The sequence below is a fragment of the Nonomuraea sp. NPDC048882 genome (genome assembly GCF_040649755.1).
Taxonomy (GTDB): Bacteria; Actinomycetota; Actinomycetes; order Streptosporangiales; family Streptosporangiaceae; genus Nonomuraea; species Nonomuraea maheshkhaliensis.
Genome location: NZ_JBEZGB010000003.1, coordinates 802,341 through 860,011 on the forward strand (window position 1 = coordinate 802,341; position 57,671 = coordinate 860,011).

General features: G+C 71.6%; 49 protein-coding genes (1 of these 49 only partly in view). 29 read left to right on the plus strand and 20 right to left on the minus strand.

Going from position 1 to position 57,671, the window contains the following annotated elements:
* Window positions 1-1,157, minus strand: the 5' portion of a protein-coding gene (locus AB0C27_RS13605) for an extracellular solute-binding protein (protein ID WP_357842580.1). Its footprint begins 157 nt before the window's first position; only the first 1,157 of its 1,314 coding nucleotides appear in the window; the start codon lies at window positions 1,155-1,157; its stop codon lies beyond the left edge, outside the window.
* Window positions 1,158-1,391: 234 nt separating this feature from the next.
* Here AB0C27_RS13605 and AB0C27_RS13610 point away from each other — a divergent pair, with 234 nt between their 5' ends.
* The 4 genes from AB0C27_RS13610 (at window position 1,392) to AB0C27_RS13625 (ending at window position 6,608) form a co-directional block, all read left to right on the plus strand.
* The gene (locus AB0C27_RS13610; protein WP_357842583.1) at window positions 1,392-2,450 is read left to right on the plus strand and encodes a LacI family DNA-binding transcriptional regulator; all 1,059 of its coding nucleotides are present in this window, start codon (window positions 1,392-1,394) and stop codon (window positions 2,448-2,450) included.
* A 142-nt stretch (window positions 2,451-2,592) separates the two neighbouring features.
* Window positions 2,593-4,791: a SpoIIE family protein phosphatase gene (locus AB0C27_RS13615; RefSeq protein WP_357842586.1), complete on the plus strand. Its 2,199-nt coding sequence runs from the start codon at window positions 2,593-2,595 to the stop codon at window positions 4,789-4,791.
* A gap of 116 nt (window positions 4,792-4,907) precedes the next feature.
* The gene (locus AB0C27_RS13620) at window positions 4,908-6,206 is read left to right on the plus strand and encodes a cytochrome P450 (RefSeq protein ID WP_357842589.1); all 1,299 of its coding nucleotides are present in this window, start codon (window positions 4,908-4,910) and stop codon (window positions 6,204-6,206) included.
* A 66-nt stretch (window positions 6,207-6,272) separates the two neighbouring features.
* On the plus strand, window positions 6,273-6,608 hold the full coding sequence (locus AB0C27_RS13625; protein WP_346114930.1) for a VOC family protein: 336 nt from the start codon (window positions 6,273-6,275) through the stop codon (window positions 6,606-6,608).
* Between the two features lie 79 nt (window positions 6,609-6,687).
* Here AB0C27_RS13625 and AB0C27_RS13630 read toward each other — a convergent pair whose 3' ends face one another.
* Window positions 6,688-7,401: a TetR/AcrR family transcriptional regulator gene (locus AB0C27_RS13630; protein ID WP_357842592.1), complete on the minus strand. Its 714-nt coding sequence runs from the start codon at window positions 7,399-7,401 to the stop codon at window positions 6,688-6,690.
* A 117-nt stretch (window positions 7,402-7,518) separates the two neighbouring features.
* Between AB0C27_RS13630 and AB0C27_RS13635 the strand changes: the two genes are divergently transcribed.
* The 5 genes from AB0C27_RS13635 (at window position 7,519) to AB0C27_RS13655 (ending at window position 12,524) form a co-directional block, all read left to right on the plus strand.
* A complete protein-coding gene (locus AB0C27_RS13635) occupies window positions 7,519-8,649 on the plus strand; it encodes an amidohydrolase family protein (protein WP_357842595.1) in 1,131 nt (376 codons plus the stop codon).
* A gap of 70 nt (window positions 8,650-8,719) precedes the next feature.
* On the plus strand, window positions 8,720-9,202 hold the full coding sequence (locus AB0C27_RS13640; protein ID WP_357842598.1) for a MarR family transcriptional regulator: 483 nt from the start codon (window positions 8,720-8,722) through the stop codon (window positions 9,200-9,202).
* Window positions 9,199-10,479, plus strand: coding sequence for an MFS transporter (locus tag AB0C27_RS13645; RefSeq protein ID WP_357842601.1), 1,281 nt, complete (start codon window positions 9,199-9,201; stop codon window positions 10,477-10,479). Before AB0C27_RS13640 ends, AB0C27_RS13645 begins: the two co-directional genes overlap by 4 nt.
* A gap of 182 nt (window positions 10,480-10,661) precedes the next feature.
* Window positions 10,662-11,492 (plus strand): MOSC N-terminal beta barrel domain-containing protein, encoded by an 831-nt coding sequence (locus AB0C27_RS13650; protein WP_357842605.1) that lies wholly within the window; start codon window positions 10,662-10,664, stop codon window positions 11,490-11,492.
* Between the two features lie 87 nt (window positions 11,493-11,579).
* Window positions 11,580-12,524: a TIGR03620 family F420-dependent LLM class oxidoreductase gene (locus tag AB0C27_RS13655; RefSeq protein ID WP_357842608.1), complete on the plus strand. Its 945-nt coding sequence runs from the start codon at window positions 11,580-11,582 to the stop codon at window positions 12,522-12,524.
* Here AB0C27_RS13655 and AB0C27_RS13660 read toward each other — a convergent pair.
* From AB0C27_RS13660 to AB0C27_RS13685, 6 genes are all read right to left on the minus strand, one after another.
* Entirely contained in the window at window positions 12,422-13,336 is a 915-nt protein-coding gene (locus AB0C27_RS13660) for a winged helix-turn-helix transcriptional regulator (protein WP_357842611.1), read from the minus strand. The genes AB0C27_RS13655 and AB0C27_RS13660 overlap by 103 nt on opposite strands.
* Window positions 13,337-13,459: 123 nt before the next feature.
* Window positions 13,460-14,260, minus strand: a complete 801-nt coding sequence (locus AB0C27_RS13665) for an SDR family NAD(P)-dependent oxidoreductase (protein WP_357842614.1) — start codon at window positions 14,258-14,260, stop codon at window positions 13,460-13,462.
* Window positions 14,261-14,368: 108 nt separating this feature from the next.
* Window positions 14,369-14,947, minus strand: coding sequence for a hemerythrin domain-containing protein (locus AB0C27_RS13670; protein WP_357842617.1), 579 nt, complete (start codon window positions 14,945-14,947; stop codon window positions 14,369-14,371).
* Between the two features lie 112 nt (window positions 14,948-15,059).
* Entirely contained in the window at window positions 15,060-15,602 is a 543-nt protein-coding gene (locus AB0C27_RS13675) for an isochorismatase family cysteine hydrolase (RefSeq protein ID WP_357842620.1), read from the minus strand.
* A gap of 71 nt (window positions 15,603-15,673) precedes the next feature.
* Window positions 15,674-16,051, minus strand: coding sequence for an ATP-binding protein (locus tag AB0C27_RS13680; RefSeq protein ID WP_357842624.1), 378 nt, complete (start codon window positions 16,049-16,051; stop codon window positions 15,674-15,676).
* 136 nt (window positions 16,052-16,187) lie between these two features.
* On the minus strand, window positions 16,188-16,547 hold the full coding sequence (locus tag AB0C27_RS13685) for an STAS domain-containing protein (protein ID WP_357843100.1): 360 nt from the start codon (window positions 16,545-16,547) through the stop codon (window positions 16,188-16,190).
* A gap of 179 nt (window positions 16,548-16,726) precedes the next feature.
* Between AB0C27_RS13685 and AB0C27_RS13690 the strand changes: the two genes are divergently transcribed.
* The 3 genes from AB0C27_RS13690 to AB0C27_RS13700 all read left to right on the plus strand — a co-directional run bounded on the left by AB0C27_RS13690 (window position 16,727) and on the right by AB0C27_RS13700 (window position 18,085).
* Complete coding sequence (locus tag AB0C27_RS13690; protein WP_357842627.1) at window positions 16,727-17,071, plus strand: helix-turn-helix domain-containing protein; 345 nt, start codon at window positions 16,727-16,729, stop codon at window positions 17,069-17,071.
* Entirely contained in the window at window positions 17,068-17,523 is a 456-nt protein-coding gene (locus AB0C27_RS13695; protein WP_357842630.1) for a response regulator, read from the plus strand. Before AB0C27_RS13690 ends, AB0C27_RS13695 begins: the two co-directional genes overlap by 4 nt.
* Window positions 17,524-17,662: 139 nt before the next feature.
* Window positions 17,663-18,085: an ATP-binding protein gene (locus AB0C27_RS13700; RefSeq protein ID WP_357842633.1), complete on the plus strand. Its 423-nt coding sequence runs from the start codon at window positions 17,663-17,665 to the stop codon at window positions 18,083-18,085.
* 134 nt (window positions 18,086-18,219) lie between these two features.
* Here the strand turns inward: AB0C27_RS13700 and AB0C27_RS13705 are convergent, their stop codons facing one another.
* Complete coding sequence (locus AB0C27_RS13705) at window positions 18,220-18,369, minus strand: GPGG-motif small membrane protein (RefSeq protein WP_181307280.1); 150 nt, start codon at window positions 18,367-18,369, stop codon at window positions 18,220-18,222.
* Between the two features lie 165 nt (window positions 18,370-18,534).
* On the opposite strand from AB0C27_RS13705, the gene AB0C27_RS13710 reads away from it, so the two are divergent.
* The gene (locus tag AB0C27_RS13710; RefSeq protein WP_357842636.1) at window positions 18,535-19,068 is read left to right on the plus strand and encodes a hypothetical protein; all 534 of its coding nucleotides are present in this window, start codon (window positions 18,535-18,537) and stop codon (window positions 19,066-19,068) included.
* A 79-nt stretch (window positions 19,069-19,147) separates the two neighbouring features.
* Here the strand turns inward: AB0C27_RS13710 and AB0C27_RS13715 are convergent, their stop codons facing one another.
* Window positions 19,148-19,915: a GntR family transcriptional regulator gene (locus AB0C27_RS13715; protein ID WP_357842639.1), complete on the minus strand. Its 768-nt coding sequence runs from the start codon at window positions 19,913-19,915 to the stop codon at window positions 19,148-19,150.
* Window positions 19,916-20,111: 196 nt separating this feature from the next.
* On the opposite strand from AB0C27_RS13715, the gene AB0C27_RS13720 reads away from it, so the two are divergent.
* The 9 genes from AB0C27_RS13720 (at window position 20,112) to AB0C27_RS13760 (ending at window position 31,429) form a co-directional block, all read left to right on the plus strand.
* The gene (locus AB0C27_RS13720; RefSeq protein ID WP_357842642.1) at window positions 20,112-21,491 is read left to right on the plus strand and encodes an acyclic terpene utilization AtuA family protein; all 1,380 of its coding nucleotides are present in this window, start codon (window positions 20,112-20,114) and stop codon (window positions 21,489-21,491) included.
* A 14-nt stretch (window positions 21,492-21,505) separates the two neighbouring features.
* Window positions 21,506-21,877, plus strand: coding sequence for a DUF4387 domain-containing protein (locus AB0C27_RS13725; RefSeq protein WP_357842645.1), 372 nt, complete (start codon window positions 21,506-21,508; stop codon window positions 21,875-21,877).
* Window positions 21,870-23,528, plus strand: coding sequence for an FAD-binding dehydrogenase (locus tag AB0C27_RS13730; protein WP_357842648.1), 1,659 nt, complete (start codon window positions 21,870-21,872; stop codon window positions 23,526-23,528). The genes AB0C27_RS13725 and AB0C27_RS13730 overlap by 8 nt, the downstream gene beginning before the upstream one ends.
* A 294-nt stretch (window positions 23,529-23,822) precedes the next feature.
* Complete coding sequence (locus tag AB0C27_RS13735) at window positions 23,823-24,932, plus strand: extracellular solute-binding protein (protein WP_357842651.1); 1,110 nt, start codon at window positions 23,823-23,825, stop codon at window positions 24,930-24,932.
* Window positions 24,929-26,677: an iron ABC transporter permease gene (locus AB0C27_RS13740; protein ID WP_357842655.1), complete on the plus strand. Its 1,749-nt coding sequence runs from the start codon at window positions 24,929-24,931 to the stop codon at window positions 26,675-26,677. Before AB0C27_RS13735 ends, AB0C27_RS13740 begins: the two co-directional genes overlap by 4 nt.
* A complete protein-coding gene (locus AB0C27_RS13745) occupies window positions 26,670-27,746 on the plus strand; it encodes an ABC transporter ATP-binding protein (RefSeq protein WP_357842658.1) in 1,077 nt (358 codons plus the stop codon). The genes AB0C27_RS13740 and AB0C27_RS13745 overlap by 8 nt, the downstream gene beginning before the upstream one ends.
* 90 nt (window positions 27,747-27,836) lie before the next feature.
* Window positions 27,837-30,179, plus strand: a complete 2,343-nt coding sequence (locus AB0C27_RS13750) for a polysaccharide lyase 8 family protein (protein WP_357842661.1) — start codon at window positions 27,837-27,839, stop codon at window positions 30,177-30,179.
* A gap of 370 nt (window positions 30,180-30,549) precedes the next feature.
* The gene (locus tag AB0C27_RS13755) at window positions 30,550-30,933 is read left to right on the plus strand and encodes a hypothetical protein (protein ID WP_357842664.1); all 384 of its coding nucleotides are present in this window, start codon (window positions 30,550-30,552) and stop codon (window positions 30,931-30,933) included.
* 49 nt (window positions 30,934-30,982) lie between these two features.
* Window positions 30,983-31,429, plus strand: coding sequence for a DUF2690 domain-containing protein (locus AB0C27_RS13760; RefSeq protein ID WP_357842667.1), 447 nt, complete (start codon window positions 30,983-30,985; stop codon window positions 31,427-31,429).
* 126 nt (window positions 31,430-31,555) lie between these two features.
* Here AB0C27_RS13760 and AB0C27_RS13765 read toward each other — a convergent pair whose 3' ends face one another.
* Complete coding sequence (locus AB0C27_RS13765) at window positions 31,556-31,990, minus strand: MarR family transcriptional regulator (protein WP_357842670.1); 435 nt, start codon at window positions 31,988-31,990, stop codon at window positions 31,556-31,558.
* A 149-nt stretch (window positions 31,991-32,139) separates the two neighbouring features.
* Here AB0C27_RS13765 and AB0C27_RS13770 point away from each other — a divergent pair, with 149 nt between their 5' ends.
* The 4 genes from AB0C27_RS13770 to AB0C27_RS13785 all read left to right on the plus strand — a co-directional run bounded on the left by AB0C27_RS13770 (window position 32,140) and on the right by AB0C27_RS13785 (window position 39,745).
* Window positions 32,140-33,126 (plus strand): NAD(P)-dependent oxidoreductase, encoded by a 987-nt coding sequence (locus AB0C27_RS13770; RefSeq protein WP_357842673.1) that lies wholly within the window; start codon window positions 32,140-32,142, stop codon window positions 33,124-33,126.
* A 241-nt stretch (window positions 33,127-33,367) separates the two neighbouring features.
* Window positions 33,368-35,545 (plus strand): TerB N-terminal domain-containing protein, encoded by a 2,178-nt coding sequence (locus AB0C27_RS13775; RefSeq protein ID WP_357842676.1) that lies wholly within the window; start codon window positions 33,368-33,370, stop codon window positions 35,543-35,545.
* A complete protein-coding gene (locus AB0C27_RS13780) occupies window positions 35,542-36,861 on the plus strand; it encodes an ATP-binding protein (RefSeq protein ID WP_357842679.1) in 1,320 nt (439 codons plus the stop codon). The genes AB0C27_RS13775 and AB0C27_RS13780 overlap by 4 nt, the downstream gene beginning before the upstream one ends.
* Window positions 36,833-39,745: a DEAD/DEAH box helicase gene (locus AB0C27_RS13785; RefSeq protein ID WP_357842682.1), complete on the plus strand. Its 2,913-nt coding sequence runs from the start codon at window positions 36,833-36,835 to the stop codon at window positions 39,743-39,745. Before AB0C27_RS13780 ends, AB0C27_RS13785 begins: the two co-directional genes overlap by 29 nt.
* A 116-nt stretch (window positions 39,746-39,861) precedes the next feature.
* On the opposite strand, the gene AB0C27_RS13790 is transcribed toward AB0C27_RS13785, so the two are convergent.
* Window positions 39,862-40,584, minus strand: coding sequence for a sulfite exporter TauE/SafE family protein (locus AB0C27_RS13790; RefSeq protein ID WP_357842685.1), 723 nt, complete (start codon window positions 40,582-40,584; stop codon window positions 39,862-39,864).
* Between the two features lie 174 nt (window positions 40,585-40,758).
* On the opposite strand from AB0C27_RS13790, the gene AB0C27_RS13795 reads away from it, so the two are divergent.
* Window positions 40,759-41,457 carry an alpha/beta fold hydrolase gene (locus AB0C27_RS13795; RefSeq protein WP_357842688.1) on the plus strand — a complete coding sequence of 233 codons (699 nt, stop codon included), beginning with the start codon at window positions 40,759-40,761 and terminating at the stop codon, window positions 41,455-41,457.
* 42 nt (window positions 41,458-41,499) lie between these two features.
* Here the strand turns inward: AB0C27_RS13795 and AB0C27_RS13800 are convergent, their stop codons facing one another.
* The 6 genes from AB0C27_RS13800 to AB0C27_RS13825 all read right to left on the minus strand — a co-directional run bounded on the left by AB0C27_RS13800 (window position 41,500) and on the right by AB0C27_RS13825 (window position 53,094).
* A complete protein-coding gene (locus tag AB0C27_RS13800) occupies window positions 41,500-47,130 on the minus strand; it encodes an SDR family oxidoreductase (protein WP_357842691.1) in 5,631 nt (1,876 codons plus the stop codon).
* Window positions 47,131-47,200: 70 nt separating this feature from the next.
* Window positions 47,201-49,042, minus strand: coding sequence for an AMP-binding protein (locus tag AB0C27_RS13805; RefSeq protein WP_357842694.1), 1,842 nt, complete (start codon window positions 49,040-49,042; stop codon window positions 47,201-47,203).
* A 49-nt stretch (window positions 49,043-49,091) separates the two neighbouring features.
* On the minus strand, window positions 49,092-50,258 hold the full coding sequence (locus AB0C27_RS13810; RefSeq protein ID WP_357842697.1) for a peptidogalycan biosysnthesis protein: 1,167 nt from the start codon (window positions 50,256-50,258) through the stop codon (window positions 49,092-49,094).
* A 69-nt stretch (window positions 50,259-50,327) separates the two neighbouring features.
* On the minus strand, window positions 50,328-51,260 hold the full coding sequence (locus tag AB0C27_RS13815) for a sulfotransferase domain-containing protein (protein ID WP_357842700.1): 933 nt from the start codon (window positions 51,258-51,260) through the stop codon (window positions 50,328-50,330).
* Window positions 51,261-51,439: 179 nt separating this feature from the next.
* Complete coding sequence (locus AB0C27_RS13820) at window positions 51,440-52,612, minus strand: hypothetical protein (protein WP_357842703.1); 1,173 nt, start codon at window positions 52,610-52,612, stop codon at window positions 51,440-51,442.
* A complete protein-coding gene (locus AB0C27_RS13825; RefSeq protein WP_357842706.1) occupies window positions 52,609-53,094 on the minus strand; it encodes a SigE family RNA polymerase sigma factor in 486 nt (161 codons plus the stop codon). The genes AB0C27_RS13820 and AB0C27_RS13825 overlap by 4 nt, the downstream gene beginning before the upstream one ends.
* Window positions 53,095-53,258: 164 nt before the next feature.
* On the opposite strand from AB0C27_RS13825, the gene AB0C27_RS13830 reads away from it, so the two are divergent.
* Window positions 53,259-53,711: an MmcQ/YjbR family DNA-binding protein gene (locus AB0C27_RS13830; RefSeq protein ID WP_357842709.1), complete on the plus strand. Its 453-nt coding sequence runs from the start codon at window positions 53,259-53,261 to the stop codon at window positions 53,709-53,711.
* A 31-nt stretch (window positions 53,712-53,742) separates the two neighbouring features.
* Here AB0C27_RS13830 and AB0C27_RS13835 read toward each other — a convergent pair whose 3' ends face one another.
* A complete protein-coding gene (locus AB0C27_RS13835) occupies window positions 53,743-54,363 on the minus strand; it encodes an L-threonylcarbamoyladenylate synthase (protein WP_357842712.1) in 621 nt (206 codons plus the stop codon).
* Between the two features lie 74 nt (window positions 54,364-54,437).
* A complete protein-coding gene (locus tag AB0C27_RS13840) occupies window positions 54,438-55,436 on the minus strand; it encodes a phosphotransferase (RefSeq protein WP_357842715.1) in 999 nt (332 codons plus the stop codon).
* Between the two features lie 1,236 nt (window positions 55,437-56,672).
* Between AB0C27_RS13840 and AB0C27_RS13845 the strand changes: the two genes are divergently transcribed.
* On the plus strand, window positions 56,673-57,506 hold the full coding sequence (locus tag AB0C27_RS13845) for a hypothetical protein (RefSeq protein WP_357842719.1): 834 nt from the start codon (window positions 56,673-56,675) through the stop codon (window positions 57,504-57,506).
* Window positions 57,507-57,671 lie beyond the last annotated feature (165 nt).

Sequence of the window (57,671 nt, forward strand, 5' to 3'; positions counted from 1 at the left end):
GCCGTGGCGCCCTGGTCGACGTAGGTCTGCAGGTCCTTGGCGGCCTGGATGGCGTCATCGGGCAGCTCGGCGCCCGTGATCCGGTACGGCCCGGTCGGCGGGACGGCCGCGGTGACCGCCTCGGCGGCCGGCGGCGAGGCGACGAAGGCCAGGAACTTCTTGGCCGCCTCCACGTTCTCGCTGGTCCTGGCGATGTAGACGGCGGCCGGCTCCCAGACCGTGGCGCCGTTGCGGGCCGCGTCGGTGCCCGGGATGCCGAAGAAGCCGACGTCCGTGGCCGCCTGCGGCAGCGTGGCGATCACCGGCGGCAGGGCGGAGCTGAGCATCGCGTAGTGCGCGCCCTTGCCCTCGGCCAGCATCTTGACGCCCTGGTCGTTGGTCGCCGAGCCGAAGCCCTCGTTCAGGTAGCCCTTGGCGTGCACCTCGGCCAGGTGCTCGAACCCGGCTCGCGCGGCCGGCGTGCCGGCGAACTTGACCTTGTTGGCGGTGTAGTCGCGGGCGAAGCCCGGCACCGCCGCCTGCACGTTGAAGAAGTCGCCGAGCACGAACAGCTGCGAGGTCCAGGTGTCCTTGAACGTGCCGATCACCGGGGTGATCCCGGCCGCCTTGATCTTCTCGTTGTTGGCCATGAAGTCGGCCCAGGTCGTGGGGACCTCCAGCTTGAGCCGTTCGTAGATCTTGCGGTTGTACAGGATGCCGCCGCCGGTCAGCGTGCCGGCCGGGACGCCGTACGCCTTGCCCTCCTGGCTTACCACCGGCAGGTAGTCCTTCCGCACGCCGGCCAGCACCGGGTCGCCGGTGAGGTCGACCATGGTCTGCGCGGGGTTGAGCGCCTGGAGCAGCGAGCCCGAGTTGTACCAGAACACATCCGACATGTCGCCCGTGGAGAGGCGGGTCTTGACGATGTTGTCGCCCTCGCTGCCTCCCGGCCGCGTCTCCGTCTCGATCTTGATCTTGGGGTTGGCCCGCATGAAGGCGTCCGTGAGCGCCTTGGCGGTGGCGGTGGTCCCGAGGCTGTTGTCGACGAGGAACTTCAGCGTGACCGAGCCGTCTTCGGCCGGTCCTGAACCGCCGCTCGAGCCGGAGCCGCACGAGGTCAGGGCCGTCATCGTGAGAACGGCCAGGGCCGCTCCCGCCATGCGGTGCGAGGTCTTCACAACGCCCCTCCGGGTTCGTTGAAACGTTTTAAACGTCCCCCGATGGGAGTTAACGTAAGCGTTACGTGGCGGGTCGTCAAGACTCGGATGGGGAACGGTCCCCGATCGACATCCTTGTCATCGCGGGCATGTTGAAGGTTTGGCGAGGCCGGATGGGTAACGTTACCCATCCCAGGTGGAGGTGGTGCGGGGCTCGTACAATCGAGCGGCGTCTGGTCGAGCGAGAGGCGGCACATGGTCACACGGGACCGGCAGCGCAGGGTGACGATCACCGACGTGGCCAGGCACGCCCAGGTGTCCACCACGGCGGTGTCGAAGGTGCTGCGCAACGCCAGCGGTGTCAGCGAGGCGATGCGCGCCAAGGTGCGGGCCGCCATCGACGATCTCGGCTACCGCCCGCACAACGCGGCCCGCGCCATGCGCGGGCGCACCTTCACCATCGGCGTGCTGCTGCCGCACATCAGGAACCCGTTCTTCGCCGACATCATCGACGGACTGACGGAGGAGATCTCCGCCAGCGGATACCAGGCCATCATGGTGCAGAGCGGCGGCCGCGACCCCGCCGCGGAGCGGCGCGCGAGCGACGCGCTGGTGGACCGGCAGGTGGACGGCGTCTTCTGGGTCGCCCCCGCCTGCGCCAGGGCGCAGCTGGAACAGCTGGCCGACGACACCCCGCTCGTCGTGCTCGGCCGCCACGACCGCTCCTCCCGCTACGACTGCGTCCTCGACGACGACGAGGTGGGGGCCGAACTGGCGGTCGAGCACCTCATCGGGCTGGGCCACCGGCGCGTCGCGCACATCACCGACTCCCTCAGGAGCCGCTCGACCGCCCTGCTGCAGACCATCAGGGCGGCCACCTACGAACGGGTGATGACCGAGCACGGCCTGGCCGAGCACATCGCCGTGGCCAGCACCTCCTACACCGAGGAGGGCGGCTACGAGGGCACCCGCGAGCTGCTGTCGCGCGACCCGCGCCCCACCGCCATCTTCGCCGGCTCCGACCAGGCCGCCTTCGGCGCCCTCGCGGCCGTCCACGAGGCCGGCCTGACCGTCCCCGGCGACATCTCCGTGGCCGGCTACGACAACGCCCGCGTGACCGGGCTCGCGCACATCGCGCTGACCAGCGTCGACCAGGACGGCGCGCTGATGGGGCGGACGGCGGGCCGGCTGCTGCTCGAACGCATCGGCGGGCGCACCGCCGCGGTGCGCTTCTCGGTCACCCCTACCCTCGTCACCCGCCGCTCCACCGCACCCCCGGATCCGCGCCCCAAGGGCCCTACGCCGGATTGGTGACAAAGGGCCATATTCCTGCAAGTCCGTCGCCAAGATGTGGCAACGGTGGGTCTCGTCCCGGACACCGCTCCCTACGATTGAACCCATGACAGCTCCAACGGGTACGGCATCGACGACAGCGCAGGACGGAACGAGGTAGCGCGTGCGGAGCCGCGCTGATGAGCGGATCCGGCCGTACACGGCGGGGCTGGACGAGGCCTTGGCCCGGGTCGTCCGTGACACGATGGCGCACATCGGCGCGATCTACCTGCTCTCCCCGCCCGGCGACGTGCCCGGGGACGTGCCCGGCGGCGTGCCCGGCGATGTGATGGACAACGGGGAGCGGGTCCTGCTGATGGAGGCCGAGATCGGCCTGCCCGGCCAGATCGTCAAGCCGTGGACCAGGATCAGGACGAACGCGAGCGCGCCGGTGGCCGCGGCGGTCCGGAGGCGCCGGCTGATCTGGGTGCCCGACCGCCAGGAGATGGCGGCCAGGTTCCCCGGGTCGGCCCTGGCGCTGCCGTACCGGTTCGCGTGCGTCGCCGTTCCCCTGTGCGACGGGCCGCGGTTGTGGGGGGCGCTGGTCCTGCTCTGGCCGGCCTCGCGGCCGGCCGAGCTCGCCGCCGCCGAGCGGGAGGCCGTCGAGGCCGCCGCCCACAACATGGCCACCCTGCTCGCGCAGGCGGCCGACAGCGGGCATGCGCTGGAGCCCGCCGGGGAGCCGCGCGTCCTGCCGCAGGGGCGGGCCCTGATGCCGGAGCCGCACGCCGCCATGGCCGGCTATCTCGACCGGCTGCGCGGCGCCTGCGTCGCGCTCAACCTGGACGGCGTCATCACCTTCGCCGACGCGACCGCGGCCGCCCTGCTCGGCACCGACCTGGCCGAACTGCGCGGGAAACCGCTGTGGGAGGTGGCGGCGTGGCTGAAGGACCCCGTCTTCGAGGACCGCTGCCGGGCCGCGGTGGTCAGCCAGGAGCTCACGTGGTGCACCGCCCGTCATCCCGACGGCCGTGAGCTGCGGTTCTGGCTCTATCCCGACCCGTCGGGCATCAGCCTGCGCATCACCCCGGCCGCGCAGGACGACCCGGCCAACGCCTACCCGCGCGATCCCTCCGCCGGCGCGGCGGGGATGCACCGGGTGGACGTCTACTACAACTTCCTGCACATGGTGGCGGGCCTGACCCGGGCCCTGAACGTACGCGAAGCCGTCGACCTGATCGCCGACCACGTCATGCCGGTGTTCCGGGCCACGGCCATGGCGATCGTGATCGCCGAGGGCGGCCGGATGCGGATCGTCGGCTCCCACGGATATCCGGCCGGTGTGCTCCACCAGTTCGACGGGCTGCCCCTGCACTCGCCCACACCAGTGGCGCAGGTCCTGCGCAGCGGCGAGCCGCTGTTCGCGGGCGGCTGGAGCGAGCTGGGGGAGCTCTATCCCGAGCTGGGGCGCGACGATCCGATGGAAGCCTGGGCGTTCCTGCCGCTGGCCGTCTCCGACGACATCTTCGGCTGCTGCGTGCTCGCTTTCGACCATCCCCATCCCTTCACCCCCGAGCAGCGCGCCACGCTCACCGCCCTGGCCGGCATGATGGGGCCGGCGCTCGACCGGGCCCTCGTCTACGACACCAAGGACCGGCTCTCCCACACCCTGCAGACCTCCCTGCTGCCCGGCAGCCTGCCCGAGATCGCCGGGCTGGAGGTGGCCGCCCGCTACGTGCCCGCCACGCGGGGCGTCGGCGTCGGCGGCGACTTCTACGACCTCGTCCGGCTCGACGACACCACCGCCGCCGCGGTCATCGCGGACGTCCAGGGACACAACATGACCGCCGCCGCGCTCATGGGCCAGGTCCGCACGGCCATCCACGCCTACGCCGCCACCGGCGCCGGCCCCGGCGACGTGCTCATGCACACCAACCGCCTGCTCATCGACCTGCGCGCCGACCTGTTCACCAGCTGCCTGCTCGTCTACGTCAACCTGCGGCTGCGCACGCTCTGCGCGGCCAACGCCGGGCACCTGCCGCCGCTGCTGCGCCCGCCGAGCATGCCCGCCGAGGTCATCGACGTGCCGCCCGGCGTGCTGCTCGGCATCGATCCCGACGCCGACTATCCCACCGTGCAGACGCCGTTCCCGCCCGGCGCCGTCCTGGCCCTCTACACCGACGGCCTGGTCGAGGCGCCGGGGACCGACCTCGACGAGGCCATCGGCGGGCTCGCCGCGCACCTCACCCGCGCCTGCGACGAACCCCTCGAACACCTCACCGACGCCCTGCTCGACCACGCGCCCCACACCAGGCACCGCGCAGACGACATCGCGCTCATGCTGCTCCAGCACCGCGGGACGGGCCCGCAGCGGACCCCCTGAACCACGCGCAAAATATGCACGTTATGCAATGATGCGCGCCATGTAGTTTCGGTACGATTGCGCCTTCGCCGGACGGGCGGGCCGGGAAGCGGCCCGCCCGGGAACAGGACGTGCCGATGACCGACAACAGCCTGACCGAGGAGCCCCGCACCGCCAATCCCACGGCGGCGCGCAGGATCCTGCCCGCGAACCTGGTCGAGCGGGCCGGCTGCCCGTTCGATCCGCCGTCGGGGCTGCGCGAACGGCGCGGGCGGGGCGCCGTCCAGCCGCTGCCGCTGGCGAACGGCGCGGCGGCCTGGCTGGTGACCGGCTTCGAGGAGGCCCGTACGGTCCTGGCGGACGCGCGCTTCAGCGCCGACAAGCTGCGCCACCGCGAGGCCATGTCGCTGCGGCCGGACGAGGTGGCCGCTCTGGCGGCCGGTAAGGCGCCTCAGGCGCCCGCTGTCGAGAGCCGCGCGGACGGGCTCTTCGTGTTCATGGACCCGCCCGAGCACACCCGGATCCGGCGGCTGCTGACCGGCCAGTTCACGGTGCGGCGCATGCGGGCCCTGGAGGCGCGGGTCAGGGAGATCGCCGTCGAGCACATCGAGGCGATGCGGGCGGCCGGGACCGAGGCCGACCTCGTCCCCGCGTTCGCCCTGCCGCTGCCCTCGCTGGTCATCTGCGAGCTGCTCGGCGTGGACTACGCCGACCGGGCCGAGTTCCAGGAACGCACCGCCGTCTCGCTCAACTCCGCCGCCCCGCCCGAGGCACGGGCCGAGGCCGGCGCCGCGCTGCACGCGTTCATGCGCCGGCTCGTCGCGGACAAGCGCGCCCGTCGCACCGACGACCTACTGTCCGGGCTCATCCACGACGCCGACCCGCCGCTGACCGACGCCCAGCTCGTCGACATCGCCACCGTGCTGCTCGGCGCCGGCCACGAGACCACCGCGAACATGCTCGGCCTGGGCGCCTTCGCGCTGCTCCAGCACCCCGGCCAGCTCGGCGCCCTGCGTGACGACCCGGGACTGATCGACGACGCGGTCGAGGAGCTGCTGCGTTACCTGTCGATCATCCAGCTCGGTGTCAGCCGGGTCACCACCGAGCCGGTCACGGTGGGCGGCGTGGACCTCCCCGCCGGCGCCACGGTCGTGATCGCCACGCCGGAGGTCAACCGCGACGAGCGGCATTGGGCCGAACCCGACCGGTTCGACGTGCTCCGCCCGCGCGCCTCGCACCTTGCCTTCGGCCACGGCATCCACCAGTGCCTGGGCCAGCAGCTGGCCCGGGTCGAGCTGCGGATCGGCCTGCGCGAGCTGATCACCCGCCTGCCCGGCCTGCGCCTGGCCGTGCCCGCCGGGCAGGTGCCGCTGCGGGACGAGATGCTCATCTTCGGCGTGCACTCCCTGCCCGTCGCCTGGTCCTGGTCGCGATGAGTTTTCGTCGCCGCGAAGGTCGGTACGGGTGACACATCGGCCCAGCACACGGATGAGGACCTGACAGTGGATCTCTTCGCCGGCATTCCCGTCACCGACTACGCGGCGGCGGCGCCCTGGTACGAGCGGTTCTTCGGCCGGCCGCCGTCGTTCCTGCCCAACGACATCGAGGCGGTGTGGGAGACGGCCGAGCACCGTTACGTCTACATCGTCCAGGATCCGCGACGGGCGGGGAACGCCCTGGTGCTGCTGTACGTCGGCGACCTGGACAAGGAGGTCGCCGAGGTCGCGGGGCGGGGGATCGAGCCCGCGGAGCGGGAGACGTTCGAAGGGGGCGCGACCAAGGTGATCTACCGGGACCCCGATGGCAACGAGATCAGCCTGGGCGGCGGCCCGGCCTGACCCGGCCTCCGGGGTTCGGCCTGCGCGGGTGGCCTGACCAGGCCTCCGGGGTTCGGGCCGCGCGGGTGGCGGGGCGCGGTCAGGGGTTCGGGCCGCGCGGATGGCGGGGCGCAGTGAGGGGCAGGAGGACGTCGTCGACGACGGCGACGACGTCCTCCTCGCTCACGTGCCCTTTGTGCATCGTCTCGCCCAGGATCATGCGCGGCCCGACGGAGGCGACCAGCGGCGTCACCGCCGCCGGATCCGCCTCACCGCGTTCGGCGGCGACGCGCAGGCGTCCGATGACGATGTCCTGGTGGCGGACGATGACCAGGGAACGGACGGCGTCGTGCAGCTCCGGCGGGCGGCCCCGGTCGGTCAGCAGCGGGATGATGGCCCGGCCGCGCGGCTCGTCGAGCACGCGGGCCAACCCGCGCAGCAGGGCGAGCAGGTCGCCGCGCAGGGTGCCCGTGTCGGGAACGGGGGCGTCGGCGAACCCCTCGACCGGATCCTTCATCGCGTCCAGCAGCAGCTCGGCGGGGCTCGACCAGCGGCGGTAGAGGACCGACTTGCCGGTCCCCGCGCGGGGGGCGAGCTTGTCGAAGGCGAGCGCGTCGTATCCGTGCCGGGCCAGCTCCTCGAACGCGGCCCGGTAGATCGCCCTGGTCAGCGCCTCACCCCGCCGCCGGGTGGGCCTGCCCGCCGGTCCGGCACCGGAGCCGGGAGCCGGTTCGTCGGCGGGGCGGGGCGGAGGGCCGGTGGCGTCGGCGGGGCGGGGCGGAGGATCGGTGGCGTCGGCGGGATGCGGGAGCACGCCTCCGGTTATAGCCGACCCGGGTGCGCGGCCCGCATTGGACATGCCAGCTCCCCGGGGACTAGCCTCACCTCATTAGAGGACAATTCTGTCCCTTAAATGGAGGAGGGCTCCATCGTGAACGCATTCGCCCTGGTCAACGCGCGGGTCTTCGACGGGTGGCGGCTGACGGAACCGGCCACCGTCGTCGTCGAGAACGGGCTCATCGCCTCCGGGGCGGCGCGGGGCGAGCGGATCGACGCCCGTGGGGCCGTCCTGCTTCCCGGACTGATCGACGGCCACGTCCACGTCCGCAGCGCCCGCGCCCGGGACGCGCTGGCCCGCCATGGGGTGACCACCGGCCTGGACATGGCCTCCTGGCCGCCGGAGCTGTCCGCCTCGCTGCGTGGAGCCCCGGGCACCGCCGACCTGCGCAGCGCCGGACTGCCTGCCATCGGGCCCGAGGGACCGCACGCCCGCCTGCTGGTGAAGGAGCCCGAGGCCGTCGTCACGGACGCCCGCGAGGCGGAGGGCTGGGTCGCGGCCCGGATCGCGGAGGGCGCGGACTACGTCAAGATCATCATGGAGGCGCCCGGCGGGGGCGGCCTGGAGGCCGTCGTGGCCAAGGCGATCGTGGACGCCGCCCACGCGCGCGGCCGGCAGGTGGTCGCGCACGCCGCCTCCGCCGGGGCGTACACGATGGCCGTCGACTCCGGCGCCGACGTCATCACCCACTGCCCGCGCGGCGCGGCTGCCGACCCCGCCGACGTGACCCGCATGCGCGCCGAGGGACGCGTGGCCGTCCCCACCCTGGTCATGATGCAGGGCCTCGCCCGCTTCTTCGGCGCCCAAGGCGCTGACGGTGCTCACGGTGCTCACGGTGCTGGCGGTGCCCAGCGCGCTTCCGGCGCCCCCGGCGGCTTCGCCGGTAGCACGGCGACCGTGGCGGCTCTGCACGCGGCCGGTGTGCCCGTTCTGGCCGGGACCGACGCCAACGACGAGCCCGGCGTCCCCTTCCAGGTCGAGCACGGCGCGAGCCTGCACCAGGAGCTGCGACTGCTGGTCGAGGCCGGGCTGAGCCCCGCCGAGGCGCTGCGCGCGGCGACGTCCCTGCCCGCGCGGCACTTCTCCCTCGGCGACCGGGGGAGCGTCGAGCCCGGCCGCCGGGCCGACCTCGTCCTCATCGACGGCGACCCGCTGGCCGGCATCACCGCGACCGAGCACGTCCTGCGCGTGTGGTGCGCCGGCGTCGAACACCTTGCCGCCTGAGCCCACCCCGGGCTCGGTCGCGGGGCAACCCGGGGTAAAGGCATACATAAGCCAGTGATATAAGTTGCTTATGGATGTCGATCCCCCTGCTCAGCCCGTGGACGAGCTGGAGCTGGCGGTCGGGCTGGCCCGGATCAGGACGATGATGCGCCTGCTCGACGTCCCCAGGGACCTGTCGATCACGGCGCTGTCCACGCTGGCCAACCTGGAACGCCTGGGCCCACGCCGGCTCACCGACCTGGCCGTCATGGAGGGCGTCACGCAGCCCGCGATGACCCAGCTCGTCTCCCGGCTCGAACGGGAGGCGCTGGCCGAGCGGCAGCCCGACCCCTCCGACCGGCGTGTCGTCGTGGTCGCCATCACCCGGCACGGCCGCGCCGAGCTGGCCCGCCGCCGCGCGGTCCAGGCCAAGCGGCTGGCCGAGCTGCTGGCGGAGCTGCCCCAGGAAGACCGCGCCGCCATCGCCGCCGCGCTGCCTGCCCTCGAACGGCTGACCGCGCGAGCCTTCGGCCCCGCCGACCCCGCTGTCCCCTCCCCCGAGGTGAGTGAATGACCAGCCCCGCCCCCAGCCCCATCAGCCCTGCCCCGAGCCCGTTCCGTCAGCCCAAGGCCGTCTGGGCGGTCGCGTTCGCGTGCGTGATCTCCTTCATGGGGATCGGCCTCGTCGACCCGATCCTGCCCGCGATCTCCGCCGACCTGCACGCCTCGCCCAGCCAGGTGACGCTGCTGTTCACGAGTTACCTGGTCGTCATGGCCGTCGCGATGCTGATCACCGGCTGGGTGTCCAGCCGCATCGGCGCCAAGTGGACGCTGATCGCCGGGCTCGTGCTGATCGTCGTGTTCAGCGCGCTGGCCGGCACCTCCGGCAGCGTCGGCGGCATCATCGGCTTCCGCGCGGGCTGGGGGCTGGGCAACGCCCTGTTCGTGGCGACGTCCCTGGCCGTCATCGTGGCCGCCGCCAGCGGCGGCTTCAGCGGCGCGATCATCCTGTACGAGGCCGCGCTCGGCCTGGGCATCGCCATCGGCCCGCTGCTCGGCGGCGCGCTGGGCCACATCAGCTGGCGCGGCCCCTTCTACGGCGTAGCCGTGCTGATGACCGTCGCCCTGCTCGCCACCGTCCTGCTGGTACGCCCGCAGCCGAAACCCGCGCGCAGAACCTCCCTGCTCGACCCGCTCAAGGCCCTGCGCCATCGCGGCCTGCTGATCATGAGCCTGACGGCCCTCTGCTACAACTGGGGCTTCTTCACGGTGCTCGGCTACGCGCCCTTCCCGATGGAGCTGGACGCCATCCAGCTCGGCCTCGTCTTCACCGGCTGGGGCCTGATGGTGGCGATCTTCTCGGTGGCCGGCGCGCCCTGGCTGCAGCGCCGGCTGGGCCTGGCCCGCACGCTCTACGGCAATCTCGCCCTGTTCGCGGTGGTCATCTTCGTCATCGCCGCCTTCGTCGACAACCGGCCGGTGCTGATCACCGCCGTGATCGTGGCCGGCGTCTTCATCGGCGTGAACAACACGCTGACCACCCAGGCCGTGATGATGGTCGCGCCGGTGGAACGGCCGGTGGCCTCGGCGGCGTACGGGTTCGTGCGCTTCATCGGCGGCGGCCTGGCGCCGTTCGCGGCCGGGCAGCTCGCCGAGCACTACAACGTGCACGTGCCGTTCGTCATCGGCGCCTGCGCGATCCTCGTCGGCATCGCCATCCTCGCCACCGGCCACCGCGACCTGGCGCGCGCCGAGAGCAACCAGGCCCAGCTGGACGCCCACGCCGGCCAGGGCGAACGGGACGCCGAGCTGGCCGAGGCCGCCGAGGCCGCCACCGGCACCCCGAGCTGAGCCGGTCTGGCCCAGCATCACGCATCAAGCATCACGCATCACCGTCATGCGGCTCGTTCCCGGTTGGCGGGCTGTTCCCCGGCCGAGTAGGTTTCATTCTGGAACTCGGACAGAAGTGAAAAAGAGCCCCCTCGGCCCGGCGGGACCGGACGAGCGCGGGACTCGCCACGGAGGAACAGCGCATGGCAGCACGCGTCACCGCACTGACGTACTACCCGATCAAAGGATGCGCCGGAGTGGCGGCGGAAGAGGTGACGCTCACACCCGCCGGCCTCGCGTACGACCGCAGCTTCATGGTCGTCAACGAGGAGGGCGGATTCATGAGCCAGCGCCGCGATCCGCGGATGGCGCTGATCCGCCCCGAGGTCGGCGACGGCGGCGCGCGGCTGCGCCTGCGGGCTCCCGGCATCGAGGATCTGGACCTCGACGTGGACGTGAGCGGCACTCGGGAGCGCGTGGAGCTGTTCGGGAACCCGTATCTGGGCATCGACCAGGGGCCGGCGGCCGGGCGCTGGCTCTCGCACGTGCTCGGGCAGCCGAGCAGGCTCGTCCGGGTGCCGCCCGAGCACGACCGGGTGACCGGCGGCAGGACGTCCGGCACGGCGGGGTTCGCCGACAGCGGCGCCGTGCTCGTCGTCTCGTGCGCCAGCCTCGACCAGCTCAACCACAGGCTCGCCGCGCGCGGCGAGGGCCCGCTGCCCGTCAACCGGTTCCGTCCCAACATCGTCGTGGACGGCTGGGACGAGCCGCACACCGAGGACCGCGCCTACGCCGTCACGATCGGCGCGGCCGAGCTCGGCTACGCGAAGATCGCCATCCGCTGTGTCGTCACCACGATCGACCAGGGCAGCGGGACGAAGGCGGGTCACGAGCCGCTGCGCACCCTGGCCGGCTACCGCAGGGCCGCCCAGGGCGGGGTGGCCTTCGGCGCCAAGTTCTCCGTGGTCGCGACCGGCGCCATCGCCGTCGGGGACGCGGTCAAGGTCACCTCGTGGGGCGCGTCCGAGCTCTGATCCACCGGTGCCTCAGTGCGCCGCCCGCACACTAGCATCGAGATAATGCGATATGTTGATGCGAAGTGGTCAACGGGGAGAGGCACGATGAGCGGCATGCACGGCATGGATCTCGGGACGTTCGGGATCTACACCTTTGATTTCGAGCACCAGCCGGCGGCGCTGGTGCGCGAGTCGGTCCAGGAGCTGGAGGAGCTGGGCTGGCCGGCGGTGTGGGTGCCCGAGCTGCTCGGCCGCGAGGCGCTGACGCACGCCGGCTACCTGCTCGCGTCGACCCGGCGGCTGCGCGTGGTCAACGGCGTCGCCCGCATCTGGTCGCGCGGGGCGCGGTGGACGTACGGGGCCGCGGCGCTGCTCGCCGACGCCTACCCGGACCGGCACGTGCTCGGGCTCGGCTTCGGCGGCGAGCCGCGGCCGGGCACCACGCCGCTCGCGGCCATGGCCGCCTACCTGGACGAGATGGACACGCTGGAGCCGGTCGGCCCGGCACCGCGGGGGCCGATGCGGCGCATCCTGGCCGCGTACGGGCCCAAGATGCTGGAGCTGGCCCGCGACCGGGCCGCCGGCGCGCAGACCTATCACGTCAACGTGGCGCACACCGAGCAGGCGCGGCGCATCCTCGGCACCGAGCCCTTCCTCGCGGTCGAGCACCCCGTGCTGTTCGAGAGCGACCCGGCCGAGGCCCGGGCGGTCGCGCGCGAGCACCTGCGTCCCTACCTGTCCACGCCGTACAACCTGGCCAAGTTCCGGCGGCTGGGGTATTCGGAGGAGGAGCTCTCCGGCGGTGGCGGCGACCGGCTGGTGGACGACTTCGTCTTCTGGGGCGACCTGGACACGATCGCGGGCAAGCTGCACGGCCATCTCGACGCGGGCGCCGACCACGTCACCGTACAGGTGATCGGGGTGCGGCCGGGGGAGTCGGCGATGCCCTACTGGCGGCGGCTGGCCGGCGCGCTGCTGCCCGCATCCGCCAGCGCGGCGCCGAGCCGCAGGGCCTCGTCGACCGCCGAGGGGATGTCGGCGATCGGGTAGATGACGTGGTGGATCGTCCGGTGGGCGTCGGCGACGACGACGGCCCGCTTGAGCCGCAGGGTCTGCCCGGCGCGGAACGTGGGCAGCCGCAGGGCCGCGCACAGGGCGAGATCCACGTCCGACAGCAGCGGGAACGGAATGTCCTCGGCGTCGGCGAACGCCTGCTGCTCGTCGGGGCTCTGCGTGCTCACCCCGCGCAGGGCCACGCCGGCCCGCGCGAAGGCGGCGGCAGAGGCGCGGAACAGGCGGTTCTCCAGGGTGCAGCCGGCCGCTCCCGGGATCCGCGTCCAGTCCTCCGGCGGGCGGCCGGGAGCGCCGGTGGCCGGGTAGGTGAAGATCACGGTGGCGGGCGCGTCGGCGGCCACGACGTCCCGCTCGCCCCCGCCGGTCGCGGGCAGGCTGAGGGGATGCGGTACGGAGGTCCCGGTCAGCGCGCGCAGCCGGGCGGCCTCGGGGCCGGTGGGGGAGGCGCCGGCGGTGAGGGTGCCGTCGCCGAGGACGAAGCGGTCGGCCCAGTCCTGGAGCCCGATCAGCACGGGGGCCAGCGCCCGGCCGGCGTCGGTCAGGTGGTACTCGTACCGGACCGGCCGCCGTTGGTACGCGCGGCGCTCCAGCACGGCGTGATCGAGCAGGTGCTTGAGTCGCTCGGCCAGCACGCGCCGCGAGATGGCCAGCTCGGCCTGGAGGTCGTCGAAGCGGTGCCGGCCCCGGCTGACCTCCCGCACGATGAGCAGGCTCCACCACTCGCCGACCACCGCCGCGGCCTGCGCGATGGCGCAGCCGGCGTCCAGCTCGCGCACCTCTCGTGCCACCGCTCGCCTCCTCGCCGTCCACCGCGAGTGTACCGAGTGGGTTTCAGATGGGAATCCACCTCCTGCGGTGAACGGTGCGGGCGGGGGCGCGGCGTTCACCCTCGTCGCCGGCGCGGCGGGTGATCAGTGCACGCCGCGGATGGTGCCGCCGTCCACGCGCAGGGTGGTGCCGGTGACGTAGTCGGCGAGCGGGCCGCTGAGGTAGAGCACCGCGGCGGCGATCTCCTCGGGACGGCCCAGCCGGGCGACGTCGTTCGGCGCCAGCTCCTCGATCGCGTGGCGTTCGATCTCCGGCCACGTCCCGCCCCAGCCGCGCCCGGCCGCGAGGCCCGTGATGAAGCGCCGGACGCCGTCGACCAGGATGGCGCCGGGGGAGACGGTGTTGGACGTGACGCCGGTGCCCTTCAGCTCGCGGGCCAGCGACACCGCGAGGTTGTGCCGGGCCGCCAGCGTGGCGCTGTAGTGCGGCAGTTCGGCGCCCGGCTGCAGGGCGAGCCCGCCGCCGATCTGGATGACCCGGCCCCAGCCGCGCTCCCGCATCCCGGGGACCACCCGCTGGATCATGCGGATCCCGGAGATGACGTTGACCTCGTACGCCTGGCGCCAGTCGTCGGCCGTGGCGTCCCGCCACGAGCGGTGCGGGTAGGCGCCGGCGTTGTTGACCAGGATGTCGATCGGCCCAGCCGCCAGCGCGGCCCCGGCCACGGCGTCGGCTCCCGCGTCGGTGGCCCGGTCGCCGACGGCGACGACGGCGCCGCCGCCGGCCGCCTCGATGGCGCCGGCGACGGACTCGGTACGGGCCCGGTCGCGGCCGTGCACGACGACCTCGGCCCCCTCGGCGGCCAGGGCCGTGGCGATGGCCTCACCGAGGCCGGAACTGGCCCCGGTGACCAGCGCACGTCTGCCCGTCAGTTGCGGATTCATGTCGTTCCTCGTGTCGTGACGTTCATGTCTACGTTCGTAGACTTACGCCAGAGTATACGGTTGTAGACATGATGCTCGGACGCCGACGTCGCCGGGGCGTACACATGCTCAGGGCTTCTTGCCCATGGCCTTACGGATGGTGTCGCGGACCCGATCCATCATTGCGATCGGCGTGCCGACCAGCAGGTTCTTGGTGGCCGACTCCGTTCCGGGATGGGGGTGGGTTGGCGCCATCGCCTCGGCGGCCTTGACACCCATGGCCATGGCGCGCCGCTGCGCCTCACTGGTGTGGGCGCGGAGTTGGGCGAACTCGTAACGCTCCTCGCTGCGGGCGTGGGCCTCGACGGCGGCGCGCAGCATGAGCAGGTTCGGCATGAAGTCGGGGGCGTCTGGCCCGGCCTCGTCCATGCGCGACAGCAGCCGCTTGGCCTCGTTCTCCTCGGCGAGACGGTCGTTGACCACGCCGTCGCCGCCGTCGATGGCGTGCCGGGCGAAGGGGTGGACGATCTCCTCCTCGGCCGTCTCGTGCACGGCCAGCAGCCGTACCAGGCGGGTGAACGCCTCGCCGCGCTGCTTCGCGGACGCCTGCTCGACCTCGTCGAACAGGTCCCTGATCATGCCGTGCTGGGCCTGCAGCAGGTCGATGACGTCCGTCTCGGCCCTCGTCTCCGGGGCTGTTCTGGTCATTTCTGTACTCCTTGTCCGGGTACGCGGCGGCTACCCGGACAAAGGACGGCCACGCCAGGAACGCGGGCCGCAGGCATGATCCTTACCGAATGCGGAGCTTCCGTTCGGCGGCTCAGCCGGAGAAGCACGCGCGCGAGGTGGTGAGGCGCGCCGACATGTTGCGCTCCATCATGCGCAGCGCCGCCTCGCCCAGGTCGTCGTGGATGGCCGCCACGCAGTCGGTCGGCACTGTGAGGTCGTAGTCGCGCACGTACGCGTCCAGCGCGCTGTAGAGCACGCACTGCTCGGTCACCTGCCCGGCCAGCACGACCGTGCGCACCCGTATCCGGGACAACAGATACTCAAGTGATGTGCCGAAGAAGACGCTGTGCCGCACCTTGGGCAGGAACGCGCACCCGGGCGGCGGCAGCACCGGCCGCACCAGGTCCGGCCGCCGGCCCTTGAGCGCCCGCTCCTCGATCTCGCGCCGATCAGCGGCGAAGTCGCCGTAGTTGTCGTTGACGTACACCAGCTCGACGTCGTCGTGCTCGTCTGCGGACGCGACGAGCTCCGCCAGCGGCCCGACGATCGCCGCCGCCTTCTCGGCGAGCGGCTCGGCGTCCTGGTGGTCGTACGGATTCAGCATGTCGATGACGACCAGAGCGAACGTGGTCATAGCCTTGTCCTGTCCAGCCGCCCGCCTTTTATCCCAGCTCAGCAGGCCGGGCGTGGGGGACGGGCCGGTGGTCACGACGTGTCGCTCATGTGCACCCGCAGGCGCGGATGCCCGTCCGGATGGTCGACGGTGACCACGTCGCAGAGCCGCCGGATGATCCACAGCCCGAACCCGCGCACGGCGCTCGCCGGCGGATCGGACGGCGGCAGGTGATCGGCGGTCAGCGTGCCGCCCGGCTCGACGATCTCGACCCAGATGCCGTGCGCGTCCCTGCGGGCGGTGAGGACGCCGGCGCCGGTACCGTGTTCCAGGATGTTCGCGGCCGCCTCGTTGATCGCGATGATCAGATCGTTCGCACGTTCGCCCGAGAATCCGGAACTGAGGGCGAAGGCGTGCAGCCGCGACCGCAGCAGGGAAAGATCCGCGGTGATCGCGCATCGAAGCGGCACACTCTCACCCCAACACCGCCTCCGGGGCGGTCAATTGTCGCGCTTCGCGGCAACAGTGTCACATGAGGGCCTTCGCCGAGGCCGCGGGGGGTGGGCGCGCTCCAGGGCGGATGCCGCTCGCTCAGGCGAGGGCAGCTCAGGTGAGGGCGGCGAGTGCTTCGTCGAGGTCGTCGTAGAGGGGCAGGACCTTGGCCAGGCCGGTGATCCACATGATTTTGGCGCGGCGGTAGTCGACGCCGACGAGGGCGAATTTGCCGTCGGCGGCCTGGCTGGCCTGCCAGTGGTGGATGATCAGGCCGAGGGCGCGGCTGTCCATGAAGGTGGCGCCGGCGAGGTCGAGGATGATGGAGGTGCCGGCCTGGGCGAGGTGGTCGGCGAACTGCTGGCGGGTGGTGGCGTCCAGCACTCCGTCCACGGTGATCACGACGATGTCGCCGGCCGTGGACGACGTCAGGCACACGGACGCGGGGGCGGGGGTCTCGCCGGCGGGCATCATCACGACGTCATCGTACGTGTGGCCGGACGGATTCGCGGATGACCGGTGGCGCTTTCCGCCCCCGCGGTCTCGACGCCGATGACCACGATGGCTGTTTCATGAATGAGATTTCGGTAATATGGCTTCAGCTATCGACCGGTCCTACGTTCTCGCCGACATCGCCGACAAGGAGGTCAGCAGTGGAACATGCGGGTCAGCCGCAGACGGGCAAGCCGTGGACGTTCCTGACCAACCACGCCCGGGTCCTCATCGAGGTCACCCGGCATCCGAACGCGCGGCTCCGCGAGATCGCGGCCGTCACCGGCATCACCGAGCGCGCCGTCCAGGCCATCGTCACCGACCTGGAGAACGCCGGTTACATAACCCGCACGCGTCTGGGCAGGCGTACACACTACAGCGTCGACGCCAGCCGGCCCTTCCGCCATCCCGCCGACGCCGACCGTCACATCGAAGGACTGATCGCACTGTTCACCGAGCACGACACCCCCACAGCCGGCAGTCCTGAGAGAGAGCTCACCTCATGAACGCCGCGGAGTTGCGCACCATCCTCGTCGTCGAGGACGATCCGGCCGATCAGGTCCTGATCCAGGAGGCGTTCGAAGAGCAGGCGGAGACGCGGCGGGCCCGCCCCAACCTGCTCCTGGCGTGGGACGGGGAGCAGGCCCTCGACATCCTGTTCCGCCGCGGCGCGCACGCCGAGGCCACCCGTCCCGACCTGGTGATCCTTGACCTCAACCTGCCGAAGTACGACGGCCGCGCGGTCCTGGAGCAGATCAAGTCCGATCTCGAACTGCGCACCATCCCGGTCGTGGTCTTCAGCACCTCCTCCCAGGACGAGGACATCGTCGGCACCTACCGGCTGCACGCCAACGCCTTCGTCACCAAGCCGACCGGCTTCGACGACTTCACCGCCGTCGTGCACCAGATCCAGGAGTTCTTCACCCGCACCGCCCGTCTCCCCGCCCCCGCGGCCTGACGCGACGGCCTGACTCGCCGGCCGGTCTCATCGGGTCCGGGCGCCGTCGAAGCGGACTTTTGTCCGCTTTGGCCTGCGGACGCGCAGGTTGTGCTGCCATCATGGGACCACGGTGCGTGATTGCGGGCAGGAGGGGCCGATGTTCACGCCTCTGCCCGACAGCGTCGCCGGCGACAGCGCGACCTGGCCGATCAGCAGCGACCTCGCGGGACTGCGGGAGCTGGTGTCCCGCCACGCGGAGCAGGCCGGGCTGAGTCCGCAGCGCGCGGGAGATCTGGCGCTGGCGGCCAACGAGGCGGTCACCAACGTGCTGGACCACGCCGGCGGCCGGGGCTGGGTGCGGATCTGGGCCGACGACGGCTTCCTCACCGTCGAGGTCATCGACCTGGCGGGCCGGCTCGGCCCTGGCGCCGGCCTGGACGAGCCGCCGAAGGCCGGGCCTCGCGGTTACGGCCTGTGGGTCATGCGCCGCCTGTGCGACGACCTCGTCATCACCCAGAAGAGCGGCTCCTCCCAGGTACGGCTGCGCATGCGGCGCCCCCGCCCGGCGGGCACCCCGTGAACCCGGAAGACCCTCGTACCGGAATGCGTCGGTGCGGAGGTCGCGTTGGAGGACGCCGGAGCGCTTGCCCCGCCGGATGTGTCACGCGCTGAGGCCGTGGGGCGCGAGCGCGGTCGCCCGCGTCCCACGGCGGCTCAGACGTTGAAGATGCTCACACCGCCAGGTCCGACGAGCAGCCCGACCACGATGAGGACGATGCCCCACAGGATGTCGCGGCGGGCCAGCAGCACGTAGATGCCGGCGATGACGAGGATGACGGCGATGATCCAAAGAAGGGTAGCCATGCGCCTCGACTGCCCTCAGCGAAGGGCAGGAAACGCCCGGGTTTGGGGCATCGGATAACACTTCGGTTTCGCCCAGCAGTGTCGAAAACGTTCGGAGTGCGACATGTGCTGACATGTAGATCTTCGTCCTGCTCCGACCGCTGATCGCCACAGGAATGAGTGCCGATGCTGACCGAGTTCCTCCGCGACCAGTTCTTCACGACCGCGTGGTTCGGACTGATGGCCTTCGTCTGGTTCGGCTGGTCGCAGGAGAGCCCCGACCAGCGCTGGCGGGTCTGGCTCGGGGCCGGGTCGGTCCTGGGCATCGGGATCGCCGTGGCGTTCGGGATCCTGACCGCCACGAACTGGGACCAGCCGACCGCGCTGGAGGGGAAGTACGCCTGGTTCGGCGTCCTGACCGTGGCCGAGGTCGTCGCCGCCGGAGTCGGCTGCCTGCTGCTGTCGAGGCGCGGGGCGTCCCGGTGGATGGCCTGGTGGGTCGCGCTCGTCGTGGCGGTGCACTTCCTCCCCCTGGCGCTGCTGCTGAACGACCTCGGCGTGGCGGCCGTCGGACTCGTCCAGCTGGCCGCGCTCGCCGTGGTGGCCCGGCGCCTGCGCACCACCGACGCGCCCAGCAGCCGTTCGGCCGGTCCGGTCATGGGCGCGACCCTGCTGCTCAGCGCGGCGATCGGCGCCCTGCTCGCCGTCTCGGGAGCCTGACGGCCCCGAGGCCGGCCTGATCGCGGTGCCGGGAGCCTAGGGCGACCCCAGGATCAGGGGCGCGGGTGGTCACGCCCGGTCAGGTCTCCGAGGTCGGGGGCATGGACGGGAGCGGGGACGGGGGCGGGGACGGGTCGGCTTCGCCCGAGAGCAGGGCGCTCAGGCCGCCGCGGGCGTCCTCGATCACGATGGCCTCGGCCGCCGCCGAGTCGCCCGCCCGCAGCGCGCGCACCAGCGCGCGATGGCTGGCGTAGCGGTCGAGGCCGAAGTTCGGGTCTTCCGCGACGCGCTCCAGCCGCCTGGCCCGGCTCTCGGAACGGGAGAACACCCGGGTCTGGTCGAGCAGGCGCACCAGGACCGGGTTGTCGGCGCAGGCGCTGACCGCGTCGTTGAAGCGCTGCATCGTGTCGAGCAACTGGGTGACGTGCCTGGCCATGGGGTCGCCGTCGCGATGGCGCTGCTTGATGAGGATGAGCAGGTCGTCGGCCTCGTCGAGGATGGCGTCGAGGTGGTCGAGCTGCTCGGCCGTCACGTGCCGGGCCGCGAACCTGGCCACCATCCCGCGTAGCGCGACCTCCACCTCGGCGAGCTCCTGCAGCGCGATGTCGCCGATGGTGGAGACCTTCACCGTGCGCGGGCCCGTGCGTTCGAGCAGGCCGTCCTGCTCCAGCCGCCTGATCGCTTCGCGCACCGGCGTCGGACTCACCGCGAGCCGCTCGGCCAGCCCGCGCTCCGTCACCTTCTGGCCCGGCCTGAGCTCGCCCGTGACGATGGCCGCGCGTACCGACTGATAGGCCCGGTCGGCGAGGGTGTCGCTGCTGAGTGTTCCGAGGGATTCGATGGCCACGGCCGTAGCATACCGTGCGCAATGGCAGAAAAATAAGCAACTATTGACGATGATGCTATAGCAAATATACGGTCGCGGCGTCGCCACCCACCGCCGAGGAGCGTTCGCCTGATCCGCTCATGACGCGCGGGTTCGCCTGATCCGACCCCCGCCCTAGAAATCCGCCCGAGAAATCCGCCCGAGAAAGAAGCGATGCATGGACAACAGACCCGATTCCGTCCGGATCATGACGCCCGTCGGCATGCTCGGCGCCGGCTGGGACGAGGCCACGATCGAGCGCGGCCTGGCGCTCGGCGTCGACGTGATCACCGTGGACGGCGGGTCCACCGACTCGGGCCCGTACTATCTCGGCTCGGGAACGGCGAAGACCGCCGCGCAGGCGGTGGCCCGCGACCTGCGCAGCCTGCTCAAGGCGGCGGCCCGCGCGGACGCGCCGCTGATCATCGGCTCCTGCGGCACCAGCGGCACCGACAGCGGCGTCGACTGGGTGGCCGGCATGGTGGCCGAGATCATGGCGGAGGAGGGCCTCGACCTCAAGGTCGCGCGGATCTACAGCGAGCAGGACGCCGCCGGCCTCAAGGAACACCTCGACGCCGGGCGGATCCATCCGCTGCCGCCCATGGGCGAGATCCGGGCCGAGACGCTGGAGGGCTGCACCCACATCGTCGGCATGATGGGCCACGAGCCGATCGTCGAGGCGCTGGAGGCGGGCGCCCAGGTCGTGCTCGCCGGGCGGGCCACCGACACGGCGGTGGCGGCGGCGTACCCGCTGATGAAGAGCATGCCGGCCGGGCCGAGCTGGCACGCGGCCAAGATCGTCGAGTGTGGCGGGCAGTGCACCATCGACCCGCGCGCGGGCGGGGTGCACACCACGATCGACGCGGACGGGTTCACCATCGAGCCGCTCGACCCGGGCAACGCGTGCACGCCGTACACGGTCGCCGCCCACATGCTGTACGAGACCGTGGACCCGTTCGAGATGCGCGAGCCCGCCGGGACCCTCGACGTGCGCGAGGCCACCTACGTCGCCGTGGACGAGCGCACCGTGCGGGTCGAGGGCTCGCGCTTCCACACCGCCGACCAGCACACCGTCAAGCTGGAGGGCGCCAGGATCACCGGCTACGAGACGATCTCGTTCAGTGCGATCCGCGACCCGCTCATCCTCGGCGACCTGGAGACCTGGGCGGACCTGCTGCGCACGCACCTGCGGCGGCGGGTGCGCCAGACGCTCGGGCTCGCGGACGACGACTACGCCTTCGACCTGCGCCTCTACGGCCACAACGCGGTGCTGGACGACCTGGAGTTCGAGACCGGCCCGCCGCGCGAGGTGGCCGTGATGCTCCTCGTCACCGCCCCCGACCAGGCCACGGCGACGGCGGTGGCCAAGGTCGCGAACCCGCTGATGCTGCACATGCCGGTGCCGCGCATGAACTACCTGCCCAGCCTCGCCTTCGCGTCCTCGCCGGCGGAGGTCGAGCGGGGCCCCGCGTACGAGTTCGTGCTCAACCACGTCGTCGACAGCGTCACGCCCACCGCTATGTTCCGGATGGAACACGGCATCGGCCGCACGAAGTAAAGACGGAGACCACCATGACTGACACACCCCCCGGAACGCCGCCGGTCACCGTCGGCGACCTCGCGCTTGAGGTCCGGTCCAAGAATGCCGGGCCCTTCTGGGTGACGATGGAGCTGTTCATGCGGGATGCGGACGGCTACCGCGTCGTGGCGGACGAGACGTTCATCGACGAACACGTCATCGCCCGCCTCTACCGCGTCGACGCCGCCACGGTCCGGATGTTCCGCATCCCGTCGCTCAACGTCGTCAAGATCTCCTTCCCCCGGCCTGTCTCCCAGGGCTCGCTGCGCGACCGCGACATGCACGCGGGCCAGCACCACGTCCCCCTGGCCGCCCTGCCCGTCCCGGCGGGCGCCCCGATCACCGCCGGAGCGAGCCGTGGCTGACGCGGACATCGTCGTCGTCGGGGCGGGCCTGGCCGGCCTGGTGGCCGCCGCCGAGGCGGCCGACGCCGGCCGCTCGGTCGTGCTGGTCGAGCAGGAGGGCGAACGGTCGCTGGGCGGCCAGGCGTTCTGGAGCCTGGGCGGGCTGTTCCTCGTGGACAGCCCCGAGCAGCGCCGGATGGGCATCAGGGACTCGCGCGAGCTGGCCTGGCAGGACTGGCTCGGCAGCGCGCAGTTCGACCGCGAGGAGGACCGCTGGCCCAGGGCGTGGGCGGAGGCGTACCTCGACTTCGCGGCGGGGGAGAAGCGGGCCTGGCTGCGCGGGATGGGGCACCGGATCTTCCCGCTGGTCGGCTGGGCCGAGCGCGGCGACGGCCGGGCCGAGGGCCACGGCAACTCGGTCCCGCGCTTCCACATCACGTGGGGGACGGGTCCCGGCGTGGTCGCGCCGTTCGAGCGCCGCGTACGCGCCCACGCCGAGGAGGGGCGGATCCGCTTCGCCTTCCGCCACCGTGTGGACGACCTCATCGTCGAGGGCGGCGCGGCCACGGGCGTACGCGGTCAGGCGCTGGAGCCGGACGACGCGGAGCGGGGCCGCCCGACCTCGCGCGTCGCGGTCGGCGACTTCGAGCTGCGTGCCCAGGCCGTGATCGTCACCAGCGGCGGCATCGGCGGCAACCACGACCTGGTCCGCAAGGCGTGGCCGGCCCGGCTGGGGGAGCCGCCCAGGACGATGGTCTCCGGCGTGCCCGCGTACGTGGACGGCCGCATGCTCGGCATCGCCGAGGCGGCCGGCGCCCGGGTGATCAACCCGGACCGGATGTGGCACTACGTCGAAGGACTGCGCAACTGGGACCCCATCTGGGACAACCACGGCATCCGCATCCTGCCAGGACCCTCCTCGCTCTGGCTCGACGCCACCGGCGAACGGCTGCCCGCACCCTGCTTCCCCGGCTTCGACACCCTGAGCACCCTGCGGCACCTGCGGGGGACCGGCTACGACTACTCGTGGTTCGTGCTCACCCAGAAGATCATCGAGAAGGAGTTCGCGCTCTCGGGATCGGAGCAGAATCCCGACCTGACCGGCAAGGACGTCAAGCTCGTCCTGTCGCGGGTCAAGAGCGGGGCGCCGGGCCCGGTGGAGGCGTTCAAGCGGCACGGCGCCGACTTCGTCGTCGCCGGCAGTCTCGCCGAACTGGTCGCGGGCATGAACAAGCTGGCTGACCCGGACGCCCCCGAGCTCACCGAGCCGGCGCTGCGCTCTCTCATCGAGGCGCGCGACCGCGAGATCGACCACGCGTTCACCAAGGACGCGCAGATCACCGCGATCAGGGGCGCGCGCAACTACCGCGGCGACCGGCTGAGCCGGGTGGCCGCCCCGCACAAGCTGCTCGACCCGAAGGCGGGGCCGCTGATCGCCGTACGGCTGCACATCCTGTCGCGCAAGACGCTCGGCGGGCTGGAGTCCGACCTCGACGGCCGCTGCCTGCGCGCCGACGGCAGCCCGCTGCCCGGCCTGTACGCCGCCGGGGAGGTCAACGGGTTCGGCGGTGGCGGGATGATGGGCTACAACGCCCTGGAGGGCACGTTCCTCGGCGGCTGCCTCTTCTCCGGCCGCGTGGCCGGCCGGGCCGCGGCCCAGGCGGCCGGCTGACCTGACCCACGTCGCGTGACCGTGCCGAGCGGCCGCGCCGGCTGTCGTGCCGAGCGGCCGCGCCGGCTGTCGTGCCGAGCGGTCGTGCCGTCATGCCGCTCGGCCGTGCCGTCATGCCCGCATTCCGGCCCCAAAGATCCCATGGCAAAAGCCGTCTGCAACTATTGACAGTTTTGCCATAGCATTCACAAGATGGCGGGTGTCACAGTGAGTCGACCGTGATCCCGCCGCCCGCACGGTCCTCCGCGTCAGGTCCCGGCGCCGTCGCCGCCGTCGAAGAACCCGAGGAACATCATGAGAAGGACCGCATTCCTGCCCCTCGCGCTCGCCGCCACCCTCACCTCGGCGTGCGGCGCTCCGGCCGGTGACGCCCCCGCCGCGAAGCCCACCGCCACGGCGGACGTCGGCAAGGCCTCCACGGTCACCCCCGTGGACGACGCCACCCTCAAGGCGGCGCAGAGCGAGGGCGAGGTCCTGCTCTACACCAACGCCGAGGACCAGCAGATGGCGCCGCTGGTGAAGGCGTTCGAGAAGGCGTTCCCCGGCATCAAGGCACGCAGCCTCACACTCGGCAACCAGGAGATGTTCCAGCGCTACGAGACCGAGGCCGCCTCAGGGGCGGCCTCGGCCGACGTGGTCATGAGCAGCGACGCGGTCGGCTGGCTGTCGTTCATCGCGAACGGCAACGTCATGGACTACAAGGACCCGAACACGCCGAACCTGCCCGAGCACGCCGTCCTCGGCCCGGGCGTCTACTCCATGTCCGTGGACCCGGTCGTCGCGGTGTTCAACAAGGCGGTGCTGCCCGAGGCCCAGCAGCCCAAGACGATGGTGGAGCTGGCCGCGATGGCCCAGAAGCTGAACAAGAAGATCGCCACCACCGACATCAGCAACGTCATCCAGTACGGAGCCACCAGCGCCTACCTCGGCAAGTACGGCGAGGCCGGCTGGGCCACGCTGGAGAAGATCGGCCCCCACGCCGCGGTCGAGTCCAGCAACGGCCCCCTGGTGACCAAGCTCGCCCAGGGCCAGTACGCCGCCGAGTTCTTCGTCTCCGGCACCGTCCGCGCGTTCATCACCGACGACGTCGCCAAGGTGGTCAACTACAGCTACCTCAAGGACGGCACGCCGCTGCTGCCACGCGGCGTCGGCGTGACCGCCAAGGCGAAGCACCCCAACGCGGCCAAGGTCTTCGTCAACTGGCTGCTGTCGGTCGCGGGGCAGGAGGTCGCCTGCCAGGGCGGCTTCACCCCCTACCGCGACGGCGTGAAGTGCGACTTCGGCCTGCCCCAGGTCAAGGCCATCGTCGGCGAGGACAACCTGATCATCGGCACGTACGACAAGCAGCTCGCCGACCAGCGTGACCAGATCGTCGCCCGCTTCAACAAGGCTTTCGGCCGGTGACCCTCACAGCCGGCCCCCGGCCGGGGACGGCGGCCCCGGCGCCGGCCCGCGGGCCGTGGCGCCCGTCCGTGCCGACGACCGCCAGCCACTACCTGATCTGGGCCCTGACCCTGCTCGTCGTCGTCGGCCCCGTGGTGCCGATCCTGCTGGCCTCGCTCTGGTCGACGCCGCTCTACCGCTCCGGCGGCGGGCTCACGCTCGGGAACTTCCGCGACCTGCTGACCGACCCGGCCTGGTGGACCGCGGTCGGCAACAGCGCCGCCTTCGCCGCCCTCACCACGGTCTCGTCCGTGCTGCTGGGGGTGGGCGCGGCGGTGCTGCTGTCCCGCACCGACGTGCCGCTGCGCCGGCTCCTCGCCGCCGTGCTCATCCTGCCGATCATGCTGCCCGGCCTCGTGCTCATCGTCGGCTGGATGGCGATGTGGGCGCCGTCGGGGTACGTCAGCTCCTGGCTGCAGATCAACACCGTGCTCACGTTCCCCGTCGACCTCTACACCCTGCCGGGCATGGTGCTGGTGGCGACCTCCGTGGCCGCGCCGACCGTGTTCCTCTTCTGCCGCACCACCGTGCTCGCCATCGACCCCGCCCTGGAGGACGCGGCACGCAGCGCCGGCGCGAGCCCGCTGCGGGCGCTGCTCTCGGTGACCGTGCCGCTGCTGCGTCCCGCCGTGCTCAACTCGGCGCTGCTCGTCTTCGCCATCTCCTTCGAGGCGCTCGGCCTGCCGCTGATCCTGGGCTTCTCCAACAACATCAGGTTCGTCTCCACGTACCTGTACGACCACTGGATCAACGCGGCACCGCCGAACCAGGGGCTGGTGTCCGCCGGCGCGGTCTTCCTCCTGATCTGCGTCTCCGGGCTGCTCGTCCTGCGCAACCGGCTCGTCGGGGACGCCTCCCGCTACACGACGGTCACCGGCAAGGCCACCGCGACCCGGGTGGTGGGCCTCGGGCCGGCCCGGTGGCTGCCGGCGGCGCTGCTCGCCGTCGTGCTGGCGGTGTTCGTCATCGTGCCGCTGGTAGGGGTGCTGATGTCCGCTTTCACCACCATCCTCACCCCGTACGTCACCCCGTGGTCCGTGCTGACCGTCGAGAACTTCCAGGCCATCGCCGAGCATCCCATCTGGGGCGAGTCGATCGTGAACAGCCTGCTCATCGCCGGAGCGGGCGGGCTGCTCACGACGGTGGCCATCGCCGTCGTCTCGGTGGTGGCCCACCGCTCCTCCTTCCGCTTCCGCGGCTCGCTGCAGCAGGCGGTGGTCTGGCCCAGGATGATGCCGGGACTCGTGACCGGCATGGCGTTCTTCTGGTCGTTCGCCATCCTCGACCCGGGCGGCGCCGTGCGCGGCAGCCTGTGGGGAATCGGGCTCGCGTTCGCCGTGCGCAGCCTCGCCCTCGGCTACGGCGTGTTCTACCCGGCGCTGGCCGCGATCGGCGAGGACCTCGTCCGCGCCGCCCGCACGTCGGGGGCCACCTGGTGGCAGGCCGCGGTGAGCGTCGTGCTGCGCCTGTGCGCGCCCGCCATGGCCGCCTGCTTCGTGCTGCTGTTCGTCTCGATGCTCAACGACGCCGACCCCGCCGTCTTCCTGGTCACCGACCGGACGCCGGTCATGGGCCTGACCATGCTGCAACTCGCGGCGACGAGCACCGGCGGCGCCGTCGCCGCCTTCGGGGTGATCCAGATGGTCATCACCCTCGCGGTGCTGGGCGCCGGTCGACTCTTCCTGGGGGTGCGGGCACATGCCTGATCTCACGCTGACCAAGGTCGCCAAGAGCTTCGGCTCGAACGCCGTACTGCACGACCTCGATCTGCACGTACGCGACGGCGAGCTGTTCACGCTGCTCGGCCCCAGCGGCTGCGGCAAGTCGACCACCCTGTGGTCGATCGCCGGGCTGCACTCGCCCGACCGGGGGACCATCGCCTTCGGCGACCGGGTGGTGTTCGACGGCGGCCGGATCGACGTGACACCCGAGCGGCGCAACTGCGGCGTGGTGTTCCAGTCGTACGCGGTCTGGCCGCACCTGTCGGTGCACGACAACGTCGCGTACCCGCTCAAACTCCGCCGGGTGAAACGCCCGGCCAGGGCCGCCCGCGTCCGCGAGGTGCTCGAACTCGTCGAGCTGGGCCACCTGGAGCGGCGCTACCCGCACGAGCTCAGCGGCGGGCAGCAGCAGCGGGTGGCGCTGGCCCGCGCGCTGGCGCACCCGCCCGACCTGCTGCTGCTGGACGAGCCGTTCTCCAACCTGGACGCCAAGCTGCGCGAACGGGCCAGGGAGTGGCTGCGCGCCCTGCAGCAGCGGATCGGCGTCACCACCGTCTTCGTCACGCACGACCAGGACGAGGCGCTGTCCATGAGCGACCGCGTGATGGTCATGGACCAGGGCCGGGTGCGGCAGGTCGGCACTCCGGAGGAGATCTATCACGAGCCCGCGGACGAGTTCGTCGCAGACTTCGTGGGCAGCGTGAACGTGCTCGCGGGCCGGGCTGCGCCGGGCACGGACGGGACCGCGCAGGTGTCGCTCGAAGGGCTGGGCCGCCCGCTGACGGTCGCCGGTTCGGACCTCGCCGGTGACGTGCGGCTGGCCGTCCGACCCGAGCGCATCGTGGTGCACGCGCCGGGTGACGTTCCCGTGGACGCGGTCAACGTGGTCACGGTCAAGGTGGTCTCTCGGGCCTTCCTCGGGGATCACTACCGGTACGTGGCGGAGCTGGGGGAGCGGGAGCTGGTGGTGCGTACGCTGACGGCCGTCGGCCACGGCTCCGAGCTGATCGTCGAGCTGCCGCCCGAGGCGATCCGCGTCTTCGGCCCCGCCTGACCGCGCCGCCGGGGGAGCGGAAAAGATCCACCTGTCTGTCGACATAGGATCTTTTCAGCTCATCTTCCCCCCGACCGCCGGAAGGACTCCATGACCCACCCCCTCAGCCGGCGCTCCGCCCTGCTCGGCGCCACGGCCGTGACCGGTCTCGCCCTCTGGGACCGGCCGGCGGGGGCCACGGGGGCCGAGGCGAGGGCGGAGGCGGGAGTGGACGCAGGGCTGGGCACAGGGCTGGACGCTGCGGCGTTCGATGCCGCGCGCGAGCGGTGGGTGAGCCTGCTGGCCGGGGCGACGTACGATCCCGCCTACGCCGACAAGACGCGGGCGGTCGAGGGCTCGGCCAAGGCGGTGCTGCGCAAGATGAAGCCCGACCCCCGCCGCCCGAGCCTCTGGCCGGACCTGCCGCTGGGCGACCCGCGTACGGGCGACTTCAACCGTTCCTACAACCGCATGCGCACCCTGGCGCTCGGCTGGGCCACGCCGGGCACCTCCATGCACGGCGACAGGCAGGTCGCCGAGACCGCGGTCAGGGCGCTCGACTTCCTGTACGAGCACGCCTACAACGAGCGGCTCGACCGGCGGGGCAGCAACTGGTTCTGGTGGGAGATCGGCGTGCCCCGCGCGCTCACCGACACCTGCGCCCTGCTCTACGACGGCCTGCCCCGCGACCGCGTCGCCCGCTGGCTGCGGCCGCTGCGCCGCTGGTGCCCCGACCCCGAGCGCCGCGTCAGCCACCCCGGCGTCGTCGAGACCGGCGCCAACCGGGCCGGCAAGGCCATGGCGGTGGCCATGCGCGGGCTGCTCACCCATGACGAACGCCTGGTCAGGCGGGCCAGGGCCGCGGTCTCCGCGCTGCTGCGGCCGACCAGGGGGCCGGGCGACGGCCTCTACCGCGACGGGTCGTTCATCCAGCACGGCGTGTACCCGTACACCGGCAGTTACGGCGTGGACTTCCTGGAGAGCGTGGCCAAGCTGATCGCGATGCTGGCGCGCTCACCCTGGGAGCTCACCGGCGTCGGCGCCGTCTACGACCTCGTGGACCGCTCCTTCGCGCCGTTCGTCTTCGACGGGCTGATGATGGACTGCGTGCGCGGCCGGCAGATCTCGGTGCAGGGCCACCGCGACTACCACTCGGGCCAGAAGACGATCGAGGCCGTCCTCACCCTGCTGGAGTCGGCGCCCGAGCGTCACGCCGCGCGCTGGCGGCCGATGGTGAAGGGCTGGCTCGCCCGTAACACGGCCGTCCCCTATGTCACGCTGGCGCCCCCGGCCAGCATCGCCAAGGCGGCGGCGCTGCTGAACGACCCGTCGGTGCCGGTCGGGCCGCGTACGACGGGCACGTACGTGTTCGCCGACATGGACCGGGTCGTGCACCGCCGTCCCACCTGGGCGTACGCGATCGCCATGAGCTCGGAGCGGATCGGCGCGGCCGAGGCGATGAACAGGGAGAACCTGCACGGCTGGTATACCGGCGACGGCATGACCTACCTCTACACCGGAGACCTCACCCACTGGAACGACGACCTGTGGCCGACGATCGACCCGTACCGGCTGCCGGGCACGACCGTCGACCGCCGCCGGCGCGCCGATCTCCAGCACGGCCACCGCCGCCTGCCGCCCACCCCGTGGGCGGGCGGCGTGGCGCTCGACGGCGAGTGGGGCGTGGCGGCCATGCGGCTGATCGCCGGCGGCTCCTCGCTGCGGGCCAGGAAGGCGTGGTTCCTGCTGGACGACGCGGTGATCGCGCTCGGCGCCGGCATCACCGCCTCCGACGGCCGCCGGATCGAGACCATCGTGGAGAACCGCAACACCCACGACCGCCATCCTCCGCTGACCAAGGGCGACGACTGGGTGCACCTGCCCGGCGTGGCCGGGTACGCGCTGCTCGACGGCCCAGGACCGCAGGTGATCCGCAAGAAGCGCACGGGACGCTGGCGGGACATCGACAAGGGCGCCACCACCGGCGGCGACACGACCCCCGTCACCCGCCACTACACCACGATCCTCCTCGACCACGGCGTCGACCCGCGCAAGGCGCGCTACGCCTACGCCGTCCTGCCCGGCGCCTCCGCCGCGCAGACCGCCGGCTACCGCCTGCGGGTCAGGATCCTCGCCAACTCGGGCACGGCGCAGGTCATCGCCCGCGGCGACGTGCTCGCCGCCGTCTTCTGGCGCGCCGGGACCGTCCAGACCATGGACGGGCCGCTCGCCGCCGACGGCCCGTGCACGCTGCTGGTCCGCCGCGACGACGAACGGGTACGGCTCGCGGTCGCCGACCCGTCGCGGACCGCCGACGAGGTGAAGATCACGCTGCCCTGGCCGGTGCGCTCGATCGAGCGGGGCGACCGCAGCGTGCGCAGGTCCAAGCGCGCGATCAAAGTGGAGGTCGGCGGCAGCCGCGGCCACGCCCACACCGCGATCGTCCGCGTCTGAGCCGAGCGCGCTTTTGGGCATCGGTCGCGCACGCCTGAACTGACCGCCCGCCCTCGCGCATCGGTTGCGCACGCCTGAGCCGGCTGCCCGCTCTCGTGCTGGGTCCCGCTGATCGAGGGGGCCTTTGTCCAAGCGACGCCCTGGACAATGCTTGGACAATTCTCCGACGTAAGTTCGTTGCCGCCACCCGATCGGCGGGGCATAGTCGGAATCGTCAAGGCCGCCACACCGCGACCCGTGCGGTCGCCGAATCGGCGGACCATCGGAGGGAATTACCCGGCCGGCGCCTTTCATTCGCCGCGCCGTACCACGAAAGCCGGAAACCCCTCTCTTTTCCACGGACATTTCCCCGGAACGAAAGGGCGCGACCATGACCGACAGGAAGCTGACCGCGGCCCTGGTGACCTGTGGCGCCGCCGTGGCACTGCTGAGCGCACCCGCCACGTCCGCGACGGCGAGCACGAGCACCACGACGGGCACCACGACACGCCTCGCTCGGGCGGTGGAACGCGACAGCGTCCGGTGTATCAAGCCCAGCGGAAAGAAGACGAATTACTCGTGGTCGGACGGAAATTCGTCCACGACCATCTACTTCAACAATCACTGCTCCCACCGCGTGTACGCCCAGCTGCATTTCAAGGGGCCAGCTGGAACGCGGAAGGAATGCCTGGCCACGAACGGCGGCACCAAGGGCAAGAAGAAATTCCACAAGGGCCTGGCCGAGAATCTCACGAACATCACCAGGGACTGCTGACCACGCGGGGGCCCGGAGCCCTCGCCTTCCGGTAAGGAGCCGGTTCGACATGAAGATCCACGTAGCCGCCCTCGCGGTCTCCGCGGCGGCGATCAGCACGCTGTTGCTCAGCACGGGGCCGGCGAGCGCGCACCCGTACGACGGGAAGGACCCGTACAAGAGCGGATGCGCGAACAGCAAGGTCTTCACGGGCAAGAAGGCCTCACTCGAGAACGAGATCGGTGACAGCCTGGGCGCGATCCGGCTGTACTACTCGCGGCGCTGCGGCACCAACTGGGGCGAGGCCCAGGTGCCGAAGAACGCGACCGGCTCGATCACGGTCTTCACCAGTTCGAAGCGGGTGTCGTTCACCTACCGCGCTGGCAACGGCGGTCACCACTGGGGCGACATGGTCTACGCGCCGAGCGGCGTCTGCGCCAAGGCCTCGGGCACCGTGGCCGCCGGAACCGGCCGCGTCAACCGGGGCAGCGGCACCACCGCCGCGGCCTGCGGCTGAGTTACCTGCCAATGGGGCGGCGTGCCACGGCACGCCGCCCTTTTGTCTGCCCAGATCAGTGCTTTGGACAATGTGGACAAAGCCTTGTCCAGGGCAGATCGCTTCGCTCGTCAGCCGTCAGCCGCGTTAGCTGTTGTTAGCCGTCGGGGCCTCGTCGGCGCTCAGAGTCCGCAAGATGTCGACCAGGGTCGACATCTGCTCGGCGGTGAGCGACTTGAACAACTCGTCCGCCGCCCGTTCATAACCGGCCGTCCACTCCTGCGCCAGCGCGGCCCCCTGCTCTGTCACGTGAAGGAGCACGGACCGGCGGTCGTCCGCGCTGGTCTGGCGTTCGAGCAGCCTGTCGCGGACGAGCGCGTCGACCAAGGTGGATGCGGTCCCTTGGGCGATTCCGACCGCGAGGGCGAGTTCGGTGAGACGAACAGGCTGCGAACGCGCCACCTCCACCACCAGGCGAGACCTCGGCGTCGACACCCCGTGCTCGCCCAGACGCTCGTTGAAGTGACGTACGAGAACCTTCGCCGTCCGACTGAACTCGTCGGCGACCTGTGCGGCGGTCACGCTCTTCCTCGCGTGCGGCATCGCCCACCTCCTGCTTGACGCACCCATCGTACGAGAGGTTACATAGACGCCAATACATCGACATCGAAGTATTCGATGCCAATGTATTTGCGGGAGTGTGTGCGCGATCAACCACCAGGAGCGGAAGCATGAAGATCTTCATCACCGGCGGCAGCGGCTTCGTCGGCGGCGTTCTCGTCCATCGCCTCATCGCCGAAGGACACGAGGTCATGGCACTCGCCCGATCGGGCTCGAGCATTCAGCGCGTACGTGCGGCTGGAGCCGAGCCCGTTCCCGGCGATCTCATGGACCTCAACCAGGCCGACTCCCCGGCGCCGAGCTGGCTCGCCAAGCTGCGCGAGGCCGACGCGGTCGTGCACGTCGCGGCTCACATGGAGTTCTGGGGACCCGACTCACTCTTCGAACGGGCCAATCACGTGCCGACGGTCGCCCTGCACGCCGCGAGCGTCGCGGCCGGGGTGCGCCGCTTCGTGCTCATCAGCGCCGCATCCGTCTCCACAGGCAGTCAACGTCGCCCTGTCGTCGACGAATCGACCCCGGAAGGCCGGCCGAACATCGCCTACAGCCGGGTCAAACTGGCCACCGAGCGCGCACTCCTGAAATCCCCCAGCGAGAACACCGAGCTGGTGGTGCTCCGCCCGCCGTTCATCTGGGGTCGCGGAATGACCACGATCAACGACATGGTCGAGGTCGCCGAGGCCGGACGGTTCGCCTGGATCGATCACGGCAGGCACATCGTCGACTTCGTCCACGTCGAGAACCTGGCCGCCGCCGCGATCCTCGCACTCACCCGAGGCCACCACGGCGGGGTCTACAACGTGACGGACGGCACGCCGATGCCCATCCGTGACTTCCTCACCCCCTTGCTGGCGACCCGCGGCGTGGACCTGTCCAAGAGCCGCAGCGTCCCCCTGGCGATGGCGGTGCCCATGGCGGCGATGATGGACCGCACGGCCCGCCTGCTCCGCCGGAAGTCCGCGCCTGCGCTGACGAACTGGCTCGTGAGCTTCACCGGCCGCGACCGTTCCTACGACATCACCGCCGCGCGGACGGAACTGGGCTACTCGCCCGACGTGACACTGGAGAAGGGCCTGGCGGAGATGAGCTCCTCCTGAGCCGGGGGCGCCCGGACATCGGTGGACGTGGTGCAGCGGACGGACCGAAACCCCGATTAGGGCTGCGACCGTGCAGTGGATCGGTAACAGGCGATCCTGCTGATGCTATGAGGAAGAGAAGGAACTGAAGTTCCTTCCGATGCGGGGATGGCCTCGGGCGTCTTGAACGTGAGCCGAGCGGGCTGAGCAGGGGTGATCAGTGAGCTTCTTGGACCGGTTCCGGCGTGAACCCCCTCCACCGGTGAGGACCGCTCCGCGACCTGGATCCGAGCGGCATCCCTCCGCCGCTCACCCTGGTCGTCACGCGACGCGTGCTCCCGCCCCGCCGCCGGCCCAGGCTCGTGCGTACGCTCCTGCGGATCCGTGGCTGCGTCCGGGCACGGGAATCACCATCGCGGGCTACAACATCGTCGGCGGGCTTCTCTACGTCGGCACGCGGTTGGCCGCACCTTCGGGCCACACGGTGGAACCGGCGCTGATCAACCCGGCCCTGCCCGTGGACCTGCGTCAGCCGGACTGGGGCGGGCAGGGTTTGGACTACTGGCCGTCGTACAGCGACATTCCGCCGCGGTCGAGAGCCGCCTATCTTGCCTGGCTCGCCGACGGGCGGCGCTTTCCGCAGGCGCCGATCGGCTATGTGTTCCTCTACTTCTACGGGCTGGAACGGCGGGTGCTTCACGACCTCCAGCGGGACCGTTCCAGCGCGGCGTACGAGCTGCCGATCATCCACCAGGAAGTCCGGCGTCTCCTGTCCATCTACGGGGGTCACCGGGCATTCAAGCGCTATGTGGGACAGTTCGAGCAGGTGCTGGACATGTTCACGGCCGAGCCCTCCGCGAAGGCGCCGGCGCCCACACGCGACTATCCGCCCCCGCTACGGTTGCGCGCCGGTCTTGGAACGTTCTCGGCGCAAGGTGTGCCCGTGCCTGCCGACTGGGCGTTGACCTGGATCCGCTCGCATCCGGAGTACTGCCCGCGTACCCCTGCCACCCGCTGCGCCACCGAGTTCGACGCGCTCTTCTCGCGGCGTTACACCGCCCGCTACGGAGAGGGGCTGGTCGTGCGGCCGGGCCGCAAGGAGGTCACGCTGGACTACCGGCCCGCCAGTGCCGGATTTCGCGGAGTGGCGGAGCTCAGCTTGCCCGGTGTGCCCGACGTTCTCGGGTACGCCGCCCCGACCCGCAAACTGGTCGCACTGGCCGACGAGTGCACCTCCGACCTCGAGGCCTACAGCCGTTACCTCGGCCGGGTGCCAGATGGGCAGCGTTCGGTCCAGGCACAGGCGCTGCTGCCGGCCGAGCTGGTGAACCTGTCCGGCGGCAGCGCCGGGCAGGCGATCGCGTGGGCGCGCCACCGGCTGGACACGCAGGAGTTCGCCGTCGTACCGGTAGGAGAGTTCTCCGCCTTCATCTCCTCCCCTCAGGTGGCGAAGCCGGCCAAGAAGGACGTCGTCGCTCTCGCGCAGGTGCTGGGCCGGGCGGGGGTCGGCATCGAGCCCGACCCGCGCCTGGGCGGCGCGGTGCTCACCTCCGGATCCATGGTGTTGTTCGCGGCGCCGGACGGCCCGACGGCGGCGGCCTCGGACGCCTACCAGGCGGCGACGTTGCTGCTGCACCTGGCGGCGGCGGTCAGCGCCGCCGACGGCGACTTCGACGAGGCCGAGCAGCGTCACCTGAGCGACCATCTGGAACGGGCGCTGCACCTGACCGCGGACGAGCGGCGTCGCCTGCACGCGCACCTGCGCTGGCTGACCGTCACCCCGGTCAAGCTCACCGGCCTGACCCGGCGCGTCGCGGGCATCGACGCGTCCCAGCGCCAGTACGTGGCGGAGTTCCTCACCGCGGTGGCCGGGGCCGACGGCAGGATCTCGCCGGACGAGGTGAAGACCCTCACCAAGATCTACCGCCTTCTGGAGCTCGATCCCGCTCTCCTGCCGGCCTCCACCAAGCCCGCCCCGGCGACGGAACCGGTCGTCGTCCGCCCAGCACACCCGGAACGCGGCTACGCCATCCCCCAGCAAGCCGAGCAGACCGAGCAGACCGAGCAGGCCGCCCGCCCGCTCGTCCGGCTGGACGAGGCGGCGATCGCGGCCAAACTGGCCGAGACCGCGCGCGTCGGCGCGCTGCTGGGCTCGATCTTCACCGAGGACGAGCCCCCGCCGGCCGCCGCACCGCTACCCGCCGCCGCACCCGTGGCCGGTCTGGACGGGCAGCACTCCGGGCTGGTACGCGAACTGACCTCGGCAGAGCAGATTTCGCGGGCGCAGTTCGAGCACCTGGCGGCGCGCTGGAAACTCCTGCCGGACGGCGCGCTGGACCGCATCAACGAGGCCGCCTACGAGCTGACGGGCGAACCACTGCTGGATGGAGACGACCCGATCCGGGTCGACCGCAACCTGCTGGGAGAGATGCTGACGTGACATCGACCGCGATCCGCCCCCGAGAGCGTGACGCCCTGCTGCAGTCCCTGCGGGCCGGCGTCGTGCCGCGCATCGGGCAGCGCCACATCCAAGTGGGCCGCGAACCCGAGGTGAAGGCGCTGGTGACCGACATCGACCGGATCTCCGACGGCGGTTCGGCGGTGCGGTTCGTGATCGGCGAGTTCGGCGCGGGCAAGACGTTCTTCCTGCACCTGGTGCGTTCCATCGCGATGGAGAAGAAACTGGTCACGGCGCATGCCGACCTCAACCCGGACCGGCGCCTGCACTCCAGCGGCGGCCAGGCCCGCAGCCTGTACGCCGAGCTGATGCGCAACCTCGCCACCCGCGCCAAACCGGATGGGGGAGCGCTGAGCAGTGTGGTGGAACGGTTCGTCTCCACCGCCCTGGCCGAGGCACAGCAGGCCGGCGCCGACCCGTCGCAGGTCATCCGGGCCAGGCTGGCCCACTTGAGCGAGATGACCGGCGGCTATGACTTCGCCGAGGTCGTCGGCGCCTACTGGCGCGGCCACGACAGCGGCGACGAGCAGCTCAAGTCGGCGGCGGTGCGCTGGCTGCGCGCCGAGTACGCGACCAAGACCGAGGCCCGCTCGGCACTCGGCGTGCGCACGATCATCGACGACGCCACCGTGCACGACCACCTGAAGCTGATGAGCCGTTTCGTCCGGCTGGCCGGCTACGACGGGCTGCTGGTGTGCCTGGACGAGATGGTCAACCTCTACAAGCTGGCCTCCACCCAGGCCCGCAACTCCAACTACGAACAGATCCTGCGCATCCTCAACGACACCCTGCAGGGCACCGCCGCGCACCTCGGGTTCGTCTTCGGCGGCACTCCGGAGTTCCTCGCCGACAGCCGGCGCGGCCTGTTCAGCTACCCGGCCCTGCAGTCACGGCTGGCCGAGAACTCCTTCGCCGCCGCCGGCCTGGTCGACTACTCCGGCCCGGTGCTGCGCCTGGCCGCGCTCACCCAGGAGGACCTGTACGTCCTGCTGACCAAGCTGCGCCACGTCCAGGCCGGCGGCGACCCCTCCCGATACCTGCTGGCCAACGACGCGCTGGCCGCGTTCATGTACCACTGCGCCAACCGCATCGGCGAGGCCTACTTCCGCACGCCCCGCACCACCATCAAGGCGTTCTGCGACCTGCTGGCCGTACTGGAGCAGAACCCGGGCGTGGACTGGCGGCAGATCCTGCCCTCGGTGGAGCCGGTGCCGGACACCAACCCCGACCTCGCACCGCTCGACGAGGACACCGACGGAGGGCCCGGCGATGACGACCTCGCCTCCTTCCGCCTCTGACGCCTTCGACCGCCTGCACCCCAAGGTCCAGCAGTGGATCTGGCAGCAGAACTGGCGCGAACTCCGTGAGGCGCAGGAAGCCGCCGTCGCGCCGATCCTGGCCGGCGACCGGGACGTGCTCATCGCCGCCGCCACCGCCTCCGGCAAGACCGAAGCCGCGTTCCTGCCCATCTGTTCGGTCCTGACCGAGCAGCCGGACACCGCGGGGTTCGCCGCCGTCTACATCAGCCCGCTCAAGGCCCTCATCAATGACCAGTACGGCCGCCTCGACCAGCTCTGCGACCACCTCGGCATCACGGTCTCCCGCTGGCACGGCGACGTCGCCGCCTCATCCAAGAGCAAGCTGCTCGACCGTCCCCGGGGCATCCTGCTGATCACCCCGGAGTCGCTGGAGGCCATGTTCGTCCTGCGTGGCTGGAAGGTCCGCGACTTCATGGCCTCCGTCCGCTACCTCGTCATCGACGAGTTGCACTCCTTCATCGGCACCGAACGCGGCGCCCAGCTGCAGTCCCTCATGCACCGCCTCGACCTGGCGGCCCGCCGCCGCATTCCCCGCGTCGGCCTGTCGGCGACCCTCGGCGACATGGGCAAAGCCGCCGGCTTCCTGCGGCCGCGGGCCGGCGACGACGTCACCGTGATCGTCTCCAGCAGCGACGCCCAGGAGCTCCGCCTGCAGATCCGCGGCTACGTCGAGACGGCGCCCACGCTCGACCCTCGCGACCGCTCCGCCCACGAAGCGCTCGGCGAGGAGGTCGGTGCCGACGACGTCGCCACCGGCGACCGGCTCGCCATCGCCGACCACCTGTTCACCACGCTGCGCGGCTCCCACAACCTCGTCTTCGCGGGCTCCCGCGCCGCCGTCGAGGACTACACCGACCTGCTCAACAGCCGCTGCGAGAACGCCCGCGTACCGGAGGAGTTCGTCCCGCACCACGGAAACCTGTCCAAGGACATCCGCGAGCACGCCGAAGCCCGCCTCAAGGACCGCACCCGCCCGGCCACGGCCGTCTGCACCTCCACCCTGGAGATGGGCATCGACATCGGCTCCGTCACCTCCGTCGCGCAGATCGGCGCCCCACCCAGCGTCGCCGCCCTGCGGCAACGCCTCGGCCGCTCCGGCCGCCGCGGCGGACCGGCCATCCTTCGCCTGTACGTCAGCGAACCCGAAGCCACCCCGACCATCCACCCGGCCGACGAACTGCGCGCCCAGCTCGTGCAGTCCATCGCCACCATCGACCTGCTCCTGCGACGCTGGTACGAGCCCCCGGCCACCGAAGCCCTGCACCTGTCCACCCTCACCCAGCAGACCTTGTCCCTCATCGCCCAGCACGGCGGCATCACCCCCGCCGACGCCTACCGCACCCTCTGCGCGCAGGGCCCCTTCCACGCCGTCGACAGCCCCACCTTCGCCACGCTGCTGCGCGACCTCGCCGCCGCCGACCTCATCCGCCAGGAGAACGACGGACTCCTGCTGCCCGCCGAGACGGGGGAGCGGCTGATCAACCATCACACCTTCTACGCCGCCTTCGCCGCCCCCACCGAATACCGCATCGTCACCGAGGGCCGCACACTCGGCAGCCTGCCCTTCGAACAACCGCTCCCGGAAGGCAGCCTGATCATCTTCGCCGGCCGCCGCTGGCGCATCCTCACCATCGACACCCACGCCAAGCTCATCGAGGTCACCCGCGCCTCCGGCGGCCGGCCGCCCCGCTTCACCAGCGCCGGCCCGCTCGTCCACGACCACATCCGCACCACCATGCGCCTCCTGTACGAGGACACCACCGTCCCGGCCTACCTGGACGCCACCGCCCAGCGCCTGCTCACCGAAGGCCGCGCCGCCTACCGCCGGCTCGGCCTGCACGACACCCCGCTCGTCGGCTACGGCGACGACACCCTGCTGTTCCCCTTCCGCGGCGACGCCATCATGACCACCCTCGGCCTGGCCCTGCACGCCTACGGCGTCGACATCGTCCGCTACGGAGTCGCGCTGCTGATCAGCGACACCTCCCCGCAGTCCGCCGCCGCCCTCTTGGCCGATCTGGCCGCGGAGGGCGTTCCCGACGCCCTTGCCCTGGCCGCGCTGATCCCCGACAAGCGCGTCGACAAGTACGACGACGTCATCGGCGAAGAACTGCTCACCCTTTCCTACGCGCGCCGCCTCGACGTCACGGAGACCCAGCAGTCCATCAGCGCTCTCGCCACCACCAGCGACCACACCCGAGCGGTCAACCTGGACACACCCAAGGCTGCCGCACCGCCACGCCGCCACCGCATCGGGTCGCTGCCGTACGCCGTCGTCGACATCGAGACCACCGGCCTCGACACCCGTGAGGCCCGCATCGCCGAAATCGCGATCATCCGCCTGCACCCCGACGGCAGCGAAGACCGCACCTACTCCACCCTGGTCAACCCGGGAGGCCGCCCGGGTCCCACCCACATCCACGGCCTCACCGAAGCCGGGCTGGCGGCGGCGCCTTATTTCCCGCAGATCGCCGGGGACGTGGCGGCCATGCTCGACGGCGCGATCGTCGTCGCTCACAACGTCCGCTTCGACAGCGAAGTCCTCAGCACCGAATTCGCCCGAGCCGGATACGCTCCCGACGACCTCCTGACCCTGTGCACTTTGAACCTGGCGCGCCGCTTCGGGCCGACCCTGCCCTCCCACCGCCTCGCCGACTGCGCTGCCGCCGAAGGACTCGGCAACGGCCCAGCGCACCAAGCAGAAAGCGATGCCCGAACCTGCGTCACCCTGCTGCGGATCTACCTCGAACGGGCAACGGCACAAGGACTGCAGTGGCTCGGTGAGCTCGGCGCGACCGGCCAGCTTCCGGCCCGGCCGTGGTGTACGGCACCCGTCGTCAACGAGTCCGCCGCCCGCACGTAGCGGGCCGGGGCCGGTTCGGCGTGACCGGTGGCCGGGCGACGACCACCGTGCCGGAGCCCCGCGCGGCGCGCGGCACGGTGGTCTCGCCGTGACGTCCGGGGTGGTGACCGCCGGCGTCAGCTGTTGAGCGCGCTGAACAGGGTCATTCCCGCGCTGACGATCAGGGCCAGCAGCACGACCCGGCGGAAGCGGTCGGGGTCGATGCGGCTGAACACCGCGTCGCCGATGAAGTAGCCGAGTTGCACCACCGGCACCCCCACCAGCCCGATCCAGAGTGACTGGGAGTTCACCTGGCCGGCCACGGCGAAGCCGATCAGGCTGAAGACGCTGGTGCCGGCGAACACGGCGGCGAGGGTGGCGCGGAACTTGTGCGGGTCGTAGCCCATGCCCTGGAAGGCGGCGACCATCGGCGGTCCGTTGGTGCCGGTGGAGGTGGACAGCGCGCCGGACAGGAGGCCCACTCCCACCAGCACGGGGACGTTGCCCGGCACTTTCACCCGGCGCCACACCATCAGGGTGCAGCCCAGGACACCGATGCCGATGAGCGCGGTGAGGACCCGCTCGGACGTGGCCCCGTAGACCCAGAGGCCCAGGGGCATGCCGAGCAGGATGCCGGCCATGGCGATCATGGCCACCTTCCATTCGGCGTGGTGGCGCTGGCGTACGCCGATGGTGATGGTCATGGCCAGGGCGGACATAGTGGTGGCGACCACCGCCGTGTGCGGGTCGACGGTGAGGGCGAGAAGTGGAGTGGCGACGAGGGCGTATCCGAATCCGGTCACCGCGTGCACCGTAGAGGCGAGCAGGATGATCACGGCGGCGGCAAGCAGCGTGGTCACCTGCCACACTTTGCCATAGGTGCATATAAATGATCCAGTATTCTGGGAAGAAAAATCAGCGGTAAGCGCCGCGGTATGCGGAGACCGTTCCGCAATCGGGATCAGGGCCGCGGCCAATGGTCTCTACGTTGTTTTCCTTGCTTTGTCAACGGGTGCGCAGAGGAGAGAATTGACGTGGCCGCTCAGGAATCTGCTAATTACGTGGTCAGCCCGCCGCTCGACGATGATGGTGGCGTCGTCTTCGTCCCCGGGCTCGGCGGCCGGACGAAATTCGTGGACCGCTGGAACGAGCCCGGCCGGGAACCCGTCGTCCGCCGGGCCGTCTGGAGCGAGCCCATGAACGTGCCCCCCGTCGACTCGCGCGGTGCGGCGCTCGCGTCCCTCGTCGACCGCTCAGGCGCCGCTGACGTCGTGCTCGTCGGCCACAGCATGGGCGCGCTGGTCTGCCTGGAGGCGGCCGCGCGGCTGGACGGGCGGGTGCGGGGCGTCGTCGTCATGTGCCAGTATCCGCCGCACCGCACGCCCGTCTCGCCGCTGGCGGAACTGCCGGACCGGGCGCTGGCGGCGGAACTCGACGCGCCGGCGCACATCGCGGACACGGCGGCGCTGGCCGAATACGCTCGCCTCTGGCGCTCGGAATATCGGCTGCTCAATCGTTATCTGGAATCGGATCCGCGGCCCACGCTGAACGCGCCGATCGTCGCGGTGGGTGCCAAGGACGACGCCAGTTCGTGGAGCTCGGAAAACCTCGACGAGTGGCATTTTTACACGACGAAACGGCTCTCCGTCCATATGGTCGCAGGGGGCCATCAGATGGTTGAAGAGCTGCCTTCCGAGACGCTTCGAGAATGGCTCAGCACATTTTCTGGATGAACCTCTCGTGCGCTGGTGACGTCGTTTCTTGTAGGTCTCCTCTCACTCGCTCAGCCGGCGTAGTTCGGCGGCCAGCTCGGCCACCGTCGGGTGGTCGAAGATCACGGCGATGCCCACGTCCACGGTGAAGGCCCGGCGGATCTCCTCGACCAGGCCGACGGCGGCGAAGGAGTCGCCGCCCAGGTCGAAGAAGTTCTCGTCCGGGCCGACCGAATCCAGCCCGAACTCGGCACACCACATCTCCGCCAGCCGGTCCTCGATCGGCACCTGCTCTTGTGCCTGGTGCTGTGGCGTCTCGTCCGAGGGCCGTTCGGGGGTGGTGGCGGGGCGCGTACCGGCCGGGTCCGGCTGCTTGCGGGGTGCGCCGGCGCCGGGCTCGTCTTGTACGGGTGCGGTCGCGTTCTTCATGACGGCGTCGTGTCCCGGGACGGTGATCGCCACCTGCCGGTGCTCGGGCCGGGCCAGGAGTTGGAGCAGTAGGCGGATTCCGGTGGTGGGCGTGATCGCGTCCCCTGGCGAGAGCTCCTGCCCGGTGGCGGAGGCTCGCTCGTCGCGGTGGGTGTCGGGGGCGACCATGGACTCGTCGACTCGGCGCATGGTGAAGCCCCTGACCTCGACGGCCACCTCGCCGTTCGCCGTCAGCACGTCGATGTCCGCCACGATCGTGTCGGCACCGCTCGGTCGCCGGCGGATGTGGCTGTACGCGCGGCCCGGGATCGGCTGGTGCACCACGATCGACTGGTACGCGAACGGGGCGTGCGGTGGCTCCAGGTCGGGATCGCGTGCCAGGGACACCGCCGCGTCCAGCAGTGTGGGATGCAGCGCGTGCTCGCCGAGCTCGTAACTGAAGGTGTCGGGGAAGGTGAGCACGGCCAGCTTTGTGCCCGGGTCCTTCCCTGACGTCCAGATCTCCTCGCCCGGCCAGCGTGGGCCGATGGTGAACAGGCGGTTGGCCGGGTCGTTCACGGGCGTGCGCCGGTTGGTCAGCGTCGCGCGCAGCCCGTCCAGGTCCACCGTGCCTGCGGTGGCGTCCACCAGGCCGATCTCGCCTGTCGTGTGTACGCGGTGGTCGCCGGGCGAGCCGGGGGGCGATGACAGCGGCGCGGTGCGTACGGTGAAGCGCCAGAGGTCCTCGTGCGGTTCGAAGGCGATCTCCAGTGAGACGGGCTCCGGGGTGGTGATGGGCTGCCGGAAGACCATGTGGCGCACTCGTGCGGGGCGGCTGTTGACGGGGTCGACCGCCTCGCGGAAGGCACGCAGGACGAAGTCGACCTGGGCTGTGCCTGGCAGCACCGGGATGCCGTCCATGCGGTGTTCATCGAGGATCGGATAGTTATCGGCCGACAACGGGACCGACCACCGACGCACAGTCGGCTCCGACGGTGGCTCCGTCCCCGCCCCCGGTTCCGGTCTCGTCTTCGTCGCTGGTCCCGGTTCCGCTTCCGGTCCCACCGCCGTTCCCGTCCCTGGGCCCGCTTTCGGTCCCGGCTTTGTTCCTGGTCCCGTGCGCGGGCCCGGACGCCCGGCGTGTGACTGCAGCTCCTGGCGGGCGGCCATGCCGACCTCGGTCCACGACGGCCAGTTGATGGTCACCGAGGCGCAGCCTGCCAGCGGTTGCCGGCGTACCACCGCGTCGAGGAACGCGTTCGCGGCGGCGTAGTCGGCGCTGCCGACCAGGCCCCTGAGTGCGGCCCGGCTGGAGAAGGCCACGAAGAAGTCGAGGCCGGGCCGATTCCGCAGCACCTCGATCAGTGCCAGAGTGCCGTGCACCTTCGGCGCGAGGGTCGCTGACAGCTGCTCCCGCGTCCGGAAGAGGAGCATGCCGTCTCCTGCAACCCCCGCCAGATGGAACACCCCGTTGACGCCGCCGAAGGCTTCCGACGCCTGGCCGATCACGCGGCGCAGCGCCTCCACGTCGGTTACGTCGCACGCCTCGACCCGGCACTCGGCCCCGAGCGCCCTGATCTCGGCCAGCTCGTCCCCGTGTCCGTCCGTACGGCGGCCCAGTAGTAGCAGGCGCGGCCGTAACCCGGTCTCCGCCAGGCCCCGCGCCACGGCCAGGCCGAGCCCGCCGAGCCCACCAGTGATCACATAGACGCCTTCGCGCCGCAGCCCGACAGGCCCCGCATCACTGAACCCCGCGTCGCTGGAGCTCGCACCGGCTGCGTCATCGCCATGAGGTGTTGTGCTGTTGGGGGCCGCGCCGTGCGGGATCGCGTGGTCAGGAGCCGAGTCGGCCAGAGCGGTGTGGTCGGGGGGCATGCCAAGGAGGGCTGTGGTTTCCCACGCCGGGTCGTCCGGGAGCGTGTCGTCGAAGGTGAGTGGTCGTTCGCCGGGGACCCAGCGCCGGTCTCCGCGTAGGGCGACGATCTCCGAGTGGTCGAGGTTGCGCAGCTCGGTGAGCAGCCGGTTGCCGCCCACGTCGTTCTGGACGTCGATGAGCTTGCAGCGGGAACGGGGGTTCTCCAGCATGTAGCTGCGCAGGAGGCCGAGCAGCATGGCCCGGACCGGGTGCACGCGCTCGCCGCCCGTCACGTCAGCGGACAGCTCGGTGATGATCAGGACATCGCGGCCGCGCTTGTCGGGTGCGCGGCGTGCCGCCTCCCGCAGCAGGTCCACGATTCGGTGGAAACCGGCGTCGAGCTGGTCGTCGATGCTGGTCAGGTCGGGTTCCGGCAGGTCGCCGATTTGGGTGGCGTCGACGACGAGCTCCGGGTAGCGCTGCGACTCTCTCAGCTCATCCAGCAGCCGGACGATGTCCTCCGGGTGCCCGGGACGGATCGTGAACTGGTCCTCCAGGTGTTCCGGCCTGGCAGTGGACTCGTCCCCGGAGTGGGCCGTGGAGTCGGTCGCTGGGCCCGTGTACGTGGGGCTGTGCCGGACCCGCGTCGCGTTCCATCCGGCTCGGTCGAGCAGGGCGGACAATTCGGCCGCGCGGCGTGGGTCGTCGGGCAGGAACACCAGCGGGCGCGACCCGTTCCCGGCACCGGGCCCGTGGCGTCCGGCCGGAGCGGCCTCCACCCATGTGGGCAGCCGCAACGCCCCGCCGCTCGGGTCGTGGGCGGGTTCGTCGCCTGGGTCGTGCGCGGGTTCACCGTCCGGCTTGTGTGCAGGTGCACCGTTCGCCTTGTGCGCGGGCGCGCGGTCGGCCGGGCCCTTTGCGTCGTCCGGGTCGATCCAGTGCCGTTCCCGCTGGTACGGGTAACCGGGCAGAGGCACACGTTCACGACCACCCGACGCGGACAGAGGCGCCCAGTTCACCTCCGCACCGAGAGTCCACATCCGGCCCAGCGCGTACAGGAACGAGGCCCGTTCCGTAGCGCCCTTCGACGGTCCGGCCGGCAGGACCGGCACCACCAGATGCCGCCCTGCCCGCACCTGGGGATGCGCACGGGCCAGGGTGGAGAGCGACCGCCCTGGGCCCATCTCGACCAGCACCCGGTCACCACCGGACAGCACGGCGTCGAGCGCCCGCTCGGACAGGACGGGCCCGTCGAGCGACCGCATCCAGAAGTCCGCGCTGCCCGCGGCGGCCGGCTCGACCAGGCCCCCGCCGGCCGCGGAATAGAGCCCGGCTCGGGGACGCCGTGGCCGGATGCCGTCGAAGGCGGCGCGGAAGCGTTTGACGGCACTGTCCGAGGACGGCCCGCCCATCGCCCGGGCGCTGATCAGCCGTACCGACTCCTGGAGGGTGAACACCCCGGCGAGCGTGGCGGCGGCGAACTCCCCGACGCCCACGCCGAGCAGCACGTCGGGCTCGATGCCCAGCGCCCGCCAGAGCTGTCCCAGCGCGTACTCGACGCTGAAGACCGCAGCCTGCGCGACAGCCACGACCGGCTGGTCCGGCACGGCTTCCCGCGTCCCCTCCCAGAGCGACCGCAGCGGCAGGCCGAGTGCGTCGAAGAGCTCGACGCACTCGTCCAGGGCCGCTCTGAACACCGGTTCCGTACGGCGAAGCTCCGCCGCCATGTCGGCATGCCACGCCTTCTCGCCCGGGAAGAGGCACACGGTGCTGCGGTCCGTCCGCTCCGGCGGGGTGACGATGCGCCGCCCCTCGTCGAGCACGGCGGCCGCCGCGTCGGCCAGGCTCTCCACCACCACCGCACCCCGTACCGGATGCGGCGTGCGCCCCTCTCGCAGCGTGAACGCGACGTCGGCGAGCGGCTCCGAGCTGCCCGCGAAGGATCGGGCGAGCCGCTCAGGCCAGGCCGCGGCCGCGGACGGCGTCCGCGCCGACCACACGATCAGCTCCGCCGGCTCCGGGCAAGCCGGTTGCGGACGGGTTGGCCGAGGAAGGGGCGAGGGTAAGCGGATCAGCTCAGGGCGCGCGCCGTTTTCGCCCGTCCGGACGGGGACGGGCGCCCGAGCCGGTGCCTCTTCGAGGATCGCGTGCGCGTTCGTGCCGCCGATCCCGAACGAGCTGACCCCCGCCAGCCGCCGCCCCCCGTCCGGCCGGGGCCAGGGCCGCAGCGCGTCGTTGACGACGAACGGCGAGCTGCCGAGGTCGAGCAGCGGGTTCACCTCGCCGAGGTTGGCGGTCGCGGGGATGTGTTCGTGGCTCAGCGACAGCGCGGTCTTGATCAGCGACGTGATCCCCGCCGCGTGCCCCAGATGGCCCACGTTCCCCTTGATCGAGCCGATGGGACACCGCTCGCCCCGCGACGCCGCCCGCGCGCCGAACGCCATCCGCAGCCCCGCGATCTCGATGGCGTCACCCAGGCGGGTCGCGGTGGCGTGCGCCTCCACGTACCCGATGTCCTCGGGCCCCACGCCGGCCAGCTCCATGGCCCGCGTCACGACCTCCGCCTGCCGGTCGGCGCTGGGCGCGGTGAAGCCGACCTTGTGCGCGCCGTCGTTGTTGACCGCCACCGCGCGGATCACCGCGGAGATCCGGTCGCCGTCGGCCAGGGCGTCGGTGAGCCGCTTGAGCACCACGACGCCGGCCCCGCTGCCGAAGATCGTGCCGGTGGCCGCCGCGTCGAAGGGGCGGCAGTGGCCGTCGCGGCTGAGCGGGCCGTCCTGGGCCCACCAGTAGCCGTGCCCGACGGGGAACTCGACGTCCGCGCCCCCGGCCAGGGCGACGTCACACTCGCGCAGCCGCAGCGCGTTCACGGCGAGGTGCACCGCCACCAGCGAGCTCGAACACGCGGTCTGCACGGTCAGGCTCGGGCCGTTCAGGTTCAGCTTGTACGACACCAGCGTCGACGCGCTGTCCGGGTTGTTCCACATGCCGGCGCCCATGCCGGTGGCACTCCTGAGCGCCTCCAGGTTCCCGATCAGGCGGCCGATCCCGTAGCGGTTCGCGGCGACCGACGAGAACACGCCCGCCCGGCCCAGCCGCGTCGCGTCATAGCCGGCGTTCTCCACGGCGGCGTGCGCGGTCTCCAGGTAGAGCCGCAGCTGCGGATCGCACACGTCGGCCTCGCGCCGGTTCAGGCCGAAGAAGCCGGCGTCGAACAGGTCGATGCCCTCCGGCTCCGCCACCGCCCGCACGTAGGCCGGGTCGGCCAGCGCCTCCGGTGACACGCCCCTCGACCGGAGCTCGTCCTCGGCGGGGAAACGCACCGCCTCCTCGCCGGCCACGAGGATCTCCCACAGCTGCCGGGTGTCGGCCGCCCCGGGGAAACGGCCGGCCATCCCGATGATCGCAATCGGCTCGACGAGGTCGCTCATGTCGTTCGTCCTCCAAACTGCTTGCCGCGTACCAAGATCGAGCCGGGCGTGCCCTCGGGAGAGGGACGCCTCACGTCAGGTCGTCGTCCAGGGTCTCCCGCAGGTGATCGGCGAAAGCCCGCAAAGTGGGATATCGGAAGACCAGCACCGGGGAGATCTCCCTGCCCAGGCGGATGGAGACCTCCGACACGAAGCGCATCAGGGACATCGAGGTGAAACCGGCCTCGAAGAAGCCGCCGTCAGGGTCGATCCCGCTCCGGCCGAGCACCGACCGGGCGCTCTCGTCCACCACCGCCCACAACTTCCCGGCCTGGTCCTCGCCCGGCTCGTCGTCCCAGCCGTCGCTCCGCTCATCGCCCCACGCGTCGGCCCGGTCCTCGTCCGGCTCGTCGTTCCAGGAGTCGTTACGGGCGCCGTTCCGGGCGTCGTCCCAGGAGTCGTTACGGGCCTCGTCCCGCACCTCGATGCTCGACGGCATGACCGCCGGGTCCAGCCGGTCGCGGAGCACCGCACGGACCTCCTCGCCGTCCACCGCCGCCCCCGGACTCCGTACGACGGTCAGGCGCACGGTTCCCACACCCGCTCCGTCCTCGACGAACGTCGCCACCGCGCCGGCCACGCCGGGGGCCTGGGAGGCGGCGCCCTCGATCTCGTCCAGCTCCACCCGCGTGCCGTTGACCTGGACCTGCCGGTCCGCCCGCCGCAGGAAGCACAGGTCGCCGTCCGGCAGCAGGCGGACGACGTCGCCGGTGTCGTACCAGCGCCGCCCGTCCTGGTCGGTGGTCAGCAGCGGAGCCCCGCCGGTGTAGCCGAGCGCGCACGCCGAGGACTCCACCTGCAACCGGCCCTCCAGTCCCGCACTATCACTCACGCCGCCGTTCCGCGCGGACTCCGGGACGATCCTGACCGTGGCGTGGCCGAGCGGGCGCCCGATGGGGATCGGGTCCTCGCCGGTGACCCCCTGACCAGGCGGAACCCGGTGCACGCACACCACCTGCGGCGTCTCCGACGCGCCGTAACAGTTGACGACCGTGGCACGCGGCGCGAACCGGGCCATCGCCCGCAGCGCCGCCGCCGTGAGCCGCGCCCCCACCGAGCAGACCAGCCGCAGACTCTGTACGGGACGCGGAGACGCGCCCGCCATGAGCTGGAGCAGGACCGGCGAGCCCTGGAGCACGGTGACGGAGTGCGCGGCGAGCCAGTCCGCCGCCAGCCGGGCATCGCCGGCCGTGCGCGAGCCTGGGATGTACAACGTCGCACCCGTGACCCAGGGCGCGATCAGCTCCCGCAGGCTGGGATCGTGGCCGGGCCTGCTGAGGAAGGCGACCCGGTCCGACTCGTCCATGGGCAGCTCTTCGAAGAACGCCGCGCAGGCGGCCTCGAACGCCGCCCGTCCGACGACGATCCCCTTGGGCCTGCCCGTCGTCCCGGACGTGAAGAGGACGTGACTCACGTCGTCCGCGACGCTGCCGCCGCCGGAGGCGTCGAGCAGCTCCAGAGCGGCAGCGGGGGCGGACGACGGAGCTGTTGACGGGGCGAAGACGGCGGCGGCGCCGGTGACCGCCAGCGCCCCGCGTACCCGTTCACGACCCCAGTCCCCGAGGATCGCCGGGACGGCGCCCGCGCCCCAGAGCCCCAGGAGCCGCGCGACGAACTCCGGGCTCCGCTCGGCGGGCACGCCCACCACGCGGCGCTCCAGCCGGTGGCGCCGCACGACCTCGCCGACGTCCGCGCCGAGCGCGGCGAGCTCGCCGAACGTGAGCTCGCGGTCCTCGTGCACCAGCGCGACCCTGCCCGGGTCACGCGGCGCCCGCCCGAGCACTCCCAGGCCGGTTTCCGCGTAGGTAGTAGTGCTGACGGCAGTGCTGGTGGTGTCGCGGGCGGGGCCGGTCGGCTCGTCCCGTCGGCTCACGCTGGCCTCCCTCGCGGGCACGACTCCCGCTCGTCCGATCGATGTCGCGTCACAGCAGCTCGTCCCACACCGGGTGGAAGTACCTGGGGTGAGCGGCGCGGAGGTCGCGCCAGTGTTTCCTGCGGCTCTCCGCCGGTTCGGCGCCGGTCGCGCCGTTCCCGGGCTCGCCGTTCGCCGGCCACGCCACGTGCGCCAGCGGGAGCACGGCGGCGCCGCGCCTGGCCTTGCCCAGCTCCGCCCCCGCGCCGGTGACGACCCTGGACAGGCCCATGGCGTACGCGTGTCTGATGGGTTCGTAGATCGCCGCGTTGAAGTACACGAACGGATCAGGACCCTCGTCGTCCACCCGCCCGAAGTCCGTCACGTACAGCCGGTCGTGCCACCGGCACAGCACCCCGGCGCCGACGACGCGGCCGCGCACCCGGCACAGCACGGCCAGTGCCGCGGTGTCGCCCAGCGCGGACGCGTACGCCGAGAGCCGCCCCGCCACGGCGTCCACGCTGTAGGCCATCCCGTGCCTGGCCCGCACGTTCGCGATCATCGGCGCGACGGCCGGGACGGCCTCGCGGAGAGGGACGGTCTCGGTCGCGCAGACCTCGGCGAAGTGCCCGGCCTCCCTGCGGACGCTGGTACGCGTGTTGCGCGGCAGCGTCGCCAGGTAGTCCGCGAAGCACGTACCGGGAAGCTCCAGCTCGGTCTGGGCGACGCCCGCCAGCCGGTGCCGGTCGCCGTCGCCCGTGACCGGCGCGAGCTCCCGCCACGAGGCGGCGTCGAGGAACAGGAAGAAGGTGTACGGAAGCCCGCGCTCGGCCGCGACGGCGCCGGCCGCGTCCCTGAGCGCCCGCAGGACCACGGCCCTGGCCGGACCCGGCAGGGTGGGATCCAGGACCAGCCGGGTCCCGAAACCCGCGCGGGAACCGGCCAGCAGCCCCAGCCGCCCGCCGGCCGGGCCCGCGGCCCGCAGCAGGTCCTGGAAGTGCAGCTCGGGCCAGTAGAGGTAGTCGCCACGGCTGGGCAGCGAGTCGTAGAGGGGCAGGGCGCCGAGGATGCGGCAGTGCCCGGGCCGGCGGGCGATCAGGTACATGACGGGCGCCTCACCGGTACGTTCGAGAGCCCGCAGCCACGCACGGCTCTGGAACAGGTCCCTAGGGTCGGCGACGTCGTCCCACGCACGCCCCGCGACGTCGGACAGCGAGGGAACGCGTTCGATCGTCACGGGCCCGGGCACTTCTTGCGTCATATTGCGTATTTCCTGGTGCGTTATCCGTACAGGGTGGTCACGTGGTCAGCCCGTCCCGTGGTGGAGCCATTCGAGCAGGTCCGGTTCGGCCAGGCCGGCCACCCTGCGGTCGTAGTGCGCCCGATCCTCGGCGATGAGGAACTGCTGCCATTCGCCGGACTTTCCGCTGCGGAAAAAGCGTTTGCGGTCGCGGATGTAACCCAGTTGCTCGTCGGGCGCGAGTTCGTCCGCGCGATTTCGCATCTGCTGGAACGTGGCGGCCTCGACGAGCTCGGGCCACCTGCTCTCGTCGATCTCGATGCCGAGCCGCCCGGCCAGCCGCCGCATCTCGCCGGCCAGGTCGCGGGACAGGTCGGCGTAGTGCAGCAGGACGACGTTCGGTTCCGTACGCCGGACCCAGGCCCGGCTCTGCGTCCAGATCAGCGCGCGCAGCGAGTCGAGGTTGACGTGCGGCGGGTCGTCGTTGTCCACCCACCGCATCAGGTACGTGCGTTCGTCGAGGAGGTCTCGGTCGTCATGGCCGTCCACCGGGGCGTCGGCCGCACCGCCGCCGGGGTGGGCGGCCTGGTGGATCAGCCGGCGGATCACGTCGCGTTTGAGGTTCTTGCCATGGCTGCGCAGGGAGATGGCGACGTCGCGCGGGTCGCGTCCCACCGTGATGTAGGTGACCTGGGGATCGATGGGGATGCCGTCGAGCGGGATGTGGGTCTTGATGAAACGGCGGTGCCGCTGCGCGGACAGGTGGTCCCAGACCTCCTGTTTCGGGCGTACGAGCATGTCGATCCACGGTGAGAGGCTCGACAGCGGGGCGGGCAACCGGGGTGACTGGAAGATGAGGAGTGCACAGATCGTCTGGGTCCAGGTGGTGCCGCACTTCGCCGGAGAATTGATGACGATGTCGCCGGGACGGAATTCGAAACCGTCCCACCTGGAGCTGTCCTCCATTGGAGTGAGGTAACGAGCCAGTTGTGTCGTCACGAAAGCGAGTTTAAACACAGTATGCGAGTTGCGGAAGATGCATTAATACCGGTATTTATTGCGAATCGACGCCATCGCCCGGTTTGCGGGTGACGAATAATTGAATTGACGGCATGCGCCATTCCCGAGGCGCTGATTCCGCACCCCGGGCCGCCGTCGCCGGGCCGATCATCGGCCGCTCATCCGCTGCGCAGGGAGTAGGCGGTCACCTCCTTGGGCAGCTCAGCGAGGCGTGACAGCGCTCCGGTCCCGATGTTCCAGCCGAGCAGCCTGTCCCTGCTTTCGACGATCACCGTGTCGGGGCCGTACCAGCCGCGTACCGCGCAGCCGCTCTTCCCGCAGCGCGCGCCGGGCGGATCGCCCCAGGGCAGGAGCAACGTCCTGACCACCCGTCCGGTGGCGGTGTCGGCCACGACGACCACGTCCGCCCGGCCCCGACGGTCGTCGTGCGCGGGCGCGGACCTGGCCACGAGGCCGTCGCGCTGCCACCCGTGGTCGCCGGGGCCGCGCACGGGCATCCGGCCCTGGCCGGTGATGCCTCCCACGTCCAGCCGCAGCTCCCGGTCACCCTGCCGGATGAGCGTCCTGCGGCCCGTGCCGGGCGAGACGATCCTGAGGTCGCCGTAGCCCGCGGCGCTCGCGAACCCCTTGAACGGCTGTCGCGTGGCCGCCCCCGTGGCCAGGTCGATCAGGTAGTTGGCCGCCGCCTGCTCGACGAGCAGCTGATCACCGCGCCACAGCACCACCTGGTTGAACCCCGGCACCCGGTAACGCCTGGCCTGGCCGACCACCAGGTCGACGACCACCACCGCGTCCTTCTGCGGGAAGGCGGCCATCGTCCCGTCGGGGGCGAGCGAGTTGGGGACCAGCGGCGGGCTGGGGGAGCCGGTCGCGTCCACGGCCTGGTCCAGCTGCACGTCCAGGGAGACGCGGCCGTCGGCCTTCAACGCGTAGATCCGCCCGTCGCCGTACTCGGCCAGCGCCAGGACGGCCCCGGAGACCGAGGTCATGACGGGGACGCCGGCCCACCTCTCCGGCAGCGCGGTCGCCAGCACGGGCAGCGCCGCCTCGCCGCCGGGCGGCGGCGCGACGTCCACGGCGGGAGCGAACGGCGTCGTGACCGCGGGCGAGCCGTCGGGGTGAACGGCGACGCCGCGCTCGACCGGTTCCGGCGTCATGACGATCCCGGCCACGACGACCGCGGCGACCGTCGCCACCGCCGCGGCCGCCGTCAACCGGCGGCGGGCACGGCTCCGCGTGCCCTGCCGCCACAACTCTCCCGCGCTGGACGAACCCTCCGGCAGGGTCTCGGCGAGCTCGCCGAACAGCTCCCGCAACCTCTGGTCCGTCATATCAGCACCTCCTCCAGCTCGGGAGCGACCTCGCGCAACCGCTTCAGCGCCGCGTGCGTCTGGCTCTTCACCGTCCCGGGGGAGACCCGCAGGATCGCGGCGACCTCCCCGACGGGCAGGTCCTCGTAGAAGCGCAGCACGAGCACCGCGCGCTGCTTCACCGGCAGTTTGGCCAGCGCGCGCGCGAAGACCAGCTTCAGGTCCGACTCCTCGGAGGTGTCCTGGTCCAGTTGTTCCGGCGGCTCCTCGTAGACGAACTCCCGCCGCCTGCGCCGTCTGGACGCGACGTCCCGGTACAAGGTGGTACGTACGTAGTTGACCGGATCGGTGTGCACCTTCGTCCAGCGGCGCGCCAGTTTGATCAGGGCTTCCTGGAGCACGTCCTCGGCCAGATGCCTGTCACCGCTGATGAGGATGGCCGCACGCAGCAGCCTCGGGTGCCAGGCGGCGACGAAGGCCTCGAACGCCTCGGAATCCCTCATGTAGACAAGACGCCCTGGAGGGTCCGAACGGTTGGGGCCTGCCCCGAAATCCAGCGAATCCAGCGAATCCGGCGTCACCGAGGGAACTCTGTCATGTCACCGGGGCCCGCCCGCGGGCCCTGAACGCCTGGGACACGGAACCCGCCGCCGCCTACGCTGGGACCATGACCGAGACCGACGACGGAGACCGGCCCGCCCGCGTCGAGGACGTGCACGAGCTGGCCCTGTCCATGCCGCACGTGACCGTCTGGCCCGGGACCGGCGACAACCCGATCTACCAGGTGGGCGGCAAGTCGTTCGTCTTCTTCCGCAACCCGCGCCCGGACGCGGTGGACCCGGACACCGGGGAGCGGTACCCGGACGTGATCGTCTTCTGGGTCGAGTCGGAGGCGGACAAACTGGCACTGGTCCAGGACGAGACGTCGCCGTTCTTCACCACCCCGCACTTCAACGGGCACGCGTCGGTGCTGCTGCGGGCCGCCAGGATCGGTGAGCTCACCCGCGCGGAGCTGGCCGAGGTGGTCCAGGACGCGTGGCTGTCACGGGCGTCGGCCCGCCGGGCGGCCGACTGGCTCCGCGCCCACCCGCCGTCCACCGCCACGCCACGTCGCACGTGATGACGGCGGATCACCCGACGCCGACCACTCGTCACTCGAACAGGGACGGATCTCCCGTACCCCGGCGCAGGATCTCCGGCTCGTCCTGCGACAGATCGACGACCGTCGTCGGGGTCGCGCCGCACTCGCCGGCGTCGATGACGGCGTCCAGCGCGTGATCCAGCGTCTCCTTGATCTCCCACCCCTGCGTCATGGGCTCGCTCTCGTCGGGCAGCAGCAGGGTGCTCGACAGCAGCGGCTCGCCCAGCTCGGCCAGCAGCGCCTGCGTCACGACGTGATCGGGGATCCGCACGCCGACCGTCTTCTTCCTGGGGTGCAGCAGGCGCCGGGGCACCTCCTTGGTCGCGGGCAGGATGAACGTGTAACCGCCCGGGGTCGCCGCCTTGACCAGGCGGAACACCGCATTGCTCACATGGACGAACTGCCCGAACTGCGCGAAGTCCCGGCATACCAGGGTGAAGTGATGGTCGTCGCTCAGGCGGCGGATCTCCCTGATCCGGTCGATGCCCTCCTTGTTGCCCAGCCGGCACCCGAGGGCGTAGGACGAGTCCGTCGGGTAGGCGATCAGCCCGTCGCCGCGCAACAGCTCGACGACCTGGCCGATCAGGCGAGGCTGGGGATTGTCCGGATGCAGATCGATGTACTTGGCCACACCTCGGATCTTAGAAGCGAACCCGCCGTGGCCGGACCCGCGGCTCGCACCGTACGGGCCGGGCGGACGTTTCGTCAGCGGGGAACGCCCGCGGCCACCCACCGCCTGATCTCCTCGGCGGCCCGGTCGGCGACCGGATGCCCGGCGGGCCGGGTGACGAGATCGGTGAGGGCGAACATGTCGAGCACGCGGCCCAGATGGGCCCAGTCGTCGTCAGGCGGCAGGTCGGAGGGCAGATGCGCGGCGAACCCCGCCCGGAAGCCCTCGGTGAAGCCGGCCGGGTAGTCGGCTCCGAACCGCAACATGTTGGCCGCGTCGCCGTACGGGCAGCCCGCGTAGGCGAACTCCCAGTCGAGCACGGCGTCCACCCGCCAGCCGTCCGCCGCCCGCGTGACCAGGAGATTCTTGGGGTTGATGTCGGCGTGCACGAGCCTGGCCCGCTCGTCCACGCCGGCGAGCGCCGGGGCGTGCGCCGCGCACAACTGCGCCCACGCCGCCCGTACCGCCGGATCGAGGCGGGAGGGCGGCACCTTGCTCATGCTGCTCTCGGCGAACGCGGGCAACTGCTCGGACCAGGGCGGGCCGGCGGCGACCGCGAGATCGGGACCCCCGAAGAACCCCGGCCGATCGAACCGCGCGACCCCGATCCTCGCCACCACCCGCCCCACCTCGACCCCCAACGCCCGCAACTCATCCGCGGCGGTGGCGAGGCCGGGATCCAGGGCGGCCCCAGGTCCAGGCCCGGGGGCGGAGCCGACCGGCACGATCTCGGGGTCGGACAGCACGATGTCGAGCGGCGTGCCCGCCACATGCTCCAGCACCATGGCCGGACGCCCGCCCGCCACGGACGGCAGGACGAGCAGCACCTCAGGCACCGGCACGTGACGACGGCCCAGCTCCATGACCGCGGCCTCCACGACGGGGTCGGGCCCGCCCAGCCGGGCGACCACGGCGCCTCCGCCGGCCAGCTCCAGCAGGCTCGTCTCGTGCGAGAACCCACCGGCCAGCGTCCTGGCCGCGACCACCTCGACGCCCAGCGCCGCCGCGATCGCCTTCGTCTCCTCCACCCGCATCCGTCGTAGTCTGGCACGTACGCCCACCCGGATCACCCGACGCCACCTGCCCCACCCCGGCCGTGCGCCGGCCCCTGCGACCGGCCGATTCTCCCGTCCGTGCTGACCAAGGCATGGGTGAGGGCTTACAACAATCGGTCGAGGAGGCTGGGAAGGGCCGCTCCGTGAGAAGATCAAGCTCATGACTGAACTGCCTGGCTCAGGCTGCCGCGACCCCCGCAGCCGCCCGATGGACACCGACACCTCCGCGACGTCCATGACGCGGCAGGTCAGGCCGGTGAGGGCGGGTACGGTCGAGTGCTGAGCATGCCCCGAACCCATGACGCCTCCACTCCCGGCACCGAGCCGGAGGAAGCACTCACCATGGCAGGCGGGCCGATCAAGAAGCGAAAGCAGACCTCGACGCAGGCGCCCGGACTCGCACCGGCCGGGCAGCCGGCCGAGCTGGGTCTGGCGGGGCAGGCGGCTGGGCGTGGCCCGGCCGGGCAAGTGGCTGGGCTTGGCCAGGTGGCGCACGTGGCCGAGCTTGAGCAGGCAGAGCAGGTGGCCGGGTTCGGCTCGGCTGGGCAAGTGACCGGACTCGGCCGAGCAGAGCAAGTGGCCGGGCCGGAGGAGGCCGGGTTTGGGCCGGCCGGACCGGCGGTGGCCGGGTGGAAGGCGGCAGGGCGGACGATGACCGGTGACGAGATCGCGGGCCATGAAGCGGGACAAACGGGCGCGGATGAGCCCGGCTCCGGCGACCACAACCCCGAGCCCGGTGGACGCAGGCCCGGGTTCGGCGGGTACAGGCCCGAGTGGAACAGCTACGGGACCGAGCCCGGCGAGGTCGGGCCGGAGCGCGGCGTGACCGCGCCGGGGCTGGACGTGACCGCCTCTGGGCTCGGCGTGACCGCGTCCAGGCTCAACGCGGCCGGGCTCGGTGCAACCGGCGCCGGTGCTGCCGCACTCGACGCATCCGGGCCTGATGCGTCCGGCCGCGGTCCTGCTCGGCCCGGTGTGGTTGGGCTCGGTGCGGCAGGGCCCGGCGCGTCCCCATCCAATACGCCCGATCTCGGTGCGTCTTGGCCTGGCACGTCCGGAGCCGGTACGTCTGGGCAAGGCACGTCCGGGTTCGGTGCGTTCGGTCATGGTGCGACCGGGATGGGCGGGCCGGGGGCGGCCGGTCAGGCGCGAGGCGTCGGCTTAGAGGACGTCGAGGGGCTGCGACCCCGCCGGACACCCGGCGACGGAGGCCAGGTGCCGGGCGCCGATGTCGATCTGGTGGACGGGCTGCCCCCGGAGACCCGCCGCACCGCCATCGCCTGGCTGAGCGAGAACGTCTCCATCGCCGCGCGGCAGACGCGACTGCAGGTGCTGGCCTCGTTCCTGCGCTGGCTGGGGGCCGCCGAGCCGGACGTCGAAGCGGCGGAGGTCACCACCGCCCACCTGGACGCCTACTGCGAGGCCGCGCTCGCCGGCAGCCTCACCGTCGGCGTGCGCCACCCGGGCCGGCCCCTCGCCCGCGCGACCGTGGCCAGGAAGCGGGCCGTGCTGTCGTCGTTCTACACCTTCGCCTGGCGGACCGGCGCCGCGCGACACGAATGGCCCCCGCGAACGGACGCGAGCCGCGACCCCCGCCTGCTGAGCAAGGACGACCGGCGGCGGCTGCGCGAGGGCGCCGCCCGCCTGGCAGCCGGCGGCCGCACCGCCGAGGCCGTCGCCGTCGCGCTGCTCGCCGCCACCGGCGCGAGCGCCGACGCCCTGGCCGGGCTGACCCTGCAAGACCTGCGGGCGGTCGTGTCCGGGGAGCCCGCCATCGTGACCATGCACGACGCGCGGGGCGACCTCGTCGCCTTCCCGGTCCCGACGCCGGCCCGCCCCCTGCTGTGCGACCTGTCGTCCGACCGGACGGCGGGGGAGCCCCTGCTCACGCGCGCCGACGGCCGGCCGGTGGATGTGCGCTGGCTCAGGAACGCCCTCACCGACGCCGCCCTCGCCGGCGGCATCCCCCGGCGACGCGCCGAACTGCTCGACCCCCACATGCTCCGCGCCACCACGGTGACCGAGTACCTACGCGACCGCGCGACCTGAGAAGGCGGGGCACCAAAACGCCCCGCCCCTCGGCTCCCGGATCCCCGGCGGGCGGATCCCTGGATCGGGGATATCCGCGCGAGGGGGTGTCACACTCGTGCCCCGGCCCGGGTCAAGGCAGTGAATGCATCTGAATCGGCCGCTCCGGGGCACCACGCCCGGGGC

Coding starts and splice junctions, on each gene's coding strand:
- AB0C27_RS13655 (WP_357842608.1), top strand. CDS start 11,580: ATGAGCGGCATGCACGGCATGGATCTCGGGACGTTCGGGATCTACACC.
- AB0C27_RS13725 (WP_357842645.1), top strand. CDS start 21,506: ATGACTGACACACCCCCCGGAACGCCGCCGGTCACCGTCGGCGACCTC.
- AB0C27_RS13670 (WP_357842617.1), bottom strand. CDS start 14,947: ATGACCAGAACAGCCCCGGAGACGAGGGCCGAGACGGACGTCATCGAC.
- AB0C27_RS13640 (WP_357842598.1), top strand. CDS start 8,720: ATGGATGTCGATCCCCCTGCTCAGCCCGTGGACGAGCTGGAGCTGGCG.
- AB0C27_RS13825 (WP_357842706.1), bottom strand. CDS start 53,094: ATGAGGGATTCCGAGGCGTTCGAGGCCTTCGTCGCCGCCTGGCACCCG.
- AB0C27_RS13785 (WP_357842682.1), top strand. CDS start 36,833: ATGACGACCTCGCCTCCTTCCGCCTCTGACGCCTTCGACCGCCTGCAC.
- AB0C27_RS13685 (WP_357843100.1), bottom strand. CDS start 16,547: ATGATGCCCGCCGGCGAGACCCCCGCCCCCGCGTCCGTGTGCCTGACG.
- AB0C27_RS13695 (WP_357842630.1), top strand. CDS start 17,068: ATGAACGCCGCGGAGTTGCGCACCATCCTCGTCGTCGAGGACGATCCG.
- AB0C27_RS13735 (WP_357842651.1), top strand. CDS start 23,823: ATGAGAAGGACCGCATTCCTGCCCCTCGCGCTCGCCGCCACCCTCACC.
- AB0C27_RS13720 (WP_357842642.1), top strand. CDS start 20,112: ATGGACAACAGACCCGATTCCGTCCGGATCATGACGCCCGTCGGCATG.
- AB0C27_RS13770 (WP_357842673.1), top strand. CDS start 32,140: ATGAAGATCTTCATCACCGGCGGCAGCGGCTTCGTCGGCGGCGTTCTC.
- AB0C27_RS13620 (WP_357842589.1), top strand. CDS start 4,908: ATGACCGACAACAGCCTGACCGAGGAGCCCCGCACCGCCAATCCCACG.
- AB0C27_RS13820 (WP_357842703.1), bottom strand. CDS start 52,612: ATGACGGACCAGAGGTTGCGGGAGCTGTTCGGCGAGCTCGCCGAGACC.
- AB0C27_RS13760 (WP_357842667.1), top strand. CDS start 30,983: ATGAAGATCCACGTAGCCGCCCTCGCGGTCTCCGCGGCGGCGATCAGC.
- AB0C27_RS13700 (WP_357842633.1), top strand. CDS start 17,663: ATGTTCACGCCTCTGCCCGACAGCGTCGCCGGCGACAGCGCGACCTGG.
- AB0C27_RS13840 (WP_357842715.1), bottom strand. CDS start 55,436: ATGCGGGTGGAGGAGACGAAGGCGATCGCGGCGGCGCTGGGCGTCGAG.
- AB0C27_RS13830 (WP_357842709.1), top strand. CDS start 53,259: ATGACCGAGACCGACGACGGAGACCGGCCCGCCCGCGTCGAGGACGTG.
- AB0C27_RS13800 (WP_357842691.1), bottom strand. CDS start 47,130: ATGAGCGACCTCGTCGAGCCGATTGCGATCATCGGGATGGCCGGCCGT.
- AB0C27_RS13665 (WP_357842614.1), bottom strand. CDS start 14,260: ATGAATCCGCAACTGACGGGCAGACGTGCGCTGGTCACCGGGGCCAGT.
- AB0C27_RS13650 (WP_357842605.1), top strand. CDS start 10,662: ATGGCAGCACGCGTCACCGCACTGACGTACTACCCGATCAAAGGATGC.
- AB0C27_RS13675 (WP_357842620.1), bottom strand. CDS start 15,602: ATGACCACGTTCGCTCTGGTCGTCATCGACATGCTGAATCCGTACGAC.
- AB0C27_RS13750 (WP_357842661.1), top strand. CDS start 27,837: ATGACCCACCCCCTCAGCCGGCGCTCCGCCCTGCTCGGCGCCACGGCC.
- AB0C27_RS13755 (WP_357842664.1), top strand. CDS start 30,550: ATGACCGACAGGAAGCTGACCGCGGCCCTGGTGACCTGTGGCGCCGCC.
- AB0C27_RS13745 (WP_357842658.1), top strand. CDS start 26,670: ATGCCTGATCTCACGCTGACCAAGGTCGCCAAGAGCTTCGGCTCGAAC.
- AB0C27_RS13705 (WP_181307280.1), bottom strand. CDS start 18,369: ATGGCTACCCTTCTTTGGATCATCGCCGTCATCCTCGTCATCGCCGGC.
- AB0C27_RS13710 (WP_357842636.1), top strand. CDS start 18,535: ATGCTGACCGAGTTCCTCCGCGACCAGTTCTTCACGACCGCGTGGTTC.
- AB0C27_RS13610 (WP_357842583.1), top strand. CDS start 1,392: ATGGTCACACGGGACCGGCAGCGCAGGGTGACGATCACCGACGTGGCC.
- AB0C27_RS13645 (WP_357842601.1), top strand. CDS start 9,199: ATGACCAGCCCCGCCCCCAGCCCCATCAGCCCTGCCCCGAGCCCGTTC.